The 56,147-nt window shown below is 70.2% G+C and carries 55 protein-coding genes, 1 pseudogene and 1 riboswitch (1 of these 57 running past the window's edge); of the genes and pseudogenes, 37 read left to right on the forward strand and 19 right to left on the reverse strand.

Features of this window, described 5'->3' with window-relative positions; translation table 11 throughout:
• Both H7965_RS04745 and H7965_RS04750 read right to left on the reverse strand, forming a co-directional pair.
• On the reverse strand, positions 1-198 hold a 198-nt coding region (locus H7965_RS04745), incomplete at its 3' end, for a transposase (protein WP_186769407.1).
• A gap of 54 nt (positions 199-252) precedes the next feature.
• Positions 253-926: pseudogene (locus H7965_RS04750) on the reverse strand (IS3 family transposase); the annotation flags it as partial.
• A gap of 77 nt (positions 927-1,003) precedes the next feature.
• Here H7965_RS04750 and H7965_RS04755 point away from each other — a divergent pair.
• The 14 genes from H7965_RS04755 (at position 1,004) to H7965_RS04815 (ending at position 10,143) form a co-directional block, all read left to right on the forward strand.
• Complete coding sequence (locus tag H7965_RS04755) at positions 1,004-1,786, forward strand: RibD family protein (protein ID WP_186769409.1); 783 nt, start codon at positions 1,004-1,006, stop codon at positions 1,784-1,786.
• 5 nt (positions 1,787-1,791) lie between these two features.
• Positions 1,792-2,772 carry a zinc-dependent alcohol dehydrogenase gene (locus tag H7965_RS04760; RefSeq protein WP_186769631.1) on the forward strand — a complete coding sequence of 327 codons (981 nt, stop codon included), beginning with the start codon at positions 1,792-1,794 and terminating at the stop codon, positions 2,770-2,772.
• A 12-nt stretch (positions 2,773-2,784) separates the two neighbouring features.
• A complete protein-coding gene (locus tag H7965_RS04765; RefSeq protein WP_186769410.1) occupies positions 2,785-3,183 on the forward strand; it encodes a 6-pyruvoyl trahydropterin synthase family protein in 399 nt (132 codons plus the stop codon).
• Positions 3,183-4,220 (forward strand): glycosyltransferase family 4 protein, encoded by a 1,038-nt coding sequence (locus tag H7965_RS04770; RefSeq protein ID WP_186769411.1) that lies wholly within the window; start codon positions 3,183-3,185, stop codon positions 4,218-4,220. The genes H7965_RS04765 and H7965_RS04770 overlap by 1 nt, the downstream gene beginning before the upstream one ends.
• Positions 4,217-5,116, forward strand: a complete 900-nt coding sequence (locus tag H7965_RS04775; RefSeq protein WP_186769412.1) for a class I SAM-dependent methyltransferase — start codon at positions 4,217-4,219, stop codon at positions 5,114-5,116. Before H7965_RS04770 ends, H7965_RS04775 begins: the two co-directional genes overlap by 4 nt.
• Positions 5,117-5,268: 152 nt before the next feature.
• Positions 5,269-5,445, forward strand: coding sequence for a hypothetical protein (locus H7965_RS04780; RefSeq protein ID WP_186769413.1), 177 nt, complete (start codon positions 5,269-5,271; stop codon positions 5,443-5,445).
• 179 nt (positions 5,446-5,624) lie between these two features.
• Positions 5,625-5,822, forward strand: a complete 198-nt coding sequence (locus H7965_RS04785) for a GNAT family N-acetyltransferase (protein WP_186769414.1) — start codon at positions 5,625-5,627, stop codon at positions 5,820-5,822.
• Positions 5,823-6,011: 189 nt separating this feature from the next.
• Positions 6,012-6,437 (forward strand): YbaN family protein, encoded by a 426-nt coding sequence (locus H7965_RS04790; protein ID WP_186769415.1) that lies wholly within the window; start codon positions 6,012-6,014, stop codon positions 6,435-6,437.
• Positions 6,434-6,910, forward strand: coding sequence for a cupin domain-containing protein (locus tag H7965_RS04795; protein ID WP_186769416.1), 477 nt, complete (start codon positions 6,434-6,436; stop codon positions 6,908-6,910). Before H7965_RS04790 ends, H7965_RS04795 begins: the two co-directional genes overlap by 4 nt.
• Before the next feature lie 17 nt (positions 6,911-6,927).
• On the forward strand, positions 6,928-8,187 hold the full coding sequence (gene otnK, locus H7965_RS04800; RefSeq protein WP_315898678.1) for a 3-oxo-tetronate kinase: 1,260 nt from the start codon (positions 6,928-6,930) through the stop codon (positions 8,185-8,187).
• Entirely contained in the window at positions 8,184-8,816 is a 633-nt protein-coding gene (gene otnC / locus H7965_RS04805; protein ID WP_186769417.1) for a 3-oxo-tetronate 4-phosphate decarboxylase, read from the forward strand. Before otnK ends, otnC begins: the two co-directional genes overlap by 4 nt.
• Positions 8,817-8,929: 113 nt before the next feature.
• Entirely contained in the window at positions 8,930-9,094 is a 165-nt protein-coding gene (locus H7965_RS30315; protein WP_222440473.1) for a nitroreductase family protein, read from the forward strand.
• A gap of 15 nt (positions 9,095-9,109) precedes the next feature.
• Complete coding sequence (locus H7965_RS04810; protein ID WP_222440474.1) at positions 9,110-9,529, forward strand: nitroreductase family protein; 420 nt, start codon at positions 9,110-9,112, stop codon at positions 9,527-9,529.
• Between the two features lie 17 nt (positions 9,530-9,546).
• Complete coding sequence (locus H7965_RS04815) at positions 9,547-10,143, forward strand: nuclear transport factor 2 family protein (RefSeq protein ID WP_186769418.1); 597 nt, start codon at positions 9,547-9,549, stop codon at positions 10,141-10,143.
• A gap of 162 nt (positions 10,144-10,305) precedes the next feature.
• On the opposite strand, the gene H7965_RS04820 is transcribed toward H7965_RS04815, so the two are convergent.
• The 4 genes from H7965_RS04820 to H7965_RS04835 form a co-directional block, all read right to left on the reverse strand.
• The gene (locus H7965_RS04820; protein WP_186769419.1) at positions 10,306-10,890 is read right to left on the reverse strand and encodes a histone H1; all 585 of its coding nucleotides are present in this window, start codon (positions 10,888-10,890) and stop codon (positions 10,306-10,308) included.
• 422 nt (positions 10,891-11,312) lie between these two features.
• The gene (locus H7965_RS04825; protein ID WP_186769420.1) at positions 11,313-11,567 is read right to left on the reverse strand and encodes a hypothetical protein; all 255 of its coding nucleotides are present in this window, start codon (positions 11,565-11,567) and stop codon (positions 11,313-11,315) included.
• 9 nt (positions 11,568-11,576) lie between these two features.
• Positions 11,577-12,716: a bifunctional 2-methylcitrate synthase/citrate synthase gene (locus H7965_RS04830; RefSeq protein WP_186769421.1), complete on the reverse strand. Its 1,140-nt coding sequence runs from the start codon at positions 12,714-12,716 to the stop codon at positions 11,577-11,579.
• A gap of 367 nt (positions 12,717-13,083) precedes the next feature.
• A complete protein-coding gene (locus tag H7965_RS04835; protein WP_186769422.1) occupies positions 13,084-14,622 on the reverse strand; it encodes an MmgE/PrpD family protein in 1,539 nt (512 codons plus the stop codon).
• A 169-nt stretch (positions 14,623-14,791) separates the two neighbouring features.
• Between H7965_RS04835 and H7965_RS04840 the strand changes: the two genes are divergently transcribed.
• From H7965_RS04840 to H7965_RS04860, 5 genes are all read left to right on the forward strand, one after another.
• Positions 14,792-15,691, forward strand: coding sequence for a LysR family transcriptional regulator (locus H7965_RS04840; protein ID WP_186769423.1), 900 nt, complete (start codon positions 14,792-14,794; stop codon positions 15,689-15,691).
• A gap of 296 nt (positions 15,692-15,987) precedes the next feature.
• Positions 15,988-17,376 carry a dihydroorotase gene (locus H7965_RS04845; RefSeq protein WP_186769424.1) on the forward strand — a complete coding sequence of 463 codons (1,389 nt, stop codon included), beginning with the start codon at positions 15,988-15,990 and terminating at the stop codon, positions 17,374-17,376.
• Positions 17,373-17,864 carry a GlcG/HbpS family heme-binding protein gene (locus H7965_RS04850; protein WP_229682462.1) on the forward strand — a complete coding sequence of 164 codons (492 nt, stop codon included), beginning with the start codon at positions 17,373-17,375 and terminating at the stop codon, positions 17,862-17,864. Before H7965_RS04845 ends, H7965_RS04850 begins: the two co-directional genes overlap by 4 nt.
• Positions 17,851-18,825 (forward strand): Bug family tripartite tricarboxylate transporter substrate binding protein, encoded by a 975-nt coding sequence (locus tag H7965_RS04855; RefSeq protein WP_186769425.1) that lies wholly within the window; start codon positions 17,851-17,853, stop codon positions 18,823-18,825. Before H7965_RS04850 ends, H7965_RS04855 begins: the two co-directional genes overlap by 14 nt.
• On the forward strand, positions 18,822-19,769 hold the full coding sequence (locus H7965_RS04860; protein WP_186769426.1) for an N-carbamoyl-D-amino-acid hydrolase: 948 nt from the start codon (positions 18,822-18,824) through the stop codon (positions 19,767-19,769). Before H7965_RS04855 ends, H7965_RS04860 begins: the two co-directional genes overlap by 4 nt.
• 58 nt (positions 19,770-19,827) lie before the next feature.
• Here H7965_RS04860 and H7965_RS04865 read toward each other — a convergent pair whose 3' ends face one another.
• The gene (locus tag H7965_RS04865) at positions 19,828-20,814 is read right to left on the reverse strand and encodes a Bug family tripartite tricarboxylate transporter substrate binding protein (RefSeq protein WP_186769427.1); all 987 of its coding nucleotides are present in this window, start codon (positions 20,812-20,814) and stop codon (positions 19,828-19,830) included.
• 158 nt (positions 20,815-20,972) lie between these two features.
• Between H7965_RS04865 and H7965_RS04870 the strand changes: the two genes are divergently transcribed.
• The 7 genes from H7965_RS04870 to hydA all read left to right on the forward strand — a co-directional run bounded on the left by H7965_RS04870 (position 20,973) and on the right by hydA (position 30,525).
• Positions 20,973-21,938 carry an N-carbamoyl-D-amino-acid hydrolase gene (locus H7965_RS04870; RefSeq protein ID WP_186769428.1) on the forward strand — a complete coding sequence of 322 codons (966 nt, stop codon included), beginning with the start codon at positions 20,973-20,975 and terminating at the stop codon, positions 21,936-21,938.
• 294 nt (positions 21,939-22,232) lie between these two features.
• A complete protein-coding gene (locus tag H7965_RS04875) occupies positions 22,233-23,048 on the forward strand; it encodes a calcium-binding protein (protein ID WP_186769429.1) in 816 nt (271 codons plus the stop codon).
• Between the two features lie 60 nt (positions 23,049-23,108).
• Positions 23,109-24,125, forward strand: coding sequence for an LLM class flavin-dependent oxidoreductase (locus H7965_RS04880; RefSeq protein ID WP_186769634.1), 1,017 nt, complete (start codon positions 23,109-23,111; stop codon positions 24,123-24,125).
• A 286-nt stretch (positions 24,126-24,411) separates the two neighbouring features.
• On the forward strand, positions 24,412-25,527 hold the full coding sequence (locus H7965_RS04885; protein ID WP_186769430.1) for a TRAP transporter substrate-binding protein: 1,116 nt from the start codon (positions 24,412-24,414) through the stop codon (positions 25,525-25,527).
• A gap of 3 nt (positions 25,528-25,530) precedes the next feature.
• Positions 25,531-28,449, forward strand: a complete 2,919-nt coding sequence (locus H7965_RS04890; RefSeq protein WP_186769431.1) for a PAS-domain containing protein — start codon at positions 25,531-25,533, stop codon at positions 28,447-28,449.
• A 168-nt stretch (positions 28,450-28,617) separates the two neighbouring features.
• Positions 28,618-28,884 carry a polysaccharide deacetylase family protein gene (locus tag H7965_RS04895; protein WP_186769432.1) on the forward strand — a complete coding sequence of 89 codons (267 nt, stop codon included), beginning with the start codon at positions 28,618-28,620 and terminating at the stop codon, positions 28,882-28,884.
• Positions 28,885-29,070: 186 nt separating this feature from the next.
• Positions 29,071-30,525, forward strand: coding sequence for a dihydropyrimidinase (gene hydA, locus H7965_RS04900; protein ID WP_186769433.1), 1,455 nt, complete (start codon positions 29,071-29,073; stop codon positions 30,523-30,525).
• A gap of 127 nt (positions 30,526-30,652) precedes the next feature.
• Here the strand turns inward: hydA and H7965_RS04905 are convergent, their stop codons facing one another.
• The 3 genes from H7965_RS04905 to hflK all read right to left on the reverse strand — a co-directional run bounded on the left by H7965_RS04905 (position 30,653) and on the right by hflK (position 34,484).
• A complete protein-coding gene (locus tag H7965_RS04905; protein WP_186769434.1) occupies positions 30,653-32,215 on the reverse strand; it encodes a DegQ family serine endoprotease in 1,563 nt (520 codons plus the stop codon).
• Positions 32,216-32,319: 104 nt separating this feature from the next.
• Entirely contained in the window at positions 32,320-33,279 is a 960-nt protein-coding gene (hflC, locus tag H7965_RS04910) for a protease modulator HflC (RefSeq protein ID WP_186769435.1), read from the reverse strand.
• Entirely contained in the window at positions 33,276-34,484 is a 1,209-nt protein-coding gene (gene hflK / locus H7965_RS04915) for an FtsH protease activity modulator HflK (RefSeq protein WP_186769436.1), read from the reverse strand. Before hflK ends, hflC begins: the two co-directional genes overlap by 4 nt.
• Before the next feature lie 179 nt (positions 34,485-34,663).
• Between hflK and H7965_RS04920 the strand changes: the two genes are divergently transcribed.
• Positions 34,664-35,812: an Mrp/NBP35 family ATP-binding protein gene (locus H7965_RS04920; protein WP_186769437.1), complete on the forward strand. Its 1,149-nt coding sequence runs from the start codon at positions 34,664-34,666 to the stop codon at positions 35,810-35,812.
• Here H7965_RS04920 and H7965_RS04925 read toward each other — a convergent pair.
• Positions 35,802-36,689 (reverse strand): ribokinase, encoded by an 888-nt coding sequence (locus H7965_RS04925; RefSeq protein ID WP_186769438.1) that lies wholly within the window; start codon positions 36,687-36,689, stop codon positions 35,802-35,804. The genes H7965_RS04920 and H7965_RS04925 overlap by 11 nt on opposite strands.
• Positions 36,690-37,258: 569 nt before the next feature.
• Here H7965_RS04925 and H7965_RS04930 point away from each other — a divergent pair.
• Together H7965_RS04930 and cuyB are read left to right on the forward strand one after the other, a co-directional pair.
• Positions 37,259-37,858, forward strand: a complete 600-nt coding sequence (locus H7965_RS04930) for a hypothetical protein (protein ID WP_229682464.1) — start codon at positions 37,259-37,261, stop codon at positions 37,856-37,858.
• 38 nt (positions 37,859-37,896) lie between these two features.
• A complete protein-coding gene (gene cuyB / locus H7965_RS04935; RefSeq protein WP_186769440.1) occupies positions 37,897-38,592 on the forward strand; it encodes a cysteate racemase in 696 nt (231 codons plus the stop codon).
• Positions 38,593-38,761: 169 nt separating this feature from the next.
• On the opposite strand, the gene H7965_RS04940 is transcribed toward cuyB, so the two are convergent.
• Together H7965_RS04940 and H7965_RS04945 are read right to left on the reverse strand one after the other, a co-directional pair.
• On the reverse strand, positions 38,762-39,010 hold the full coding sequence (locus H7965_RS04940) for a hypothetical protein (RefSeq protein ID WP_186769441.1): 249 nt from the start codon (positions 39,008-39,010) through the stop codon (positions 38,762-38,764).
• 216 nt (positions 39,011-39,226) lie between these two features.
• Positions 39,227-40,297 carry a tartrate dehydrogenase gene (locus H7965_RS04945; protein WP_186769442.1) on the reverse strand — a complete coding sequence of 357 codons (1,071 nt, stop codon included), beginning with the start codon at positions 40,295-40,297 and terminating at the stop codon, positions 39,227-39,229.
• 118 nt (positions 40,298-40,415) lie between these two features.
• On the opposite strand from H7965_RS04945, the gene H7965_RS04950 reads away from it, so the two are divergent.
• Positions 40,416-41,396 (forward strand): phosphoribosylaminoimidazolesuccinocarboxamide synthase, encoded by a 981-nt coding sequence (locus tag H7965_RS04950; RefSeq protein ID WP_186769443.1) that lies wholly within the window; start codon positions 40,416-40,418, stop codon positions 41,394-41,396.
• Here H7965_RS04950 and H7965_RS04955 read toward each other — a convergent pair.
• Together H7965_RS04955 and H7965_RS04960 are read right to left on the reverse strand one after the other, a co-directional pair.
• Positions 41,368-42,249, reverse strand: a complete 882-nt coding sequence (locus tag H7965_RS04955; protein WP_186769444.1) for a protein-methionine-sulfoxide reductase heme-binding subunit MsrQ — start codon at positions 42,247-42,249, stop codon at positions 41,368-41,370. The genes H7965_RS04950 and H7965_RS04955 overlap by 29 nt on opposite strands.
• A gap of 47 nt (positions 42,250-42,296) precedes the next feature.
• The gene (locus H7965_RS04960) at positions 42,297-43,274 is read right to left on the reverse strand and encodes a mitochondrial fission ELM1 family protein (protein WP_186769445.1); all 978 of its coding nucleotides are present in this window, start codon (positions 43,272-43,274) and stop codon (positions 42,297-42,299) included.
• Positions 43,275-43,334: 60 nt separating this feature from the next.
• Between H7965_RS04960 and H7965_RS04965 the strand changes: the two genes are divergently transcribed.
• From H7965_RS04965 to H7965_RS04995, 7 genes are all read left to right on the forward strand, one after another.
• Complete coding sequence (locus tag H7965_RS04965; RefSeq protein ID WP_186769446.1) at positions 43,335-44,054, forward strand: orotate phosphoribosyltransferase; 720 nt, start codon at positions 43,335-43,337, stop codon at positions 44,052-44,054.
• 214 nt (positions 44,055-44,268) lie between these two features.
• The gene (locus H7965_RS04970) at positions 44,269-45,924 is read left to right on the forward strand and encodes a peptide ABC transporter substrate-binding protein (protein ID WP_229682465.1); all 1,656 of its coding nucleotides are present in this window, start codon (positions 44,269-44,271) and stop codon (positions 45,922-45,924) included.
• 34 nt (positions 45,925-45,958) lie between these two features.
• A complete protein-coding gene (locus H7965_RS04975) occupies positions 45,959-47,176 on the forward strand; it encodes a CaiB/BaiF CoA transferase family protein (protein WP_229682466.1) in 1,218 nt (405 codons plus the stop codon).
• A 5-nt stretch (positions 47,177-47,181) separates the two neighbouring features.
• Positions 47,182-47,976 (forward strand): enoyl-CoA hydratase, encoded by a 795-nt coding sequence (locus H7965_RS04980; protein ID WP_229682467.1) that lies wholly within the window; start codon positions 47,182-47,184, stop codon positions 47,974-47,976.
• A gap of 253 nt (positions 47,977-48,229) precedes the next feature.
• A complete protein-coding gene (locus H7965_RS04985) occupies positions 48,230-48,901 on the forward strand; it encodes an exopolysaccharide biosynthesis protein (protein ID WP_186769448.1) in 672 nt (223 codons plus the stop codon).
• A gap of 35 nt (positions 48,902-48,936) precedes the next feature.
• Positions 48,937-49,155: riboswitch (cobalamin riboswitch) on the forward strand.
• Positions 49,156-49,300: 145 nt separating this feature from the next.
• The gene (locus H7965_RS04990) at positions 49,301-51,262 is read left to right on the forward strand and encodes a TonB-dependent receptor plug domain-containing protein (protein ID WP_186769449.1); all 1,962 of its coding nucleotides are present in this window, start codon (positions 49,301-49,303) and stop codon (positions 51,260-51,262) included.
• 139 nt (positions 51,263-51,401) lie between these two features.
• Entirely contained in the window at positions 51,402-51,728 is a 327-nt protein-coding gene (locus H7965_RS04995) for a YnfA family protein (RefSeq protein WP_186769450.1), read from the forward strand.
• On the opposite strand, the gene H7965_RS05000 is transcribed toward H7965_RS04995, so the two are convergent.
• The 4 genes from H7965_RS05000 to metH all read right to left on the reverse strand — a co-directional run.
• A complete protein-coding gene (locus H7965_RS05000; protein ID WP_186769451.1) occupies positions 51,729-52,292 on the reverse strand; it encodes a cob(I)yrinic acid a,c-diamide adenosyltransferase in 564 nt (187 codons plus the stop codon).
• Between the two features lie 27 nt (positions 52,293-52,319).
• Complete coding sequence (locus H7965_RS05005; RefSeq protein WP_186769452.1) at positions 52,320-53,261, reverse strand: energy transducer TonB; 942 nt, start codon at positions 53,259-53,261, stop codon at positions 52,320-52,322.
• A gap of 8 nt (positions 53,262-53,269) precedes the next feature.
• Positions 53,270-54,157, reverse strand: a complete 888-nt coding sequence (locus tag H7965_RS05010; protein ID WP_186769453.1) for a cation diffusion facilitator family transporter — start codon at positions 54,155-54,157, stop codon at positions 53,270-53,272.
• 209 nt (positions 54,158-54,366) lie between these two features.
• Positions 54,367-56,147 carry the 3' portion of a methionine synthase gene (gene metH, locus H7965_RS05015; RefSeq protein ID WP_186769454.1) on the reverse strand. It continues 1,726 nt past the right edge of the window, so the window shows 1,781 of its 3,507 coding nt (coding positions 1,727-3,507); the start codon falls outside the window, past its right edge; it ends in the stop codon at positions 54,367-54,369.

A 56,147-nucleotide genomic window follows, 5' to 3' on the forward strand; every position in this document is an offset into this window, starting at 1 on the left:
GGCTGCCCACTGGCAGCCGGTGGAGAGGATGTACATCACCCCGTTCACCACCGCTCGCACCTCGACCGTCCGCTTGTTGCCACCCGGCTTGGCGGGCGGGATCAGCGTCCTGATCAGCGCCCATTCCTCGTCGGTCAGATCACTCGGGTAGCGCAGCTTGCTGCGGTCGTACCGAGCCCGGTTCTCCTGCGTCCACATCGCCGCAGTTCTTCCCGCCCCGGCCGCCCACAGGCCAGTCACAACCCATTCAAATCATAGCACCTGTCCCCGGACGGACACTAAGGACGGAGGACCCTGTCCTGCGGCGTTGGCCAGCTCGATCGGGGCTCTGTGGCCGATCGAGCTGTGTGGCCGGATCTCGTTGTAGTCCACCGCCAAGCTTCGCATTTTCGCCTGGCATCTTCCAGGCTGAGGAACCAGTTGGCGTTCAGGCACTCGGCCCGGACCTTGCCATTGAAGCTCTCCGCAGAGGCGTTGTCGGTGGGCTTGCCCGGCCGGGAGAAGTCCAGCACCACGCCCCTGGCGCAGGCCCAGAGGTCGAGGTCACGACTGATGAATTCAGGGCCGTTGTCGAGACGAACCTGGCGTGGCAGGCCATAGCAGGCCGTCACCCGCTCAAGCGTGTCGACCACGTCGGCACCGCGGTAGCTCAGCCGCACATCAATGGCGGGCGAGATCCGACTGTGCGCATCGACGATGGTCAGCACGCGGATCCGGGTGCCGTCGAACAACTGGTCCGAGAGGAAGTCCATCGCCCAGATGTCGTTCGGCGCACCCGCCACTAGCCGGTCCTGCCGCAGCTTGGCCGAGACCTTCCGCTTCGGCGTCTTGCTCCGCAGTTGCAGACCCTCCAGCCGCTACAGACGCCAGACCCGCTTGGCGTTCACTGCCCAGCCCTCCCGCCTCAGCAGAACGTGGATCCGTCGCTGGAGCCGGCGCCACAGGATTTGTTCACCCCGCCATGCTGGCGCTGCGACATCGATTCCGGCATGGTCCGCGGCACATGCAGGGATCTCTCGCCACCGCGGATTGGGAAGCGTTGCTGGCGCGGCGCGATGGCCCGGCTGTTGCGCCGGCCGAGCCACCAGCCGGGCTGTTCGACACGCTTCTCAAGCCACCCAGCGCGCCCGACGGCTGCACCGTCGTCGGCCGCCTGGCGCAGACGCTGGACGGGCGCATCGCCACCCTCTCCGGCTCCTCGCAATGGATCGGCGGACGCGGCGACATCCTGCACACCCATCGGCTGCGGGCGCTCTGTCATGCCGTCGTCGTCGGTGCCGGCACGGTGCGGAGCGACGACCCGCGCCTGACCACCCGGCACTGCACTGGGCCGGACCCGGTGCGGGTGGTACTCGACACCGACCGCCGCCTTGGCCCCGGCTACGGCGTGTTTCGCTCCGGCCCGCCGACCCTGCTGTGCTGCGCCACCGATGCCGAAGGCCCGGATCGGCTCGGCCAGGCTGAGGTGATCCGGCTGCCACGGAACCCGCTGGGTGGCCTGTCGGTGCCGGCGATCCTGGCCGCCTTGGCGACCCGCGGTCTGACCCGGATCTTCGTCGAGGGCGGCGGCGTCACCGTCAGCCGCTTCCTGGCAGCCGGCTGCCTCGACCGGCTGCATGTGACGGTCGCGCCGGTGCTGCTGGGCTCCGGCATCCCGGCCTTCACCCTGCCCGCGGCGGCCCACATCGCCGATGGGCTGCGGTTCGAATGGACAGTCCACATGCTGGACCCGGATGTGCTGTTCGACATCGCCCTCAACCGCACCCGGCCGGACATCTGCCGGTGACAAAGATGGAAACCGGGCTGTCGGCAACGGCGCTCTGGTACCTCGCGCCCGGCGTCGCCGCCCTGCGGCAGGAGCCGCTGCCGCCGCCGACCGAGGGTCAGGCCCTGGTGCGCGCCCACTACGGCGCCATCTCGCGCGGCACCGAGCGGCTGGTCAGCCAGGGCCGGGTGCCGCCCAGTCAATGGCCGGTGATGCGCGCGCCGCTGATGGACGGCAACTTCCCCTTTCCGGTGAAATACGGCTATGCCGTGGCCGGGGTGGTGGATGCCGGGCCCGCCGCGCTGCTCGGCCGCCGGGTGTTCTGCCTGCATCCGCACCAGGATCTGTTCCTCGCCCCCGCCGCCATGTGCATCCCGATCCCCGATGCGGTGCCCGACCACCGCGCGGTGCTGGCCGCCAACATGGAAACCGCGGTCAACCTGCTGTGGGATGCCGCGCCGCTGGCCGGCGAGCGGGCGCTGGTGATCGGCGCCGGCGTGGTCGGGCTGCTGGTGGCGGCGCTGCTGGCCCGTATCCCCGGAATCGAGCTCACGGTCTGCGATATCGACCCGGGCCGCGCCGCTTTCGCCGAAGCCCTCGGCGCCCGCTTCTGTCCGCCCGCCGATGCCCCGGGCGACCGCGACCTCATCATCCACGCCAGCGCCAGCGAGGCTGGGCTGCAGCTCGCCCTTGACCGTGCCGGCTTCGAGGCGCGCATCATCGAGGCGAGCTGGCATGGCGACCGCACGGTGGCGCTCCCGCTCGGCGAAGGCTTCCATGCGAGGCGCCTGTCGATCCTCTCCTCCCAGGTCGGCCATGTCGCCGCGGCGGTGCGCGGCCGTCGCAGCCATGCCGAGCGGCTGGCGCTGGCCCTCACGCTGCTGGCCGATGCGCGGCTGGACGCGCTACTGGCCCCGCCCGTCCGCTTCCTCGCCCTGCCCGCGGCCTTGCCGAGCCTGCTGGAGGGCAGCGGCGGCCCGCCCTGCCCCACCATCATCTATGCATGAGAGTATGCCGCGATGTTCAGCCTGACGGTCTGCGACCACATCATGATCGCCCATAGTTTCCGCGGCGCGGAGTTCGGCCCGGCCCAGCGGCTGCACGGCGCCACCTTCGCCGTGGAGGCGGAGTTCCGCGCGCCGGCGCTGGATGCGCTGCACCTGCTTGTCGACATCGGCCTGGCCAAGGTCGAGCTGCGCAAGGCGCTCGACACCCTCGACTACCGCAACCTCGACAGCGAGGCGCAATTCGCCGGGCTGAACACCACCACCGAATTCCTCTGCCAGCACATCCACAGGCTGCTGGTGGCCGCGCTGCGCGAGGGCCGCCTCGGCGCCCAAAGCGCCAATGTCACCGCGCTGAAGATCCTGCTGCGGGAAAGCCCGAACGCCTGGGCCGCATTCGAGGGTCCGGTCTGATGCACATCGCGTTGCTGGTCCCCGCCCCCTTCGACACCATCTCCGGCGGCTACGGTTACGACCGCCGGCTGGTCGAGGGGCTGCGCGCGCTGGGCCATCCGGTGCAGGTGGTGGAACTCGCCGGCCATCATCCGCTGCCGGATGCCACGGCCGAAGCCGCGGCGCGGGCGGCGCTGGCGGCGGTGCCGGCGCAGGCGCGGCTGGTCATCGACGGGCTGGGCCTGCCCGCCTTCGCGCCGCTGGCCGATACCCTGGCCGAGCGCCGCGCCGTCGCGCTGATCCACCACCCGACCGCCCTGGAGCATGGCGCGCCCATCGAGGACCGCGAGGCGCTGCGCGGCATCGAGACGGCACTCTACCCGCGCCTCGCCCGGCTGGTCGCCACCTCGCCGCTGACGGCGCGGCGGCTCGCCCAGGATTACGCCGTCGACCCCGCGCGCATCGGCGTGGTCGAGCCCGGCACCGATCCGGCGCCGCGCGCCCGCGGCTCGGGCGGGCCGGGGGTTGCCATTCTCTCGGTTGGGGCACTGATGCCACGCAAGGGGCATGACGTGCTGATGCAATGCCTTGCGCGGCTGCCCGACATCGACTGGAGGCTGACCATCGCCGGTGCGTCGCGGGATGCGGTGCATGCGCACGGGCTGCGCGCCCTGGCTGAGGAGCTCGGCATCGCCCAGCGGGTGACCTTCGCCGGCGAGGTCACGCGAGAGGAACTGGAAGCGCTCTACGACCGGGCCGATGTCTTCGCGTTGGCGACCTGGTGGGAAGGCTATGGCATGGCGGCCGCCGAGGCGTTGGCGCGGGGCCTGCCCATCGCCATCACCGCCGGCGGCGCCATCGCCGAGATCGTGCCGGTCGAGGCCGGCATCATCTCGCCGCCGGGCGACCTTGTCTCCTTCACCAAGGCGCTGCGCCGGCTGCTGTTCGACGACGCGATGCGCGCCGAGATGGCCGAGGCCGCCTGGCAGGCCGGCCAGCGCCTGCCGCGCTGGGCGGACCGGGCCACTGCCTTCCTGGCGGACATCGAACGCGCATGACCGAGGCCTTCGACCTCGACTGGCTCGACCTGCGCGAGCCCTTCGACGCCATCGCCCGCTCCGAGGCCCTGGCCGCGCAGCTACTGGCGCTGCTGCCGGCGCGGCCGCGGTTGATCGACCTCGGCTCCGGCACCGGCAGCCTGTTCCGCTGGCTGGCGCCGCGGATCGGCCGGGCCCAGGCATGGACCCTGGTGGATCATGACCGGGAGATGGCGGAGGCAGCCTTCGACACCATCGCCGACCGAGCCGGGCAGGTCGGGCTGAAGGTCACCTTCCCCAACCGCAAGACCCTGCTGGTGCACGCCCCCGGCGGCGCCTGGCGGGTGGAGGCGCTGGCCGCCGACTTGGCCGACGCACCCGGTATCCTGCCGCTTGCCAATGCCGATGCGGTGCTCAGCTCGGCGCTCTGCGACCTGGTCTCCCGCCCCTGGTTGGAGCGCATGGCGGCGGCGCTGCGCGTGCCCTTCTACGCTGCGCTCTGCGTCGATGGGCGGGAGCGCTTCCTGCCGCCACATCCACTCGATGCGCGGGTCCTGGCGGGTTTCCGCCGCGACCAGGGCCGCGACAAGGGCTTCGGCGGCTCGGCGCTTGGGCCGCTGGCGCCGGCGGCGATCGCCGCCACCTTCGGCGCCCGCGGCTTCCAGGTGACGAGCGCGGCGAGTGATTGGGTCGTGCGGCAGCGCGGCGCCTCTCCCCTGCCCGGGTTGCGGCAGCACAATTACCGCTTCGTCAGCGAGCTGGCGCTGGGCCATGCCGCCGCAGCCCGCCGCCATGACCACCGCGGCCTGCGGTCGATCGGCGCCTGGGCCGACGCGCGGCTGAAGCAGATCTCCGGCCGGCGGCTGGCGGTACGTATCGGCCACCGCGACCTGCTGGCGGCACCGCCGCGGCGCTGAGCCGAACCGCGCCTCAGGCACCGCGTTTGCCGAGGTGGCGCGACCCGGAGGACGCTATCCACCCGGGCCGTACCGCCAGCCAGTATCTGGCGGGCCGCTGCATCCGGTGCCCGGGCGCCGGGACCGGCCCCGGCACCACAGGAGGGCAGGAGATGGCGCAGGACGATAAGAGGATGCAGCCCAACCCGGGCGACGTCGCCACGCCCGGCACGCCCGGAACCGGCGAAGCGCCCTGCCCCGACTGCCAGGGCAAGGGCATGATCGGCGGGCAGAAATGCCGGACCTGTGACGGCACCGGCATCGTCATCCAGGGCGTGGCCGGCGGCTGACCTGCGGTACGGTCCGGCCTCATGCGGCTTCCGCCCGGCATCACGCTCAGCGTCGAGGACAAGCCCGCGGAGGCGGATGTCGACGCCCTGCCGGAGGGGCTGGAGACCTTCAACGAACAGCAATGGCCGGGCCACCAGCCCTGGCAGACGCTCGGCGTCTTCCTGCGCCGGGGCGCGCGGTGGCCGGCGGGCTGTTCGCCGAGACCTACGCCGGCTGGCTGTTCCTCCACCCCCACTGGCTGGATGCGAGGCTGCGGCGCGGCGGCCTTGGCCGCAGCGTGATCGCCCTGGCCGAAGCGGCGGCCATGCAGCACGGCTGCCATTCGGCCTATGTCGACACCTTCAGCTTCCAGGCTCCCGGATTCTACCGCAAATAGGCCTATGTGGAATTTGGCCGTCCGCCCCATTCAACGCGCGGCGAGCGCCTCTTCCCGCGCAAATCCCTGGCTCCATGATGGCGGCCTGAACCTCGGCAGGTTCAGGCGCCCCAATCGCCAAGCCCGGGCCGACCGTGAACCGGCCCGTTGACGTGATTTCACCGTGCTGTGGGTATAGGCTGTCCGATCATGGGCACCGGCGACCCCATTGAGGCCCGAATCGGCCGGCCGCAGCGTCTGGCGCTGCTCGGCCTCGGCTACCTCTGCCTGATGCTGGCAGCGATCGGCGCGGTGCTGCCGGTGATGCCGACGACGGTTTTCCTCATCATCGCCGCCTGGGCCTTCGGACATGCCTCCCCAAGGCTGCGCGCGAAGCTGCTGAATCATCCGCGGTTCGGGCCGTCGCTCAGGGCCTGGCAGGCGCATGGCGTCATCGGCCGCCGGGCCAAGCGGGCGGCGCTCTCAGTCATGGCGCTGAACTGGGCGCTGGCGACGCTGCTGCTCCGTGACATGAAGACCTCCGCCATCGTCGGCTGCTGCATGCTGGCGGTCGCGCTGTTCATCGCCACCCGCCCGTCCTTCCCGCCGGGCCACGCTATCCAGGAGCAGGAATGAGCAAGCCGCCTGTCGCCATCCTTGCCGCCGCGGTGCCGCCGCGGGCACGTGCCACCGGCTACCCACCCGACCTTGCCATGAAGATCGGCGGGCGGGAGAAGCGGGTGCTCGGCGACCTCTTCGGCCTGGCCAATTTCGGCGTGAACCTCACCCGGCTGCCGCCGGGCGCAGCCTCCTCGCTGCGCCACGCCCACACCACCCAGGATGAGTTCATCTACATCCTGGAGGGCGAGCCGGTGCTGCTGACCGATGCCGGCGAGACGCCGCTGGCCCCTGGAATGTGCGCCGGCTTCCGTGCGGGCTCCGGCGACGCGCACAGGCTGGTGAACCGCGGCACGCAGGAGGTGGTGTACCTGGAGGTCGGCGACCGCTCCCCCGGCGATGCCGTCACCTACCCGGAGGATGATCTGGCGGCGGTGATGGGCGAGGATGGGCGCTGGCGCTACACCCGCAAGGACGGCACGCCGCTGTAGGCGCCCGACGGAGGGACATGATCATGCCGCTGCTCGGCTGCATCGCCGATGATTTCACCGGCGCCACGGATCTGGCGAACACCCTGGTCAAGGGCGGCATGACCGCGGTGCAGGTGATTGGCGTTCCCCGAGGTCCGCTGCCCGAGGCCGATGCGGTGATCGTCGCGCTGAAATCGCGCACCGCGCCGGTGGCCGAGGCAGTAGCCGAAAGCCTCGCCGCCTGCGACGCGCTGCTGGCCGCCGGGGCAAGGCAGATCTTCTTCAAATACTGCTCCACCTTCGACAGCACCGATGCCGGCAACATCGGGCCAGTGGCCGATGCGCTGGTGCAGCGGCTGGGCTGTGGCTTCGCCCTGGCCAACCCCGCCTTCCCGACCAATGGAAGGACGGTGTTCCAGGGGCATCTCTTCGTCGGCAGCGCGCTGCTGAACGAGAGCGGAATGGAGAACCACCCCCTCACCCCGATGCGGGACGCCAATCTGGTGCGGGTGCTGTCCCGGCAGACCGACGGTACGGTGGGCCTGGTGCCCTTCGCCGTGGTCGAGCAGGGCGCCGCGGCAATCCGCCGGGCGATGACCGGGCTGAAGGAAAGCGGCCGGCGCTACGCCATCGTCGATGCACTGACCGATGAGCATCTGCTGGCGATCGGCGAGGCGGCGGCGCCGCATGCGCTGATCACCGGCGGCAGCGGCGTGGCGATGGGGCTGCCGGCGAATTTCCGCGCCGCCGGGCTGCTGCCGGAGCGCGGCGCGGCGGCCAGCGCCCTGCCGCCGATGCAGGGCCCCGCAGCGGTCCTGGCCGGCTCCTGCTCCCGCGCCACCCTGGGGCAGATCGGCTACGCCCGCGACCATGCGCATACGCTGGAGCTGGATGTGCTGGCCAGGCCGGATGCCGGCGCGCTGCTGGCGCAGGCGCTGGACTGGGCCGCGGACAAGCTCGGCGACCATCCGGTGGTGATCGCCGCCAGCGCACCGCCGGAGAAGGTGGCGGCGCTGCAGGCGAAGCTCGGGCGCGATGCCGCCGGCGCGCTGGTGGAGGAAACCCTGGCCAGCATCGCCGAAGCGCTGGTGGCGCGGGGCGTGCGGCGGCTTGTGGTGGCGGGCGGCGAGACATCCGGCGCCGTCGTCTCCCGCCTCGGCGTCGCCGCGCTGCGCATCGGGCCGGAGATCGACCCCGGCGTGCCCTGGACCTATGCCGAGCCCACCGGGCTGCACCTGGCGCTCAAGAGCGGCAATTTCGGCGCCCGCGACTTCTTCCTGAAGGCTTTCGGGGCATGAGCGAGAGCGAGCTGCGCGAGGCGATCGCGGCGCATGGCCGGCTGCTGTTCGGCCGCGGCTATTCGGTGGGCTCGGCCGGCAACATCAGCGTGCGGCTGCCGGATGGTTTCCTGATGACCCCGACGAACTCCTGCCTCGGCCGGCTGGATCCGGCGCGGCTCAGCAAGCTCGACCGCGCCTGGCAGCATGTCTCCGGCGACCCGCCCTCGAAGGAGGTGTTCATGCACCGCGCGGTGCTCGAAACCCGCGCGGAAGCGCAGGCGGTGGTGCATCTCCACTCGACCCATGCGACCGCCATCGCCTGCCTGGCGGCGCCCGGCGAGACCGCGCCGATCCCGCCGCTGACGCCCTATTTCGTCATGCGCATCGGCCGCAGCCTGCCGGTGATCCCCTATTACCGCCCTGGCGACCCGGCGATGGAGCCGGCCATCGCCGCGGCGGCGCGGGAGGCACGGGCCATGCTGCTGGCCAATCACGGGCCGGTGGTCAGTGGCAGGTCGCTCGATGACGCGGTCTATGCGGCGGAGGAGCTGGAGGAGGCCGCGAAGCTCGCGCTGCTGCTACGCGGCCAGGCGCCGCGAGCGCTGACCGCCGGGCAGGTCGAGGCGCTGCTGCAGGCCTTCGGCTAGAGCAGGTTCAGGCTGGCCGTACCGGTCCGCCTGAAGAAACCGCTCCGGCGCGCATCCCGCGGCCGACCACGCCGCAGCAAGCCTCCCATCCTCCGCCAATGAAGGATCATCGCATGGACACCCCACCCGACCGCGAGGCGCCCGCCGCGCATCCGATCGAAGCGCTGTTGCGCCGGCGCTGGAGCCCGCGCAGCTTCATCGCCGCGCCGGTGGCCCCGGCGGCGCTGGACAGCGTGCTGGAGGCGGCGCGCTGGGCCGCGAGCTGCAACAACGCCTAACCCTGGCACTATATCGTGGCGCGGCGCGATGCCGATGCCGCGGCCTTCGCCGCGCTGCTCGGCACGCTGACGCCGAACAACCAGGGCTGGGCGCAGCATGCCGGGGTGCTGATGCTGGCGGTCGCCCACAGCAGCTTTCCCGCCAATGGCAATCCCAACCGGCACGCGCTGTACGACACCGGCGCGGCGAGTGCCCAGATGGCGCTGCAGGCCGCGGCGCTCGGGCTCCAGATTCACCAGATGGCGGGCTTCGATCCGCAGAAGGCGCGCGACGCCTTCGCCATCCCGGAGGGCTTCGAGCCTGTCGCCGCCATCGCCCTCGGCCATGTCGGCCCGGCGGAGGCGCTGCCGGACGCCCTGGCGGCGCGCGAGACGGCGCCGCGGCAGCGCCGGCCGATCGGCGAATTCGCCTTCTTCGGCAGCTGGCAGGGGTGAGCGCGTTGGATGGAGAGATGCTCGACCGCATCGCCATCCGCGCCCTGGTGGAGAATTGGGCGGTATGGCGCGACGCCGGCGACTGGGACCGCTTCGCCACCTGCTGGCATGCCGACGGCATCATGATGGCCACCTGGTGCCAGGCGCCTTGGGCGGAGTTCATCGCCGCCAGCAAGGCCGGCTGGGCGAAGGGCGTCTCCATCCTGCATTTCCTCGGCGGCCACAGTGCCGATGTGGCGGGGCATCGCGCCATCGGCCAGACCAAGATGACGATCAGCCAGCGCGCCATGGTGCATGACGTGGAAGTGGACGCCGTCTGCACCGGGCGGTTCTACGACTTCCTGGAAAGGCGTGAGGGACGCTGGGGCATGGTGCTGCGCCAGCCGATCTACGAGAAGGACCGCATGGACCCGGTCGATCCCGCGGCGCGGCTGGAACTGGATCCGGCACTGCTGAAGCGCTTTCCCGCCGGCTACCGCCACCTCGCCTATCTGCAGACACAGATCGGCTATGCGGTGAAGACCGACATGCCAGGGCTGCAGGGGCCGGAAGTGGAGGCGCTCTACGCCGGGGCGCGCGCTGGCTGGCGGGCGGGCCGCATAGCTGAGGCTTGAGCGGATCGCGGGCGGAGCCTGAATGCCCGAGGCGCGCATTCTTCTGACCAGCAACAGGCGAGGGCGGACCGGTGTTCCTGCATGAACGCCGGTCCGCCCCCGTCGCGAAAAGGGCGCCGCCCCTTGCGGAGCGGCGCCCTCTCGCCGGGATCGGCGACGGGTTCAGGTAGCGGGGGTCTCGCCCTCGGCCGGCGGCGGCGGTGCGACCGCAGCTTCGGCAGCGGCGGCCTTCTTCGCCGCGCGCGTCGCGGCGGCCTTCTTCGCCGCCTCAGAGCGCGACGGGTTGGAGGCCTTCACCGCAGCGGCCTTCTTCGGCGCGGCGGTGCGGGCGGCGGTCCGCTTCGGGGCGGCCTTCTTCGGCGCGGCGGCAACCCGGCGGGCTGCCGGCTTCCTGGCGACGGCCTTCTTCGGCGCCGCCGCCTTCTTCGCGGCGGGCTTCTTCGCGGCGACGGCCTTCTTCGGCGCCGCCTTCTTCGCTACCGCCTTCTTCGGCGCGGCAGCCCGGGAGGTGGTGCGCTTCGGCGCTGCCTTCTTCGGAGCGGCCTTCGTCGCGGTCTTCCGCGCCGCCGGCTTCTTGGCGGCGGCGGCCTTCTTCGGCGCCGCCTTCTTCGCTGCCGGCTTGCGGGCCGCCGGCTTCTTGGCGGCGACCCGGCCGCGTGCCGACGTGGGCTTCTTCGCGGTGCGACGCGTGGTGGACACAGCCATCGCCTGGGCGCGGGCTGCCGGTGTCTCGGGGGTATCGGTCACAATCAGGATCTCCTTGCGCGTTCCAGTGGGGGACAGGCGGGAACGCATGCCGGCTTCATGTAGAAGCCGATGCGCCATGCCCGGATAGCAGCAGAGGCGGTCGTGCGATGGTGGCAGCGCGCGGATCCCGTGGCACGCCTTGCCGTGTCGGTCGCTGTCCTGGCCGTACGGTCAGGAAGCGGCAACGGACGTTCAGCCGCGGCGTGCCGCGTCGCGTATCCCTCAGCCTCGCTTCCGGCGAGGAGCATGCTGTCCGCAGGCTCCGCCGCTGCGGAATGTGCGGCGAGTGGATCTGCCACCATCCCGTCCTGTCCGCGGTCCATGGACCGTCCTTCCCTGCTGCGGCACGCCGTTGACGTTTCTCGATCCGCCGGGCAGTGAGTTTGGTGCTGGCGAATCGTGTGCATCGTCGTGCGCGCGAATCACGCTATCTTCACACGCATCCTTCGTGTCAACAGAAACCGCAATTCGCTTCGCGCTTTTTCCTGCGCGATGCTGCGCATGGTGCACGACACCGCCCTGCGCGGCGCGCGCATGGCAATGCCGACACGCTGCATCATCACATGGATCACCCGCGCGTCGCCCGGCCGCGCCGAAGCCACAAACGCGAACGGCCGCCGGTGTCCCGGCGGCCGTCGTTCCTCATGGCAGGGCGACGTCGTGGACGCCGCCGCCATGCGCCTTGCTTACCGCGCCGACATCGGCGGGACGGGCCGCTGCTCCAGCCCGGTGTACCAGGACAGCGGCCGGATCAGCCGGTTGTCCGCCGCCTGCTCCAACACGTGGGAAGCCCAGCCGGTGATGCGCGCGGCGACGAAGAGCGGGGTGAAGAGCGGGATCTCGAAGCCCATCAGGTAGTAGGCGGGACCTGCCGGGAAATCGAGGTTCGGGTGGATGTTCTTCTCCCGCAGCATCTTCGCGGCAAGCACCCGGCTGGTCTCCATCCAGCGACGGTCGCCCACCACCTCCGCCATCTTCTCGGCGTATTTGGTCATCGTCGGGACGCGGCTGTCGCCCGATTTGTAGACCCGGTGGCCGAAGCCCATGACCAGCGCCTTGTGGTCGAAGCGGGTGGAAAGCCATTCCTCCGCCTGCTCCGGCCCGCCGACCTCCTTCAGCATGTGCATCACGGCTTCGTTGGCGCCGCCATGCAGCGGGCCCTTCAACGAGGCGATGCCGGCGGTGATCGCCCCATGCATCTCGGCGCCCGAGGAGGTCACCAGCCGTGCCGTATAGGTGGAGGCGTTGAAGGTGTGCTCGGCGTAGAGGATCATCGAGACGTCGAAGGCCTTCAGCACCTCCGGCTGCGGCACCTTCCCCTGGATCAGGTGGAAGACGTTCTCGGCGAAGCTGTGGGACGGGTCGGGCCGCAGCGGCTCCAGCCCCTTGGAGGCGCGGTAGGCGGCGGCGATGGCGGTCGGGATCTTGGCGAACAGCCGCTTGGCCTTGCGCCGCTGCGCCGCATCGCTGACATCGGCGGTCTCCGGATCCTCCATCCCCATGAAGGAGACGGCGGTGCGGATCGCATCCATCGGGTGCCCGTCCTTCGGGAATTCCCGGATGACGCGGTGCAGCGCCGGGCTGATCTCGCGCTCCGCCGCCGTCTCGGCCTTGAAGGCGGCCAGCTGCGCGGCATTGGGCAGCTCGCCTTCCCACAGCAGGTAAGCCACTTCCTCGAAGCTGCAATTCTCGGCCAGATCCTGCACCGCATAGCCGCGGTAGGTCAGGCTGTTGGTTTCCGGCATCACCTTGGAGATGGCGGAGACATCGGCGTAGACGCCGACAAGGCCCTTGTAGATCGTGGGCTTCCCGGTGGACTCGCTCATGCGTTGGCTCCTCTGGTCAAATCCGGCGAAGCGGCGGCCGGACCAGGCAGTGGTCCGGCTCGGCTTCGTCCTTGGCCGCTCCGTCACGGCAGGCGGTGATGGCGAAACATGCCATGCATATAAGGTCAGCGCGGCATGGTTGCGTCGGAAGGCGTAGAGGGCGAGGCCGCCAGGTGCGGCAGCCTTGGCCCGGCTGATCAGCTAGGTGCCGATCTCCTGCCGCTGCCACCCGGGCGCGACCTGAGGGGGCGGCACCGTGGCACCGGCGGTGAGGCCGGAGCAGCCCGCTGCGCCGTGGGCAACCGCCGCCTCGCCCTCGGGCTCGACGAGGCCGGCAGCGCCCCGGCGCGGGTGGGCCGCGCCGGCCTCAGAAGATGCCCGGCTTGCCTTCGAGCAGCGTGCCCGCCGGCAGCGCCACGCCCAGCTCGCCCAGCTCCCCGGCCTTCAGCCGCGGCAGGTCCTGCACCACTTCGAGGAAGCGGTTGGCTTCCCGCGTGGTGATGATGCCTTCGGTCAGGATGCGGAACTTGTTGATGTAGTCGGCCCGCCCGAAGGGCTTGGCGCCGTTCGGATGGGCGTTCGCGACGCCGAGCTCGTCGACCAGCCTGGTGCCGTCCTTGAACAGGATCTCGACCCGGCCGCCGAAGGACAGCTCGTTCGGGTCGCGCGAGTGGTAGCGCCGGGTCCATTCCGGGTCCTCGGTGGTCTCGATCTTGTGCCACAGCCGCACGGTGTCGGCGCGGGCCGCCCGCTTCGGCGCATAGCTGTCGACATGGTGCCACCGGCCGTCCTGCAGGGCGACGGCGAAGATGTACATGATGGAGTGGTCGAGCGTCTCCCGGCTGGCCTTCGGGTCCATCTTCTGCGGGTCGTTGGCGCCGGTGCCGATCACGTAATGCGTGTGGTGGCTGGTATGGATGATGATCTTCTCGATCGCCTCCATATCCTCGATCTGCTCGCGCATCCGGAACGCCAGGTCGATCAGCGCCTGGGACTGGTACTCCGCCGAGTGCTCCTTGGTGTAGCTGTCGAGGATGGCGCGCTTCGGCTCGCCGGCGCCCGGCAGCGGCACCTCGTAGTAGACCGGCTCATAGGCGGCGGCGCGGCCTTCCCGGTCGGCCACGGTGCGGCCCGAGAGCACCCAGCCGATGACACTGTCCTCGCCTTCGTAGATCGGGCTCGGCGCGCCCTCGCCACGCATGGCGCGGTCGGCCGCCTCGACCGCCAGCTTGCCCGCATGCGCCGGGGCAAAGGCCTTCCAGGAGGAGATCTCGCCCTTCCGCGACTGGCGGAAGCTGATCGAGACATGCAGCGCCTGCTGCACCGCCTGGTAGATCGCCTCCTGCTTCAGCCCGAGCAGCGTGCCGATGCCGGCCGCCGCCGAGGGGCAGAGGTGGGCGATGTGATCCACCTTGTGCTCATGCAGGCATATGGCGCGGACCAGGTCGATCTGGATCTCGTAGCCGGTGGCGAGGCCGCGGATCAGGTCCCGCCCCGACTTCTCCATGGTCTGCGCCACGGCGAGGATCGGCGGGATGTTGTCGCCGGGGTGGGAGTAGTCGGCGGCCAGGAAGGTGTCGTGCATGTCGAGCTCGCGCACCGCGGTGCCGTTCGCCCAGGCTGCCCATTCCGGCGAGAAGCGCTTGCCCGCCGGCATGCCGAACACCGTGGCGCCACCCTTGCGGGGGTGCCCCAGCGCCATGGCGCGGGCCGAGACCACCGGCCTGCGGTTGATGGCGGCGATCGCCACCGAGGCGTTGTCGATGATCCGGTTGATGATCATCTCCTGAACCGCGCGCTCGACCGCCACCTTGTCGGCGGCGACGCCGGCGATCTTCCAGGCGAGCTGGTCCTCGCGCTTCAGCAGCGCCTTGGACGGGTAGAGCTTGACGGGATGCATCTGCATGAGGGGCGGTGTTCCCTTCTAAGGATTCGGATTGGCGGGGATTTCTCTACCCGATGGCGGCATTCGTCCATTCCGATTGGGCGCCGGCTTCGATAGTTTTTCCGGATCGTCGCATTCGGCTATGCGATGCTCGTCGCACCACCGGCCGCGACAGCAGGCAGGGCGCCGCATGGATTTCCGCATTCTCCGCCGCATGGGCCATTTCCTGGCGGTCGCCGAGGAAGGGCATTTCGGCCGCGCCGCCGCCCGGCTCGGCCTGTCGCAGCCGCCGCTGACAGCGCAGATCCAGGCGCTGGAAGCCGAGCTGGGCGTCCGGCTGCTGGAACGCACCCGCAAAGGCGCGCGGCCGACGCGGGAGGGCGAGGCGCTGCTGCCGATCCTCCGCCGCCTGGCCGAGGACGCCAAGCAGGTGGAGGCTCTGGCGCGGGAGCTGCGTGCCGGCCGGCATGCGCCGATGGCGCTGGCCTGCGTCACCTCCGCGTTGTTCGACTTCCTGCCGCCGCTGGTCCGCGCGCTGCGCGCGGCGCAACCGGATGCCGCCATAGCGGTACAGGAGATGGACACCGCCGATGCGGTGGAGGCGCTGCGCCGCGGCGAGGTGGATTTCGCCCTCGCCCGGCTGGACCGCGACCGTCCGCCGTTCAAGGTGCTGCCGCTCGGCGAGGATGCGTTGGTGGTGGCGCTACCAGAGGGCCACCCGCTGCTGGCGGCGGCGGCGCTGCCGCTGGCCTCGCTGGCGCAGGAGCCGCTGGTGCTGCTGCCGCGCTCGATCAGCCCGGCCTATTTCGACCGCCAGGTCAGCGCCTGCCGCGCCGCGGGGTTCGAGCCGGTGGCGATGCGCGAGGTCGGCTCGGCGATGGCGCAGCTCGCCTTCGTCGCGGCCGGGCTGGGCGTGGCGCTGGTCAGCTCCGGTATGGCCCGGCTGCGGCCGCCCGGGGTCGCCTTCCGTGCGCTGGCCGAGCCGGTGGGCTCGGTCGGCGTCGCCCTGGTGTGGAACGCCGAGCGCGAGACGGATGGGGCACGCGCCGCGGTCGTCCTGGCCCGGCGGGTCTTCGGGGTCGAGGGCTGATCAGCCGGTCAGGCGCAGGGCCGGCGCGCTCCTGCTGGCCGGGCCGGGCGGCGGCGGCTCACGGCGCTGCGGCACCGCCGGCTGCAACCGCTGCGATGGGACGCCCGGACCGGTTGCCGGGCCGGAGCCCATGGCATTCTCTCCGGACAGGACAGGTCTTGAGCCGGGCTTATGGCGCGGCGGGGGCGAAGCTTTTCCAGCCGCCACGGGAGTGATGTGCGGAATCAGCCCGCCGGCCGGGCTGCCGGGCGGGCCGATTCGGTCTAACCTTGCGCAGCGCATTGCCGGAGTTGCCCATGCCGACCGCTTTCGACCGCCTGATCCTTGGTGACCTCGTCCTGCCGGAAGGGGTGCTGCCGGATGGCTGGGTCGCAGTGCGCGGCGAGACCATCGCCGCCATCGGCCAGGGCGCCCCGCCGGCAGCCGGGGAGGTGGCGGATCATTCGGGTCGGCTGGTGCTGCCCGGGCTGGTCGATGGCCATATGCACACCAGCAGCAGCACCGGCTGGCCGGGCATCGAAGGCGCCTCGATGAGCGCCGCGGCCGGCGGCGTCACCACCTGCGTCGACATGCCTTATGACGTGCCGCGGCCGGTGACGGATGCGGCGATCTTCCGCGAGAAGGTCGCGGTGGTGAATGCGACCTCGCATGTCGACATGGCGCTCTACGGCACCATCACCAAGGCAGGTGGCGTGGAGGCGATCGCCGGGCTGGCCGAGGCCGGCGCCTGCTCCTTCAAGCTCTCCACCTATGAATATGACGCGGTGCGCTTCCCGCGCATCGACCACCCGACCATGCTGGCGGCCTTCCGCGAGATCGCCAAGACCGGACTGATGTGCGGCATCCACAACGAGGACCAGGAGCTGGTCGAGAGGCTGACGGCGGAGGCCAGGGCCGCCGGGCGCACCGACCCGATCATGCATGCCCGGACCCGACCGCCGCTGGCCGAGAGCATGGCCGACCTCGAAATCTTCGAGATGGCGCTGGAGACCGGCTGCCACGTCCACATCGCCCATTCCTCCATCGCCCGCGGTTTCGAACTGGCGGAGGTGTTCCGCGGGAGCGGCGCGAAGACCTCCGGCGAGGCCTGCATCCAGTACCTCTGCATGACCGAGGAGGATCTGGTCCGGCTGGAAGGCTTCGGCAAATGCAACCCGCCATTCCGCACCGCCGCCGAGGTGGAGCGGGTCTGGGGCGCGCTGCTGGCCGGCCAGGTCGCCTATGTCTCCACCGACCATGCGCCCTGGCCGCGCGAGCGGAAGCAGTACAAGGGCGACATCTTCGCCCCCGGCGCCGGGCTCACCGGCATGCAGAGCTTTGCGCCGCTGATGTTCACCCTGCTGGCCGAGCGCGGCCTGCCGCCGAGCCTGATGGCACTCTACTGCGCCGAGCGGCCGGCCCGCTTCCATGGGCTGTTCCCGAAGAAGGGCGCCATCCGCATCGGCGGCGACGCCGATCTGCTGGTGCTGGAGCAGGGCGATTTCACCTTCGACGAGGCGAGCATCCAGGACCGCGAGGATGCGAGATGGTCGCCCTATCACGGGCGGGCGATGAAGGCCCGGGTGGCCGCCACCTATCTGCGCGGCAGCTGCATCTGGGACGGCACGACGGTGTTGGCGAAGCCCGGGACCGGCCGCTTCGTGCCGCGCCAGCACGGCGAGAGCTTCACCGGAGCCGCGGCGTGACCGAATATTATGTGAAGCCGCTTGCCGTCGACCTGCCGCTCGCCACCGCCGAATGCATCGCTGATGCCACCCTGGCGGCCGGACGCGCGGCGGGGCTGCTGCCGCTGACCGTCGTGGTGCTCGACGCGGGTGGACACGTGGTGGTGCTGAAGCGGGAGGATGGCTCGGGCATCCTCCGCGCCGAGATCGCGCAGGGCAAGGCGCATGGCGCCCTTGGCATGGGCATCGGCAGCCGGATCATCCGCGACCGGCTGAAGGAGCGTCCGGCCTTCCAGGCGGCCATCGCCGCGGCCAGCGACGGCCGCTTCATCCCGGTGCCCGGCGGGGTTCTGCTCTGCCGCGCCGATGGCGCCGCGATCGGTGCGGTCGGCGTCAGCGGCGATGCCTCGGACAAGGATGAGTACGCGGCGATCGCCGGGGTGCGCGCCGCGGGCCTGACACCGCACCCCGAACACCCGGTGGAAGGATGGCAGGATGCGAGTCTCTAGACGGGCGCTTTTGGCAACGCCGCTGCTTGCGACACCCGCCTTCGGGCAGGCTCGTTTCCCTGACCGGCCGCTGCGGCTGGTCATCCCCTTCGCCGCCGGCGGACCGACCGATGTTTACGCCCGGCTGTTCTCCGACCGGCTGTCGCGCGAGCTCGGCCAGCCGGTGGTCACCGAGAATCGTGGCGGCGCCGGCGGCGCGATCGGCTCGCTGGAAGTGGCACGGGCGCGGCCGGACGGGCTGACCCTGCTGTTCGGCACCGCCTCGACCCATGCGCTGTATCCGCTGGTGACGAAGCAGCCGCAGTTCGACGTGGGGCGTGACTTCACCACCGTCGCCGTGCTGGGCGGCGGGCCGCTGGCCTGGCTGGTGCACCCGAGCCAGCCGGCGACGCTGCCGGCGCTGCTGGCGGCGACGCGGACGGCATCGCCCGCCCTCGCCTATGGCTCGCCCGGCACCGGGACGCTGATGCATCTGGCGACCGAGCTGCTGAAGCAGCGCGCCGGCGGCGTGCCGCTGACCCATATTCCCTATCGTGGCGCCGCGCCGGCGATGAACGACCTGGTTGCCGGCACCCTGGCCGTCGCGGTGAACACCCTCGGCTCCGGCTTGCCGCTGCACCAGGGCGGCCGCGCCCGCATGCTGGCGGTCGCCAGCACCAGCCGCGCCCCCGGCGCCCCGGATGTGCCGACCCTTGAAGAGGCGCTGGGCACCGCCGGCTTCCGGGCGGTGCTGTGGCATGCCATCTTCGGCCCGGCCGGGCTGCCCGCACCGATCCTCACCCGCCTCGCCGAGGCGACCGCCGCCTGCCTCGCCGACCCTGGCTTCCGCAGCACCGCCCAGGCCGCCGGCATCGAGCCGGACGCCCCCGGCACGCCGGAATCCGCCGCCGCCTTCATCCGTGCCGAGACCGACCGTTACCGCCCGGTGGTCGAGGCCGTTCGTCCGGAGCTAGATGCATGACCCGTAACCTTCGCGTCGCCGGCGCCCAGCTTGGCCCGATCCAGCGCGCCGACACCCGCGCGCAAACCCTGGAGCGGCTGATCACCCTGCTGGAGCGCGCCGCCGGCGACGGCGCCGAGTTGGTGGTCTTTCCCGAGCTGGCCTTCACCACCTTCTTCCCCCGCTGGTGGATGGCCGAAGACGATCCCGAGCTGATCGGCTGCTACGAGCGAGCGATGCCGAACCCGCAGGTCCAGGCCCTGTTCGACAAGGCGAAGGCGCTCAGCGTCGGCTTCTACGTCGGCTACGCCGAGCTGACGCCGGAGGGCAAGCGCTTCAACAGCGCCATCACCGTCGGGCCGGATGGCAGGATCCTCGGCAAGTACCGCAAGATCCACCTGCCGGGATCGAAGGAGTTCCGCCCGCAGCAGCAGTACCAGCAGCTGGAGAAGCGCTATTTCGAATATGGCGACCTGGGCTTCCCCGCCTTCCGCGGGCCGAAGAACTGGAACGCCCCGGTGCTCGGCATGCTGATCTGCAACGACCGCCGCTGGCCGGAGGGCTGGCGGGTGCTCGGGCTGCAGGGGGTGGAGCTGATGCTGATCGGCTACAACTCCGCCGCCTACGATCCCAATGGCGGGGGCGCGGAGGATCTCAACATCCGCACCTTCCACTCGACCCTGGCGGTACAGGCCAATGCCTATATGAACGCCACCTGGGCTGTGAGCGTGGCCAAGGCCGGGGTGGAGGATGGCTCCGGACTGATCGGTGGCTCCTGCATCGTCGATCCGAACGGCATGGTGGTGGCGCAGGCGAAGACGCTCGGTGATGAGCTGATCCTGGCGGATGTGGATTTCGACGCCTGCCGGCAGGGCAAGGAGAAGATGTTCAACTTCGCCGCGCACCGGCGGCCGCAGTGGTATGGGCGGATCGTGGAACAGGTGGGGGTAGTGGCGCCGGAATAGGGCGCCCTCCCTTAGCGCACCGCCTGCCGCGCCACGGCAGGCGGCACCGCTCCGGGCCTCATTCCACCCGGATATCCGCCTTACGGATCACCGGCTCCCACCGCGCACTATCCTCCTCGATGATGCGCGTCACCGTCGGGCCATCCGCCCAGGCGCTCTCGATGCCACGCGCCGCCAACGCCGCCTTGCCTTCCGGCGTGTCCACCGCCTGGCGCAGCGCCGCGGAGAGCTTCGCCATCACCGGCGCCGGCACGCCGGCGGGCGCCAGCACCGCGCCCCAATTATCCACGGCATAGCCCGGCAGATTCGCCGCCTCGGCCACTGTCGGCACACCGGGCATCAGCGGGCTCGGCCGCCCCGCGAGGTTGCCGAGGGCGCGCAGCCGGCCGGCCTTGATCAGCTCATCCACCGCCGAGAGCGGCGCGGAGACCAGCTCCACCTCGCCGCTGACCGCCGCCGTCACCGCCGGGCCGGTGCCGCGGTAGTGCACATGCGTCAGCTTGCCGCCCGACATCGAATCCATGAGTTCGGCCGAGACATGGGTGATGGTGCCGAGACCCGGCGTGCCGTGGTTCAGCAGGCCCGGCTGGCGGCGGGTGATCTCCACCACCTCCGCCAGGTTGGCGGCGCGCAGCTTCGGCCCGCCGGCGATGACGGTTGGCGCCAGGGCGACGCGGCCGACCGGCACCAGGTCCCGCTTCAGGTCGAAGGGCATGGTGCGGAAGACGAATTGGTTGACCACGATGGTGTTGAACACCGTGACAAGCGTGTAGCCATCCGGCGCTGCCTTGGCCGCGGCATCGGTGCCGATGTTGCCGCCGGCGCCGGCGCGGTTCTCCGGCACCACCGGCTGACCCAGCGCCTCACCCATCCGCTGGGCCAGCAGACGACCGAGGATGTCGCTGCCGCCGGCCGGCGGGAAGGGGATGATCATGCGCAGCGGGCGGGTGGGGAAATCCCCGGCGGCGCTCCCTTGGGCCAGGGCGGGACGGGCGAGCGGAAGGGTGGCGGGCAGCGCGAGCAGGGCGCGGCGGGACATGGGCATGGCGGTCCTCCTGGCGGTGCACATGCCGGAAGGCCAGTGGATTGTCACCGGGGCGGCGCGGATTAGACAGCCGGGGCGCGGCCAGGCGCTTCGCCGCGCCCGCTTGCCCCCTGCCCCGCCGGGTGCGATGCCTTGCCACCCCAGCGCAGGATGCCGCCATGACCCGCCGCCTCACTCTCGCCGCCGCCCAGCTCGGCCCCATCCAGCGTGCCGAGGGCCGTGACGTCGCCATCGGCCGCATGGTCCGGCTGATGGAGAAGGCCCATCAGCGTGGTGCCGAGGTGGTGGTCTTCCCGGAACTCGCGCTGACCACCTTCTTCCCCCGCTGGTACGAGGAGGATCTGGCGAACGCCGACCATTGGTATGAGACGGCGCTGCCCTCCAATGCCACCGCCCCGCTGTTCGAGGCGGCGCGCAGATACGGCATCGGCTTCCATCTCGGCTATGCCGAGAAGACGCCGGATGGCCGCCGCTTCAACACCGCGGTCTATGTCCATCCCTCGGGCGAGGTGGCGCTGAAGTACCGCAAGGTGCACCTGCCCGGGCACAAGGAATACGACCCGCAGCGCAAGGTCCAGCATCTGGAGAAGCGCTATTTCGAGGTGGGCGACCTCGGCTTCCCCGTGGTGCGCGCCCCGGTCGGCGCCAACCAGGTCAACATCGGCATGCTGATCTGCAACGATCGCCGCTGGCCCGAGGCCTGGCGGGTGCTCGGGCTGCAGCAGGTGGAGCTGGTGATGCTCGGCTACAACACGCCGAGCCTGAACATGGAGAACCGCGGCTTCGAGGCACACCACCTGCGGGTCTTCCACAGCCACCTCTCGATCCAGGCCGGCTGCTACCAGAATGCCTGCTTCGCCGCCGGCGTCGCCAAGGCGGGCGACGAGGATGGGCATGAGCTGTTCGGCCATTCCATTATCGTCAACCCGCAGGGTGAGATCATGGCCCAGGCGACCAGCTGGGGGGATGAGCTGATCATCGCCGACTGCGACCTGGAAATGTGCGCTCTCGGCCGCAGTACCATCTTCAACTTCGCCCGCCACCGGCGGCCGGAGGCCTATGGCCGGATCACCGCCCAGACCGGCAGCGAGGCCCCGGCGGTCTGGACCCCCACGGGCAGGTAGCGCGAGCCACCGGCCGGGGCTGCGCCACGGCCGCATCCGGCGCCGGTGCACCGGCCCCCGCGAGCTGTCCACCGAACGCCGCGCCTGGACAACTGTACCACATACCCACTGGGCAATGGGTGGGGCCGTTGCTCGGCATTCCCTACCGCGCTGGCACTCCCCTGCTTTGGCAGGGCTGCAGGTCGCAAATTTTATTTTTAAGCGAGTCGATTTACCGATCATCAATCATAAGTTGTATGTCGGACATAGCTTTCGCGCGATGCGATGGCGCACCCAGAATGGGACCTGTCCGGTATGGTCGATTACGCATCAGTCATCGGCGGCGGGGCCGTCGTCGGGCTCGACGACATCCCCCGATCCAGTGACGCCTACTACCACCTCGAAACCCCGGGCATCCTCCTCGACATCTCCGACCACTCCGGGTCGAACATCGTCGATGCCCGCTTCGCGGCGGATGGCGTCCGGGTGATCCTCGGCCGGGGCGAGGACACCGTCTGGGGCAGCAACGGCAACGACACCGTCCTGGGCGGCAAGAACGAGGACAGCATCAACGCCGGCGGCGGCAACGACTACATCGATGGCCAGCAGGGTGATGACCGGATCACCGGGGATAGTGGCCGGGACACCCTCCTCGGCGGCAATGGCGACGACACGCTGGACGGCGGCGAGGGCAACGACATCCTCATCGGCGGCAATGGCGCCGACCTGCTGCTCGGCCGCGACGGCAATGACATCCTTGTCGGCGGCAATGGCGGCGACATGCTCTATGGTGGCGATGGCAACGATCTGCTGCTGGCCGGCAGCGGCGGCGACACCCTCGTCGGCGGCGGCGGCAATGATGCGATGCTCGGCGGCCAGGGCAGCGATGTCTTTCGCTTCGAAAGCGGCTTCGGGCATGACCTCATCGGCGGCTTCGGGCGCGGCGACCAGTTGGTGATTTCGGCCGACATCAACGGCTCCGGCATCTACAAGACGGCCGACCTGGCGAAATTCGTCAGCGGGAGCGGCCACCACACCATGATCACCATCGGCGGCGACAGCATTCGCATCGAAGGCATCGGCGCCGAGGATTTCCTGAGCCACCTCAATCATTTCGTGAAGATTATCTGATCGGTGTCCGGAGCGGCGGGCGGGCGTGCAGCCCACCCGCCGGCACCCTATATCGGCGGGATGATCCCGCTCTCGGTCCTCGACCTCTCGCCAATCCCCGAAGGCAGCGACGCCGGGGATGCGCTGCGCAACTCCCTCGGCTTGGCGCGCCATGCCGAAGCGCTCGGCTACCGCCGCTACTGGATGGCGGAACACCACAACATGCCGGGCATCGCCAGCGCGGCGACCGCGGTGGCGCTGGCGCATATCGGCGCCGGCACCAGCCGCATCCGGATCGGCGCCGGAGGCATCATGCTGCCGAACCACGCGCCGCTGCTGGTCGCCGAGCAATTCGGCACGCTGGCGGCGCTGCATCCAAGCCGGGTGGAGCTTGGCCTCGGCCGCGCGCCGGGATCGGACATGGCGGCGGCACGGGCGATGCGGCGCAACCTCGATGGCGATGCCGATCGCTTCCCGCAGGATGTCATCGAACTGATGAACTACTTCCGCCCGGCCGAACCAGGCCAGGCCTTGCAGGCGGTGCCCGGCGCCGGGCTGGAGGTGCCAATCTGGATCCTCGGCTCCTCGACCTATGGCGCCCAGCTTGCGGCCATGCTGGGACTGCCCTTCGCCTTCGCCTCGCATTTCGCCCCGGCCATGATGTGGGAGGCGATGACGGTGTACCGCGAGCGCTTCCGCCCCTCCGCGCAGCTTGCCGCGCCCTGCGTCATGCTCGGCGTCAACGTCTTCGCCGCCGACACCGATGCCGAGGCGCGGCGCCTGTTCAGCTCGTTGCAGCAGGCCTTCATCAATCTCCGCCGCGGCCGCCCCGGCAAGCTGCCCGCGCCGGTCGAGGGTTTCACGCCCGACCCAGCGGCGCGCAACATGCTGGAGAATGCGCTGGCCTGCTCCGTGGTCGGTGGGCCTGAGGCGATTCGCCAGGGATTAGCCGAATTCGCCGAGCGAACCGGCGCGGATGAACTGATGGTAACCGCGCAGATCCATGATCCAGCCGCGCGGCTGCGGTCTTTCGCCATTACCGCCGAGGCTGCGATGCTGCGGGAGGCCGTGGCCACCGCCGGAGGCAACCCCGGCTAAGCCTGCCTCATGCCGGCGCAGCCATGCCAACCAGCCGGGATGGCGGCTCGCTCGCCACCTCGCCACGTCCCCGGCCGAGCCGAGACGCCGGCCACGACCGGTGCGGTGCCTGTCGCCTCATCCATCACCGGTCGACCCTCGCCTCAGGGCCCGCAGAACGACATCGACGGGGCGGCAACTTCGCGTATGCTTCTGCCGGCATCGGCCTCTATTGGAAAAACAGGAACGCCAAACCGCCCTCAAAAGTTGAGAGCACCCAAGGTTGGTTTCGCGTTATGATGGTGACATGCGAACAGACCCGCCTGAACAAAGGGGTTTTCGGCCGCCCCGCTTCGCCGCTGTCCGCCGGATGGGCCGGGCATTGCTGGGCGGCCTGGCAATCGCCATCGGCTGCGCCGCAACGCCGGTGCCGGCGGCCGAAGGCGGTCCGATCAGGGTCAAGATCCTCGGCGGCCTGGCCGGCGTCAGCCAGTACGTGGCCTTCGAAGCGCCGTTCTGGACCAAGCGCGTGCCCGAGGTCACCGGCGGCCGGATCCATGCGGAGATAACCCCCTTCGACCGCAGCGGGGTGCGCGGGCAGGAAACCCTGCAATTGCTGCGCCTTGGCGTCGTGCCCTTCGCTACCACGCTGCTCGGCCTCGCGTCGTCCGACGAGCCGGAACTCAACGCCATTGATCTGCCGGTGCTGAACCCGGACCACGCGACCTTGCAGGAGACCATCACTCTCTGGCGGCCCCGCATCGAAGCCCTGCTACGGACTCGCTATAATGTCGAATTGCTGGCGATCTATACCTATCCGGCGCAGACGATGTTCTGCCAAAAGGCCTTCAATGGTCTCGGCGACCTGGCCGGAAGGCGGATCCGGGTCTCCTCGGTCGGTCAATCCGAACTCGTGACTGGCCTTGGCGCCGTGCCGATCGTGGTACCCTTTGCGGAAATCGTTTCGGCCATTCGCTCCGGGGTTGTCGAATGCGCCATCACCGGGACGCTCTCAGGCAACACCATCGGGCTGCATGAGGTCACGACGCATATCTACCGCGCGGCCATCAGCTGGGGCGTCTCGGTCTTCGGCGCCAACCAGGCCGCCTGGAACCGGCTGCCCCCCGATCTGCAGGTCACGCTACGCCAGGAGCTTACCCATCTTCAGGAGGAGATCTGGCAAGCCGCCGTACGGGAAACCGAAGACGGCCTCCTCTGCAACGCCGGTGCGCCGAGTTGCACCGCCGGCCGGCGCGGCCGCATGACCATAGTGGAGGACACGCCGGAGGATCAGGCGCTACGGGCCCAGCTGCTCCGCGACACCGTGCTGCCGGCCTGGGTGCAGCGGTGCGGCAATGAATGCGCCACGTCGTGGAACCGCTACATCGCGCCCGTTCGCGGGCTGCGCGCCACGGCCAACTGAAGCATGCAGGCCCGCCGCCTTCGCCTGACGGTTGGGATTACCACCGCATTGCTGCTGGTCGCCCTGGCGATCGGCACGCATCTGCTCGTCGAACGGATGCGCAACACCGCCGAGTTGACCGCGCGGCAGACCGTGCAACGTGTCGCCCGGGTGATCGAAAGCACCATAAACCGGCAGTTCCTGGCCGTCGACGGCACCATGGCAGGGCTGCCCGCGGTGCTTGGCCAGGTCGTGCGCGATGAGCGGCTGGACTCTGGCGAGGCGAGCCGGCTTCTGCGCGAGTTGAATTTCCAGAATTTCAACTTTCGCGACATGGTATTGGTGCGCCCGGACGGCGAGCCCTGGGCATCGGCCCTCGCCGCCTCACGCGGCCGGGCATTGCCGTTGGATCCGGAGCGGCTGGCCGAGGCGCGGCAGATCGGTGCGGCGGTGGTCAGCGGGCCGGCCCGCAACCCGCTGACCGGCGAATGGGCGCTGTTCTTCCTGCGCGCCATCTCGCTGACCGGAACCGGCGAACTCATCGCCGTGGCCGAGGTGCCGCTGACCCTGATTGCCACCCTGCTGTCGCCGATCGGTGAGATGCCCGGCGTGCGGATGACGGTGGAGCGGGCGGATGGCACCGTCCTGGCGGTGCTGCCGCATGACGAGCCGCGGATGGGCCGCCGCCTGGAACGGCCACCGACGACTCTGCCGGCCGATGGCAGCGCGGTGCTGATGCCCGGCCGTTTCTCCGGCGACGAGGTCTTCGCCGCCGCCCGGCCGACGCTCTATCGCGAGGTGCATGTCGTCGCCAGCTATGAGGCGGATTACGCCTTCGCCGGCTGGACCCTGGATCGCCGGCGTCTGTTCGGCGTCGCCAGCGGCATCGCCGCGCTGCTGCTGCTGCTGGCACTGGCGCTCAACACGGCACTGCGGCAACGCGAGAAGATAGATGCCGAACGGGCGCGGGCGCGGGCGGTGCTGGAAAGCGCCATCGAGACGATGCCGGACGGCTTCGTGATGTTCGATGCCGATGACCGCCTGGTGATCTGCAACCAGCGCTACCGCGATCTCTACGCCGTCAGCGCCCCCTTCATCGTGCCGGGCGCCCTGTTCGAGGACATCATCCGCGAAGGTGCCCGCCTCGGCCAGTACCCGCAGGCCGGGGCGGACCACGAGCGCTTCGTCGCCAGCATCTGCGCCTGGCACCGCAACGATCAGCCGAGCATGGAACGTCTGCTGCCGGATGGCCGCTGGATCTTGGTGACGGAGCGCCGCACGCCGGATGGCGGTACCGTCGGCATCCGCACCGACATCACCGCGCTGAAGCATGCCATGGCCGATCTGGCCCAGGCGCGCGATGCGGCAGCGGCTGCCACTGAGGCGAAGTCGCGCTTTCTGGCGCGGATGAGCCATGAGCTGCGCACCCCGCTCAACGGCGTGCTCGGCCTTGCCCAGGCGCTGGCGCGCGACCCCGGCCTGTCCGGCGAGCAGCAGGCCAGGGCGCGCACGCTGGAAACCGCCGGGCGCCACTTGGTCGCGGTCGCCAATGACGTGCTGGACCTGGCCAAGGTCGAAGCCGGCCGTCTTGAGCTGAAGCTGGTACCGGCGAGGGTGCGGGAGGTGCTGGAAAGCTGCGCCGCACTGATCCGCCCGGCAGCGGAGGAGAAGCACGTCACCCTGGCAGTGCTGCATGATGCCACGCTGCCGCACGCGGTGGAGGTCGACCGCACCCGGATGCAGCAACTGCTGCTGAACCTGCTGTCGAATGCGGTGAAGTTCACCCCCGCCGGCGGCACGGTGGAACTGTCCGCGCAGCGGCTGCCTGACATCGATGCCGAGGGACGGGTCCTGGTGCGCCTGGAGGTACGGGACACCGGCCCGGGCGTGCCGGAGGCGCAGCGGCGCGCGGTGTTTGGCGATTTCGTTCAGCTCGATAGCGGCAGCCGGATGGGCGGCACCGGACTCGGCCTCGCCATCGCCGCCGGCATCGCCGGGCAGATGGATGGCAGGATCGGCTGCGGCGCCAATCCGGCGGGCCAGGGGGCGATGTTCTGGGTCGAGGTGCCGCTGCTACCGGCGGACATGCCGGACCAGCCGGAGTTGCAGCCGGCCACGGTCACCCGGGCGCCATTGCTGGTCCTGGTCGCGGATGACGTGCCAGCCAATCTGGCGGTGGCGCGCGCGCTGCTCGAATCCGCTGGCCATCAGGCATATTGCGTGAACGATGGCGTCCAGGCCGTGCAGGCGGTGACCGGTGGCTACGATGGGCGGCACTTTGACGTAGTGCTGATGGATGTGATGATGCCCGGGATGGATGGGCTGGAGGCCACACGCCGGATCCGCGCCCTACCGGGTGCGCAGGCCGAGGTGCCGATCCTGGCGGTCACGGCCAGTGCCTTCGCCGAGGATGTCGAGGCCTGCCGCAAGGCCGGGATGAATGCGCACCTGGCCAAGCCGATCGAGCGCGAGGCGTTGCTGACAGCGCTCGACCGCCTGACCGAGGAGCCGCGCGAGGCCGAGGACCAACCAACCCAGGGGACAGCGATGGATTTCCTCACCCTGCCGGTACTGACCCGGCGCGGCAGCGCGCCGCTGGCACTGCCGGGGCTCGATGACAAGGCGGCGCTGCGGCTGGCGCCGGAGTTCATCAGCGAGATTCGCGCTGCAGCGGAGGCGCTGGCCACGGCATCTGCCGAGGCGGTGCCGGAGCAGGCGGTGCTCCCGGCGGCGCATCGCCTGGCCGGGGCGGCGGCGACGCTCGGCGCCAACCGTCTTGCCGCCGCGGCACGCCACCTGCAGTCCGAGGCACAGCACCTGCCGCCGGATGAACGGCTGGCGCTGCGGGAGATGGTCCTGGCGATCGCCGCCGAGTCGCTGGAGGCGCTGGACGAGGCGATGGGGCGGCTGAAGGCGGAGCAGGCGGACAACGCCGCAGCCTGATCCCACCTTATCCGTGCGGCGCCCTGCTCCTCCGCACCCGCTGCCACCCCGACGCCGATACCGCTGCGTCTTGGAGGCAGACCTCGTTCACGGGCGAGCGTGAGACAAATGCCGGCGGGGCCGCGTTGGTCAGTTGGCACACTGCTCTATGCCTTCGGCACCAATGACATGCGCTTTGCCTCGGGTCAGGGCTTCGTCCGGCCGGAGGATTTTCCCGACTACTGCACTGGCGCCTTCGACTGGCTGATGCGGGAGTCGCGGGCGACGCCGAAGATGATGTCAGTCGGGCTGCACCTGCGCACTATCAACCGAGCGGGGCGGATCCGTGGGCTGGAACTGCTGCTGGACTATGTCACCCGCCAGCCCGGCGTCTGGATCACGAGGCGCTGCGACATCGCCCGGCATTGGCGGGTGCTCTCGGGGCTGCCGGTATAACCCGCGACTCCGGCCGGAGGCGGTGGCGCGCCGCATCGCGATCCTCGGCCGCTTCGCCGCGGCCGTAGCCTGCATGGCGGACAAGGTGGCCGCAGCCCCGCAAAGATCACCACCGCGGACAATGGGTTGTCCTTGCCTGGCAGCCGCCATCACGCCACGCTGGGGCGTTGTACTGAGGGATTCTTCATGGCTGAGTTTGACCTCGTCATCCGCAACGGCACGGTTGCCACTGCCAGCGACGTCTTCGCGGCCGATGTCGGCATTACCGATGGCCAGGTGGTGGCGCTGGCGCGTGGCCTCGGCCCCGGGACGCGCGAGATCGACGCGGATGGCAAGCTGGTGCTGCCCGGCGGCATCGACAGCCATACGCATATCGAGGAGCCGCGCGGCGGCCCCACGGTGAATGCCGATGATTTCGCCTCCGGCAGCGCCTCCGCCGCGGTGGGGGGAACCACCACCGTCATTGGCTTCGCCCGGCAGGCGCGCGGCGGATCGCTGGCCCAGGGCGTTGCCGAGCATCATGCGCGGGCCAGGAAAAGCCGCATCGACTACAGCTTCCACATGGTGTTGACCGACCCGCGGCCGGAGATCCTGACTGAGGAACTGCCGAAGCTGGTCGAGCAGGGCCACCGCAGCTTCAAAATCTTCCTAACCTACGAAGGCGCCCGCATCTCGGATGCCGAGGCGCTGCAGGTGCTGGCGACCGCGCGGCGGCTCGGCGCCCTGACCTGCATCCATGCCGAGAATCATGAGTTGATCGACTTCTACACCCAGGCGCTGCTCGCCGCCGGGCTGACCCGGCCGGTGCATCACGCCTGGGCCAAGCCGATGCTGGTCGAACGCGAATGCGTTCACCGCGTCTGCGCCATGGCGGAGGCGTTGGACGTGCCGATCCAGGTCTTCCACGTCAGCGGTCGCGAGAGCGCCGAGGAGATTGAGCGGGCGCAGCAGCGCGGCGTCCAGGTCTGGGGCGAAACCTGCACCCAGTATCTGGTGCTGAGCGCCGAGGACCTCGACCGGCCAGGCTTCGAGGGCGCGAAATACCTCTGCAGCCCGGCGCCACGTACCAAGGCGGATCAGGCGGCGCTGTGGGAGATGATCCGCCGCGGAGTCATCCAGAACGTCACCTCCGACCACGCCCCGACCCGCTTCGGCGGCAAGGACGGCAAGACCGCGGTCGGGCTGGATACGCCCTTCACCAGGATCCCCAATGGCGTGCCGGGGCTGGCGGCGCGCATGCCGATCCTGTTCAGCGAGGGGGTGGTGAAGGGCAGGATCGACCTTCCGACCTTCGTCTCCATCACCGCGACCCATGCGGCGAAGCTGTTCGGCCTGCACCCACGGAAGGGCAGCATCGCCATCGGCAGCGACGCCGATATCGCGATCTGGGATCCGGCGAAGCGGGTGACGATCACCGCGGCGACGGTGCAGGACGCTAATGACCACACGCCCTACGAGGGCTTCGAGGTGACTGGCTGGCCGGAAACAACGCTGGTCCGCGGTGTGCCAGTGGTCGAAGCTGGGCGCGTGGTCGGCGCGCCGGGTCACGGCCAGTTTCTGCCGCGCGGTCCCTATGGGATGATCAAGCCAAGCGGCGTCTTCCCGGGGCCGTTCAACCCGGTGGATGGCGTGGCGGTGTAGCAGGAACCGGCAAGACCCGAGTTCTCCCCGGAACGGAACCGACCACTGCAGGGCAGCATCGACCGGCTCTGAAGACAATGCGCTCGGGCGGATCGTCGTCCCGGCGGGACGACGATCCGCCCTGGACTCAACCTGGGCTGCCGCGCTCCCCGCCGCGCAGCCGCAGCGGCACGAAGCGCTGGCCCTGCGCGGTCTCGATCAGCAGCAGCGCGCTCGGCCGGTTCTGCTTGCGCAGCATCTCCAGGCGCTGCTGCACCTCCTGCGGCGTGCCGACCCGCTCCTGCTGCACTTCGACGATCACGTCACCGGGGCGCAGTTCGCGCTCCGCGGCCGGGCTATCTGGCGTGACCTCCATGATTACCACGCCGCGCTGCTCCGACCGCAGGCTGAACCGGTCGCGCAGCTCGGGCGTGATCGGCGCGACCCGCAGGCCAAGGCCGCTCAGCTCAGTCGGGCGGTTGGCTGCCGGCGGCGTCGCCGCGGCTTGCTGCTGCTCGCTCGGCAGCTCGCCGATGGTGACCGAAAGGGTCTGCTCCTTGCCGTCGCGCCAGACCACCACCGGCACCTCCCGGTCCACCGGCGTGTCGGCGACGATGCGCGGCAGGTGGCGCATCTCCCGCACCTCCTGCCCGTTGAAGCGGAGGATGATATCGCCATTGCGGATGCCGCCCTTGGCCGCCGGCCCATCATCCTGCGCCCGTGCCACCAGCGCGCCGCGGCCGCCGCCGGTCAGGCCGAGGCTCTCGGCAATCTCGTCGGTCACCTGCTGGATGTTGACGCCCAGCCAGCCACGCCGCACCCGCCCGCCTTCCTGCAGCTGCGCCACGATGTTGCGCGCCAGGTTGGAAGGGATGGAGAAGCCGATGCCAATGGAACCGCCGGTCGGCGAGTAGATGGCAGTGTTGATGCCGACCACCTGGCCCTGCAGGTTGAATAGCGGGCCACCGGAATTGCCGCGGTTGATCGCCGCATCGGTCTGAATGAAGTCATCGTAGAGCCCCTGGCGGATGTCACGGCCGCGGGCCGAGACGATGCCGGCGGTGACGGTGCCACCGAGGCCAAAGGGGTTGCCGATCGCCAACACCCAGTCGCCGACCTGTGCGGTATCGCTGTCGCCGAAGCGCACCGCGGTTAGCGGCTTGTCGGTCTTGATGCGCAGCACCGCGAGGTCAGTACGCGGGTCGGTGCCCAGCAGCTCGGCGCGGATGCTGGTGTTGTCCTGCAGGATGACGTTGATCTCGTCGGCGCCGTCGATGACGTGGTTGTTGGTCACCACGATGCCGGAGGCATCGATGACGAAGCCGGAGCCGAGCGACTGCGCCCGCCGCGGCCGCTGCTGTTCCGGGCTGCCCGGCTGGCCGGGGCGGTTGCGATTGAAGAAGTCGCGGAAGAATTCCTCGAAAGGGCTGCCGGGCGGGGCCTGCGGCTGATCCGGCGCATCCGGGCGTGGAGCGCCGCCGCGGCCCTGCGCATTCTGGGTGGTCGAGATGTTCACCACTGACGGCAGCAGTTGCCGGGCGAGCGGTGCGAAGGACGACGGCGCGTCCCGCATCGGCACGGCCGACGGCGCATTGGCCGAGGGATCGGCCGGGGGTATCGCGGCTGGTGGGCTGGCCGGCGCCTGGGCAAAAGCCGGCCCGAGGGGCAGTGTGGCAATCAGCGCGGCCACGGCAAGCGGGGGAAGGCGCATCGGGGACACCTCGGATTGGGGGCGGCAGTGCAGTATGGAACGCCCGCGACGCCCTGAAGGCTACGGCAGGCTGGGGCCGGAGGACACATCCTCCGGCCCGGGCCTCATTGCGGCGGGGCAGCGGCCGGCTGCGCCGGGGCCAGGGTAGCCGCAGGTTGCGCCGGCGCTGGGACGCGGGCGGCCTGGGGCGGAGCATCACCCATCTGCGGGATGGTCCGGAAGTAGCGGAAGAAGTCACTATCCGGGCTCAGCAGCAACCGGGCGTCGCCCTCCGAGAAGGCCTCGCGCATGGCCTGCATTGTTCGCCAGAACTGGAAGAACTCCGGGTCACGCTCGAAGGCTTCGGCGAAGATGCGGATGGCGGTCTGCTCGCCCTGGCCGCGCAGGATCTCTGACTGGGACTGTGCCTCGGCCAGCAGCACGGTGCGCTCGCGCTCGGCACTGGCGCGGATGCGCTGGGCCTGCTCGGCGCCCTCGGCGCGCTGCTCCCGTGCCACCCTTTCGCGTTCCGACTGCATGCGGGACAGGATGGCCTGGGTGTTCTCCTCCGGCAGGTCGGCGCGGCGGATGCGGACATCCGTCACCTCGATGCCAAAGCTCTGCGCCTCGCTGTTCACCCGCTGGCGGATCTCGCCCATGATGCGCGCCCGGTCGGCCGAGAGCACTGCCAGCAGCGTCTCGCTGCCGAGGGTGTTGCGGAGCGTGGAGGAGACGATCGGGCCGAGCCGCAGCCGGATGCCGGTCTCGGTCGCGCCCACCGTCTGGTAGAAGCGCAGCGGGTTGGTGATACGGTAGCGGGTGAAGGTGTCCACCACGATCCGCCGCTGATCACCGAGAATCACCTCCTGCCCCGGCGCGTCGAAATCCAGCAGCCGCCGGTCGAAGCCGATGACCGTCTGGATGAAGGGCACCTTCACGTTCAGCCCTGGTTCCTGCACCACCCGCTTCGGCTCGCCGAACTGGGTGATCAGCACCTGCTGGGTCTGGTGCACGGTGAACAGCGAGGAGGCGGTGATGAACAGCAGGACGACGAGGACGCCTGCCACCATGATCAGGCGGTTCATCGCGGCACCCCCGTGACGCCACGTTGGCCGCTCGGTGCCGGTGCGGGCGCGGTGGGTGCCCCTGGGCGTGGCGGCGCGGGGCGCTGCTGCGGGAGGGGTTCGCCGCCCAGGTTGAGGAAGGGCACCAGCCCCTGCAGCCGGTCATCCACGATGACCTTCGAATTGCGCCGCAGGATGTCCTCCATGGTCTCGAGATAGAGCCGTCGCATGGTAATGTCGCGGGCCTGCTGATAAGCGCCGAGCACGCTGATGAAGCGCTGCGCCTCGCCGCGGGCCCGGGCTTCCTGGCTGTCGCGGAAGCCCTGGGCTTCCTGCATCATCCGCTCCGCCTCGCCGCGGGCGCGGGGGATGATATCATTGCGGTAGGCCTCGGCCTCATTGCGCTGACGCTCGCGGTCCGCCGCGGCGCGCTGCACGTCGCGGAAGGCTTCGATGACTGCGGCGGGCGGGTCGACCTTCTGCAGCTGCACCTGGGTGATTGCCACGCCGGCGCCGTACTGGTCCATGATCGCCTGGGTGCCCTGGGCCACCTGGGTCTCAATCTGGCCGCGCGCCTCGGTCAGCGCTGGTTGGATCGGGGTGCGGCCGATCACCTCGCGCATCATGCTCTCGGCCGCCGATTTGATGGTGGTCTCGGGATTGCGGGTGTTGAACAGGAAGTCGCCGGCATCGCGGATGCGCCAGCGCACGACGAAGTCGATATCGATGATGTTCTCGTCGCCGGTCAGCATCAGCGATTCTTCGAGCACGTCACGCCCGACCGGGCCGCGCACAGCCGGCTGCTCGCCGGAGCGATAGCCGATGAACACCAGGTTCTCGGTGGTGACCCGTGGGGTCTGCACGCTCTCGATCGGCCAGGGGAGGTGGTAGTTCAGGCCGGGCAGCGTGGTGTTGCTGAAGGCGCCGAAGCGCAGGACCACGCCCTGCTCATCCGGCTGCACCCGGTAGATGCCGGAGGCCAGCCAGGCGCCGAGCAGCAGCACGAACAGCACACCTCCTGCCATGCCGCCGCCGCCGCCCTGGGGCAGCCAACCCAGCGTGCCGCGCACCCAGTCCTGGGCCTTGCGGATCAGCTCGTCGAGATCAGGGCCCGGGCCGCCGGGGCCGCGATTGCCACCACCTGGTGGGCTGGGCGGCGGCGTCCCCCACGGCCCGCCCGGTCGGGGGTTTCCCCAAGGGCTGGGTCCGCCGTTGTTCAGCGCCATCGTATGTGTCGGCCTCCGCTGGTCGTCGTTGCTGTTGCCGCCGGCGCCCGCCTTGGGGGCTGGATGCTTGGGCGGGGTCCAGCCATATGACACACCTTGCCGAACCGCGGGAGACGCGGCCGGCGGACGGCGCGCCCTATTCAGCGCGATATTGTCGGATGCGGGGAGCTTTTCAAGCGATGGGCGAGCAACTGGTGGACGCGGTCCAGGCGGCACTGCGGCAGCTCCGCGACCCCGTCAGCGGGCGTGACGTGGTGGAAGCCGGAGTATTGCAGGGCCTCACGGCACGCGATGGGATGGTGCAATTCGCCCTGGCCGTGCCGCGCGAGCGGGCGCGCGAGATGGAGCCGCTGCGCCAGCAGGCCGAGCAGATCGCTGCCGGCGTGCCGGGCGTGCTGAGTGCGACCGCGGTGCTGACCGCGCATCGCGAGCCGCAGGGGCCGAAGCCCGGCGGCGCCGGCCAGGCCGCGAAGCCCGCCTCCCCGGCCGGATCGCGGCCCGGCGCGAAGGCACCCGCCGGCCAGGGCCCGATGCTGCTGCCGGAGGTGCAGAAGATCGTCGCCGTCGCATCCGGCAAGGGCGGCGTCGGCAAATCCACCACGGCGGTCAACCTGGCGGTGGCGCTGGCGGCTCAGGGGCTGCGGGTCGGGCTGCTGGATGCCGACATCTACGGCCCTTCGCTGCCGCAGATGCTCGGGGCGCAGGAGAAGCCGCGCACCGAGGGGCAGCAGATCATCCCGCTGCAGCGCTGGGGGCTGAAGGCGATGTCGATCGGCTTCCTGGTGGATGCCGAGACGCCGATGATCTGGCGCGGCCCGATGGTGATGGGCGCGTTGGAGCAGCTGATGGGCCAGGTGGCCTGGGGCGCGCTCGACATCATGGTGGTGGACATGCCGCCCGGCACCGGTGATGCGCAGCTGACGATGTCACAGCGGGTGCCGCTGGCCGGCGCCGTCATCGTCTCCACGCCGCAGGATGTGGCCCTGCTCGATGCCCGGCGCGGGGTGAAGATGTTTGAGCGGGTGAACGTGCCGGTGCTCGGCGTCATCGAGAACATGAGCTTCTACTGCTGCCCGAATTGCGGCCACCGGGCGGACATCTTCGGCCATGGCGGGGCCCGGGCGGAGGCCGAGCGGATGGGCGTGGAATTCCTCGGCGAGCTGCCGCTGAAACTGGCGATCCGCGAATTGGCCGATGCCGGCACCCCGATCGTCGCGGCGCGGCCGGAGACCGAGGAGGCGGCCGCCTACATGCGCATCGCCGCGCGGCTCTGGGCCAAGCTGCAAGGCAGCGCGGCGACGGCGGGGCCGAGGATCATCATGGAGTAGACGAGAGCAGGCGCTCGGTTTCCGCCGCCCGCGGCATCGCCGCGCCGGTGCGGGTGCAGGCCAGGGCCGCGGCGGCGGAGGCGCGGCGCATCGCCGCCGCCAGCGGCAGGCCGCGATCGAGCGACGCGGCCAGCACGCCGCACCAGGCATCGCCGGCGCCGGTGGTGTCCACCGCCCGCACCGGGAAGGCCGGCGTGGCGATGACGCCGGCGGCGGTCGCCGCCTCCGCCCCCGCCTCGCCCAAGGTTACCGCCACCGGCACGCCGAGCGCCCGGTGCAGCGCCGGGGCGCTGGCGCCGCAGCCAAGCTGGGTGCCGAGCCAGGCAGCCTCATGCTCATTGGCGATCAGCAGATCGAGCGCCCCGAGCACATCGGCCGGCAGCGGCGCCGCCGGCGCCAGGTTCAGCAGCACCCGTGCGCCGCCGGCGCGGGCGCGGCGGATCAGCGCCGCATTCTCGGCCGCCGGCACCTCCATCTGCAGCAGCAGGAGGGTGCCCGGGGAGAGCGCCGCGGCTTCGACCTGGGCGGCCCGGGCCTCACGATTCGCTCCGCTGCCGACGGCGATCTGGTTGCGCCCGGCCGGGTCGACGAGCACCGCGGCACAGGCGGTCGGCGCCGCGACCCAGGCGAGGCGGGCGAGATCCACCCCGGCGTCCCGCAGGCCGGACAGCGCCACCTCGGCCAGCGCATCCTCGCCCACCGCGCCGGCGAAGGCGGTGGGGGCGCCGTCCCGCGCCGCGGCGACAGCTTGGTTGGCGCCCTTGCCGCCCGGCAGCATGGCGTGGCGCGGGCTGAGGACAGTTTCGCCCGGCGCCGGCAAGCCCGGCAAGGCAAAGACGAGGTCGGTGTTGACGGAGCCGAAGACGAGCACGGACATGCCCGGGCATCACAGCACGGCGCGGCCGGAGGCGATACGCCCGCCGCGCGCCAGGGCCACGGGCGGCGGTTCGTCGGGTGGCCGGGAAGCAGGCCGATCGCCTTCTGGAAATCAACTTAGAGGCGTTCGTTCCACGACATGACTCGCGCCTCGGAGCCTGCGATCGGCCCCGTCACACGCGTAGGCTGATGGGCCGAATGGAAGCGCGCTGGCCACTGGATTGGCACGGTTCCGCGGCTCCTGCAGGATCCGGCACGCTGACTGCCGCTGCGCTTGCGTCACTCTGCGAAAGCGGCACGCTACGAGGGCAAGGTCGGTGCCTTTTCATATACCGCCTTATTACAGTTGCTTACTTGGCGTTTATCAAAATTCACTCAAGCACCAGGACTGCAGTTCAAGAAATCATTCCGGGGATATGCTGGAATTATAATTTCACGGTGATTAACTCTTGCGATGCCAGATCATTCACGCTCTCTTATATCATCAGGTTGCATTCATTCCGCAGGACTCTCCCAATGAGCGAGGCTACAGGGTCTTATACCCATAGTGCGATGGACCAGCTGGTCCGAATGCAACTGAAGAAATGGCCGCAACGCCCGCCGGGCGTGGTCGCCAGCCCCAAGCAACCGGGGACCTGGCTGCGCGGGCGCCCTGGCGACCCCTCTATCGCCGCCCATCCTTTCCTCAAGCTGCCTGGCTCCAACCGACTGCGGACCCTGCCCGATGGTCTGTGGCTGCATTTCAGCACCTCCTCCACCGACCCCTATGTGGACATCCTCTGCATCGAGGCATGCTCCTCGTTTCAGAACCTGCTCGACAAGCGCTCCCGCTTCGCCCCCAGCACCTCCTCGCTGCTGGCCTTCTGCCCGGTGCCATGGCTGCTGGCGCCGCTGCAGCCGCACGACCCCACGCCCAGGTGGCAGCTGATCCGCATGCTGAAGACCGAACCGACGCTGCCGCTGATCCTGCCGGTGCGTGATGTCCGCGTGGTCTTCGGCCTGAAGAGCCGGCATTACGACGGCTTCGCTCGCAGCCAAGTGGCGCAGCCACATGAATTCTTCTGTCCGATGGAAGCGCTGACCGCGGAGCACGGGCATGAGGATCCGGACATGCGGGCGCTGATGTCGCGCGCGACCGCAGCCTCCAACTTCATGCGGCTGCCCGGTTAGGGCAGCATGCTCCCTCTGACGAAGGGGATTCAGATAGGATGCAACGGATTCTCGGGGTGCTGGGTGGCATGGGGCCACTGGCCAGCGCGCAATTCATGGTCCGCCTTACGCTGCTGACGCCCGCGGAGCGTGACCAGGACCATGTGCCGGCGGTGCTGTGGTCCGACCCTCGGATCCCGGACCGGAGCGCCGCCCGGCTGGCGGGCGGCGAGGACCCCCTGCCCGCCCTGCTGCATGGCCTGCGCGGGCTGGAGGCGGCCGGCGCCGGGGCCATCGCGATCCCCTGCAACACCGCGCATGGCTGGTTCGACGAGATGCAGGCAGCGACCAGCCTGCCGATCCTGCACATCGTTGATGCCGCGGCGGCGGAGCTTGCCCGGCTCGGCGTGCGGGCGGGGCCGATCGGTGTCATGGGCACCACCGGCACCCTGGCGATGCGACTCTACCAGGACCGGCTGGCGGATCGCGGCTACGAGTGCCTGGTGCCGGAGCCGGAGGAAATGGCGCGGCAGGTCACGCCGGCGATCGGGCTGGTGAAGGCGAACCGGGTAGCGGAGGCTTATGGCCCGCTTGCCGAGGTGGCGGCGGCGCTGATGGCGCGCGGTGCCCGGGCGGTGGTGCTCGGCTGCACCGAGATTCCGCTCGGCATCGCTGCCGGGCCGGCGCTTCCCTTCCCGGTGGCCAGCACCATCGATGCCCTGGCGCGCGTCTCCATCGATTGGGCGCGGGGCTGAGGCCGCGAAGGATGCGATCCTTGAGAGGGCCGAGTGCTGCGTTCAGGCATCCGACGGCGGCACGCCATCGGCATGAGAGCGGTTGAGGCGGCCATGCAGGCTACCGACCGGAGATCCTGACCTCCGGCGGTCAGGGAGGTGTTGGGCTGCGCTGGCGCTTCGCCCGGCGTCAGTCGCAGTCGCAGCCGTCGGTCGGGCCCTCATCGCCGCGCACGACATGGTGGTCGATCCATTCGGCGACCAGGCGCCGTGCCTCCTGCACCGAGGATTCCGGATGGTGCACGCGGTAGAGGGTGGTGCAGGCGCGGAAGGCCATCAGGTCGTCGGAACCGGTCTCCCGCAGTTCGCGGTAGGCGGTCACCACGGCACGCTCGCAACGGCGGAGGGTGACACTGACGTCGGTCGCCAAACGCCCCATTCCCGGAATCCTCCACCTGCAACTCAGTTGCGAGTCATTCGCAATAGCGCGTTACTCTAACGGCATGGATGTGGCTCGACAAGCCTCAAAGCGGCTTGATCCGAGCCACTTGGCCGCAAGAGGTCCTACACATGGACGGGCGGGATCCGATGCCGGGTGAGGCAGGCGCGCCACGCCTCCTCAACCGGCCTGCGAACCGGCCGCCCGCCGCGCGATTCAGCCGCGGCCGACGACCTCCGCCAGGGCCTTGCCCACATCCACCGTGCCCGCCTGGCCACCCATGTCGCGGGTCCGCGGGCCGCCGTCGCGCAGCATGGTCTCGATGGCATCGGTGATGGCATCTGCCGCGGCTTTCTCGCCCAGATGCTCCAGCATCATCGCGCCGGACCAGATCTGGCCGATCGGGTTGCAGATCCACTTGCCGGCGATGTCGGGCGCCGAGCCGTGCACCGGCTCGAACATGCTGGGGAAGGTCTTCTCCGGGTTGATGTTGGCGCTGGCGGCGATGCCGATCGAGCCCGCCACCGCCGGCCCCAGGTCGCTCAGGATGTCGCCGAACAGGTTGGAGCCGACGACCACGTCGAACCAGTCGGGATGCTGGACGAAATGCGCGCAGAGGATGTCGATGTGGAATTGGTCGGTGGTCACCTCCGGGTAGGCCTTCGCCATCTCGGCGAAGCGCTCGTCCCAATAGGGCATGGTGAAGGTGATGCCGTTCGACTTGGTGGCGCTGGTCACCTTCTTGCGCTTGCGGGTCATCGCCAGTTCGAAGGCGTATTTCATCACCCGGTCGCAGCCGATGCGGGTGAGGATCGATTGCTGAGAGACGAATTCGCGGTCGGTGCCTGGGAACATCCGGCCGCCGACGCTGCTGTACTCGCCCTCGGTATTCTCCCGCACCACGTAGAAGTCGATGTCGGCCGGACCGCGGTTGGCCAGCGGCGTGGTGGCGCCGGGCAGCAGCTTGCAGGGGCGCAGGTTCACATACTGGTCAAAGCCGCGACGAATCGGGATCAGCAGCCCCCAGAGCGAGACATGGTCCGGCACCCCGGGCCAGCCGACGGCGCCGAGGAAGACGCTGTCCGACTGCTTCAGCCGGTCCAGCCCATCCTCCGGCATCATCTTGCCGGTCTGCGCATAGGTCTCGCAGGACCAGTCGTAATGGGTCAGCTCCAGCTCGAAGCCGAAGCGGCGGGCGGCGGCGTCCAGCACACGCAAGCCCTCGGGCGTGGTTTCCTTGCCGATCCCATCTCCCGGGATGACGGCGATGCGGTGCTTGCGGGCCATGGCGGCAGATCCTCCGGATTTCCCGCGCAGCATGACGCGGGCGGGGCCGGGGCTCAACCGGGCGGGGTAGCGCGTAACGCCCCTAGCCCTTGGGCCCCGCCATCGCCTAAATCGGGCCATGCCCCACACCGCCGAGAGCCTCGCCCCCTACGCCGATTTCATCCTCCGGGACGCGGCCATCCCCGAGCTGCCGAACCACTACCGTGGCAAGGTGCGGGAGAATTACGACCTGCCGGACGGCAGCCGCATCATCATCGCCACCGACCGGCTGAGCGCCTTCGACCGGATTATCACCGCGGTGCCGCTGAAGGGGCAGGTGCTGACCCAGCTCGCCCGCTTCTGGTTCGACCGCACCGGCGATCTCTGCCCCAACCATGTGATCGGCTACCCCGACCCCAATGTGCTGCTGTGCCGGCGGCTGACGATCATGCCGGTCGAGGTGGTGGTGCGGGACTACCTGGCCGGCACCACCTCCACCGCCATCCTCACCATGTACCAGGCCGGGCGGCGGGAGATGTACGGCCACCGCTTCCCGGACGGGTTGCGGCCCAACCAGAAGCTGCCGGCGACCATCATCACCCCGACCACCAAGGCCTTCGACGCCGGCGGGCATGACGAGGAGCTGACGGCGGAGCGCATCCTCTCCACCGGGCTGCTGACCGCGGCGCAGTGGGAGGAGGTCTCGGCCCGCGCCCTGGCGCTGTTCGCCCGCGGGCGGGAGATGGCGGCGAAGCAGGGGCTGATCCTGGTCGACACCAAATACGAGTTCGGCTTTGACGCTGATGGCAAGATCGTTCTGGCCGACGAGATCCACACCCCGGACAGCAGCCGCTACTGGTTCGCCGGCAGCTATCCCGAACGCTTCACCGCCGGCGAGGCGCCCGAGAGCTTCGACAAGGATTTCGTCCGCCGTTGGGTGGTCGCCCGCTGCGACCCCTACAAGGACCCGGTCCCGGAGATCCCCACCGAGGTGAACCTGGCAGCGGCGCAACGCTATATCCAGGCCTTCGAAACCATCACCGGCACGGATTTCCCGCTGCCGCCGAGGGACCAGCCGGTGCTGGCCCGCATCAGGGCGAACCTGCAGCCCTTCTTCTGAGCACCGCCAGCAGCGGCACGGCCAGCGCCACCACCCCGGCCCAGAGCGCCGGCCGCAGCCCGAAAGTGACATCCAGATTGGCTTCAAGGATACGCGCCGCCGGCAGGTTGGTGGCCAGCGCGTACCAGGCGAATTCGATCAGCGCCCCGCCCAGCGCCGCCACCGGCGCCAGCGCCAGCAGCGCCAGCGGCCGCGCCCGCCACCCCGCCGGCAGCAGCCGCCAAGCCAGCAGCCAGACCAGCAGCCCAGCCACCAGCACCGCTTCCCACAGCGCTGATTTCGACTGCAGGAAGAAGTGGAAGCAGCCGAGCAGGGCGATCGGCCAGATCAGCAGGTGCAGCCGCTTCCAGCCTCGGCCGAGGTGGCGGACCCAGCCATCGGTCGAGGTCCAGCCCAGCGCCACCAGCCCCAGCAATCCGACGAAGCCGATGGTCAGGTAGAAGCGCCGCAGGATCTCCGCGCCGATGTGAAGCAGCCGGAAATTCTCGTTCGCCACATACATGCCGAGGTGCAGCAGCGCATAGGCCAGGGTGCCGAGCCCAAGCATCCGCCGCAGCCCCGCCAGCTGCGGCAGCGCCAGGATGCGCGCCAGCGGGGTCACCGCCAGGGTCACCAGCAGCAGCCTGATGGTCCAGAGGCCGATCTCCCGCAGCCCCTCCTTCCAGGGCTCGGGCCCGAGGCCATGGCTCGCCGCCAGCCAACCTACCCAGGCGGCCGGGGCCAACAGCAGGGCGAAAGTCACGGCCCGCGTCGCCGAGAAGCGCCGGCGCTGGTCCTGCCAGGGCCAGCGGAAGGCGCGGGCGCGGCCGGCGGGCAGCGCCGGCGGGAAGGCGGCGCGGAGAAGAAGCTGCATCATGCTGGCTCTTTCGCCCGATGCGCCGCCCCCGTTACCGTCCCCCCTCACAGCAAGCCTCGAATGGCGATGGCCGCAGCCACCCTGCCGGTCTCGTCCAGCGCCGGCCGGGCGAAGGGCGCCGGCGCCGCCGCCAGCGGCCGGGCCTGGCCGGCGGCAACCAGGCTCTCGGCCAGCCGCCGATGCCGCGAACCGAGCCCGCCAGGATCGGCGATGAAGACCGGGGCGAGGGTCGCTAGCGCCTCCGACAGCATGGAGACGCTGTCGCCGGTCACCACCACCGCATCCGCCCAGGCGAGGAAGCCGACATAGGGGTTGGGGCCCGCCTCCCCTGCCCGGTACAGCCGGTGCGGCACGCCGGCGAGGGCCATGGCCATGGCCTCGGCGGCGGCGGGGCCGCTGCGGCGGCTGGTGCTGGCCATGACGCTGCCGGCGAAGCCGGCGACCCGGGCGGCGATGGCGGCGGCGGCGGCAGGCGCCATCGGCCCCTGCCGACCGGGCTTGCCACCGACCAGCAAGGCGACCCTCGGCGCCGGCAACGCTGCCAGCGCCGCCCATTCGGCCCGCGCCACGGCCAGCCGGGCCGGGGCCAGCCGGTGGCAGGCGCCGAGGATCGGCAGGATGTTCGGCGCCTCCGGCGGGCCATCGTGCCGGCCGATGACCAGCAGATCGAACGCCGCCGCGCCGAACCCCGGCCGCATGCAATGCACGGTGCGGGCGCCGCGCCGGCCGAGCCAGAGCGCCACCGGCGCCGCCCGCCGTCCGGCCGAGAGCACCAACCGCGGCCAGGGCGGCCCGCCGAGGCCGGCGCGCGCCGCGGCGGTCAGCCCGGCCAGGGTCGGCAGCGGCCAGGGCAGCCGCGCCAGCGGACCCCAGGCGAGCGGGTGAATGGCGAAGCCGAGGCCCAGCCGCTCGGCGATGCCGAGCGCCTGCGCCGCCGTCCCGGCCCGCGGGTCGGCCAGGACCCAGACCTGGTCGGTGGCCGGACCCGCGCGGCGCGGTGCTTCGGGTGTGGCTTCCCTCATGGACGGCCGCCGGGCCGGCGGTTACGAGGGGGGCGAACGCCGCCGGCAGGGGAATGCGCCATGGCCATGCAACATGCTTCCGATTGGGACCGCGACGCCGCGCTGACCACCGCGCGCATCCTGCTGGAAATCAAGGCGGTGAACTTCCGCCCGGAGGAACCCTATACCTTCACCAGCGGCTGGAAGAGCCCGGTCTACATCGACTGCCGCAAGATCATCTACTTCCCTCGCGCCCGCACCAGGATCTGCGACCTTGGCGTCGAGAAGATCGGTCGCCACATCGGCTATGAGACCATCGACGTGGTCGCCGGCGGCGAGACCGCGGGCATCCCCTTCGCCGCCTGGATCGCCGACCGCATGGCAACGCCGATGGCCTATGTCCGCAAGCAGCCGAAGGGCTTCGGCCGCGGCGCCCAAATTGAGGGCGACGTGCCGGAGGGCAAGAATACCCTGCTGGTGGAGGACCTGACCACCGACGGCGCCAGCAAGATCAAATTCGCCCAGGCACTGCGCGACGCCGGCGCCACTTGCGACCACACCTTCGTGGTCTTCTACTACGGCGTCTTCCCCGGCAGCTTCGAGACGATGAAGGGCATGAACCTCAGCCTGCACCACCTGTGCACCTGGTGGGACGTGCTGGAGGTGTGCCGGGAGCGACCCTATTTCGCCGAGGGCGCGCTGAAGGAAGTGCGGAAATTCCTCGAGGACCCGGTGTCCTGGTCGCAGGCGCATGGGGGCATCGGCTCGGCGGCCGAGGCGAAGGCCAAGGGCACGGAGTAGTCCCGGCGGCATGAATGTTCCATTCATGCCGAGTGCCCGAAGGGGCGCATGGCCAGGCTTGCGGAGCGAACCGCTTGGCGACTGGGGGGCGTTGACCGGTCACGATCAACGGCCGTTGGTATAGGGAGGATCGGACCCGTTGGCGGAATCCGCAGGCGGCAGGCATCGGGGACCCAGGGACAGGAGGCATCGGCCGGGCGGCATACGACGACCGTTGCGCCGCGCGCTGCTGCTGGCGGCCGCCACGCTGCCCTGGGCCGCCGCCGCGCAGCCCAACGGGCGCGACACGCTGACCATCGGCATCACCCAATACCCCTCCACCTTCCACCCCAACATCGAGAACATGGCGGCGAAGTCCTACGTCCTCGGCTTCGCCCGCCGCCCGCTCACCGTCTACGACCCGGACTGGCGCCTCGCCTGCATGCTCTGCGAGACGCTGCCGACCTTGGGGAACGGGCTTGCCGCGCTGGAGACGACGCCGGAGGGCAAGCCCGGCATCCGGGTCACCTTCCGGTTGCGCGCCGATGCCCGCTGGGGCGACGGCACGCCGGTCTCGGCCGAGGATCTGCGCTTCGCCTGGGAGGCGGGGCGGGAGGCCGCGACCGGCTTCGGTGGCACCGAATTCTACCGCTCCGCCCATGCGCTGGAGGTAGTGGACGCGCGGACCATCATCCTGCATCTCGACAAGGTGACCTTCGATTTCGCCAGCATGGGCGATTTCCAGCCGTTGCCCGCGCATGTCGAGCGCCCTCGCTGGCAAGCCGACCCGCGCGGCTACCGCAACCGCACCGCCTATGACACCGAGACCACCAATCCCGCCCTCTGGTCCGGCCCCTACCGGATCACCGGAGTGCAGCCCGGCGCCGGCGTCACCTTGGAACGCAACCCGGCCTGGCAGGGCGCCGCCCCCGCCTTCCGCCGCATCCAGGTGCGAACGGTGGAGAACACCGCGGCGCTGGAGGCGCAGTTGCTGGCCGGGCAGATCGACATGGTGGCCGGCGAGCTGGGCCTGCCGGTGGAGCAGGCGGCGGCGCTGGAACGCCGCACCAGCTGGCGCTTCCGCGTGGTCTACAAGCCCGGGCTGATCTACGAGCATCTGGACGTGCAGCGCGACCACCCGGCGCTGGCCGATGCACGGGTGCGCCAGGCGCTGCTGCTCTCGGCCGATCGGGCGCAGATCGTGGCCCGGCTGTTCGAGGGACGGCAGACGCTGGCGACCACCAGCGTGAACCCGCTCGACCCGATGCATGACGCATCGGTGCCGGTCGTGGGGTTCGATCCCACCCGCGCCGCTGCCCTGCTGGATGCCGCCGGCTGGACCCGCGGGCCGGACGGCATCCGCCGCAACGCCGCCGGCGAGCGCCTGTCGCTGGAACTGATGACCACCGCGGGCAACCGCGCGCGGGAGGCGGTGCAGCAGGTGCTGCAGGGCATGTGGCGGCAGGCCGGCATCGAGGCGCGCATCCGCAACGAGCCGCCGCGCGTCTTCTTCGCCGAGACCCTGTCGAAGCGCCGCTTCCAGGGGCTGGCGATGTTCGCCTGGATCAGCGCGCCGGAGGGCGTGCCGCGCAGCACCCTGCATTCCGATGAGATCCCGACTGAGGCGCGCAACTGGTCCGGGCAGAATTACGGCGGCTACCGCAATGCCGAGATGGATGCGCTGCTGGAGGCCATCCCGACCGAGCTGGACGCCACGAAGCGCCGCGCCCTCTGGGCCCGGCTGCAGGCGATCTACGCCGAGGAGCTGCCCTCCCTCCCCCTCTGGTTCCGCGCCGATGCGCATGTCTGGCCGCGCTGGCTGGACGGCATCCGCCCGACCGGCCACCTGAACGCCACCTCACTTTGGGTGGAGGAGTGGCGGGTCCGCTGAGGCCTGTTAAGCTGCGACCACAGGAGGACGTCCGATGCCCGAAAGCCCCATCGATCCGCAGTTGATGCAGGAGACCCGGCTGCCCCTCGCCGGTCTGCGCGTGCTCGACCTCACCCTCGCCCGTGCCGGCCCGACCTGCGTGCGCCACCTCGCCGATTGGGGCGCCGAGATCATCCGGGTCGAGCCGCCAGCCAGCGCCGATGGGCTGGGCGGGGCGCGTGACGGCTTCGACAGCGTGAACCTGCACCGCAACAAGCGTGGCATCGCCCTCGACCTGAAGCATCCGGACGGGCACGCGGCCTTCCTGAAGCTGGCCGCCACCGCCGATGTCCTCGTCGAGAACATGCGGATGCAGGTGAAGCATCGGCTGAAGATCGCCTATGACGATCTGAAGGCGATCAACCCGCGGCTGGTCTATGCCTCGATCTCCGGCTTCGGGCAGACCGGCCCCTACAGCAAGCGCGGCGGCGTCGACCAGATCGCCCAGGGTATGGGCGGGCTGATGACCATCACCGGCGAGCCGGGCCGCGGGCCGATGCGGGTCGGCATCCCGATCAATGATCTCACCGCGGGCAACCTGCTGGCCTTCGGCATCATGATGAAGCTCTATGACCGGGAGCGCACCGGTCAGGGCGGCTATGTCCACACCAGCCTGCTGGAAGCGCAGGTCTTCATGCTGGACTTCCAGGCCAGCCGCTACCTGATGGACGGCGAGGTGGCCGGCCAGGCCGGCAATGACCATCCGGTGAACATTCCGATGGGCGTCTTCCCGACCACCGACAAGCCGATCAACATCGCCGCCTCCTCGCCGAAGCTCTGGACCAATTTCTGCAAGGCCGCCGGCCGCGAGGATTGGCTGGAGGTACCGGAGTGGAAGACCTCCGCCGGCCGCAGCAAGGACCGCGCCCGGGTGAATGCGGCCGTCTCAGAGGTCACCAAGACCCAGTCTTCCGAATGGTGGATCGAGAAGCTGGAGGAAGCCGGCATTCCCTGCGGCCCGGTCAACGACATCAAGGAGGTGTTCGACGACCCCCAGGTGAAGCACCTGGAGATGGCGATGCCGATGCGGCACCGGACGCGCGGCGACATCCACATCGTCGCCTCGCCGCTGAACATCGAGGGCAAGGAGACCGGCGTCTATCGCGACGTGCCCGAACTCGGCGAGCATGGCGCGGAGATCCTGGCGGAAGCCGGGTTGTCCGCGGAAGAGATCAAGGACCTGAAGGCCAAAGGGGCACTCGGCGGGGCATGAGCAACATGGAATTCGCGAACGGCAAGATCCTTGCCAGCATCGCCGACGGGGTGGGCCGGGTGGTGTTCAACCAGCCGGAGAAACGCAACGCCATGTCGGTGGACATGTGGGGCGGCATGGGCGAGGCGCTGGACCTCTTCGCCGAGGATCCCGGCGTACGCTGCGTGGTCCTGCAGGGGGCCGGCGACAAGGCCTTCGTCAGCGGCGCTGACATCAGCCAGTTCGAGAAGGCCCGCTCCAACGCCGATGCGCAGCAGGAGTACGACCGCATCACCGGCGCCGGGCGGATCAAGCTGGCGAATTACCCGAAGCCGGTGATCGCGCAGATCCGCGGCTTCTGCATGGGTGGCGGCCTCGGCATCGCAATGGCAACCGACATCCGCATCGCCTCGGATGACAGCCAATTCGGCATCCCGGCGGCGCGGCTCGGCATCGCCTACAACTTCGACATGGTGCGGGCGCTGGTCGATCTGGTCGGCCCGGCCCAGGCGCATCTCATCCTGATGACCGGCGACCGCTTCCCCGCCGCCGAGGCCGAGCGCTTCGGCCTGGTGAACAAGGTGGTGCCGGTCGCCGAGCTGGAGGCGACCGTGGCGAAGCTGGCCGCCACCATGGCCGCCAATGCGCCGCTCTCGCTGAAGACCAACAAGCAGACGGTCAAGGCGGTGCTGCGGGATCCCGCCGACCGCGACCTGGACGCCATCCGCGCCGCCATGGCCGCCTGTTTCGACAGCGCCGACTACCGCGAAGGCCGCCGCGCCTTCATGGAGAAGCGCAAGCCGGCCTTCACCGGCAGCTGAATCGTTCCGGGCCGGACACCCCCTTGTGTCCGGCCCGCTCCTGTTGCCGATCAGGCGAAATTTCCGGTGCAGCTTCCGCTGACAGCCCCTAGGATGCCGTCGGCCGTGACGTGCCCGGAAAGAGCGCGATCGGCCAGGGCTTGGTTTGCAGTGGCTTAGCGCCATCTCTGCGAGAACCAGCTTGAACACTGGGATGCTTCACTGCGCTGGCCGGACCACATCTACGGACCGGGGCTGGGACAAAGGGCAAAGAATGGACGGAAACCTCGAGGCGCGGGCCGTCGCGGCGCAGCCGCATGGCTGTGAATCAACGATCGCCTCGGAGGATTGCGTTGGCGCACCGATCTCCCGCATCGTGGCCGAGGTGGTGGGCCGGTTTCCGGGGGAACGCATCAGCCTGGGCGAGATGGCGGAAGCCTTTGGCGACCGCGCCTTTGGCCTGCTGATCCTGCTGCTGTTGCTGCCCTCGCTGCTGCCGGGCATGGCTTCGGTCTTCGGCCTGCCGGTGCTGCTGCTCGGTATCCAGATGGGCCTCGGGCGGCGGGTGCCGTGGCTGCCGAGATTCCTCGCCCGGCAAAGCGTGAAGCGGGAAGACCTGCTGCGGCTGACCGGCAGTTCCTCGAAATGGCTCAGCAAGATCGAGCGCTATGTGAAGCCGCGGCCCGGTTTCTTCACCTCCCCGCTCGGCGACCGGCTGTTCGGCTGGACGACCGCCTATGTCGCCATCATGCTGATCCTGCCCGGTCCGGGCACCAATGGCCCGCCGGCCTTCGGCAACATCGTGATGGCCCTCGGCCTGGTGGAGCATGACAGCCGGGTCACCGGCTGGGGCATGGCGCTGACCGTCGCCGGCTGCGCCTTCGCCACCTTCGTGCTGGTGGCGATCTGCTGGGTCGGGCTCAAGGCCGTCGGCTGGATGTTCTGATCTGGGGGAGTTTCCACCGGACCAGTGGCAGGCTAAGGGTCCGGCCATGCGCCGGTGGCCCGCGAGGGCTGAAACGGGAATGCGCGACGCGGGGGTTGTACCCTCGCCAGTCCGCAGCTGCCCCCGCAACTGTAGGCGGTGAGGCCCCTCCATTCGCCATTGCGCCCAGCGGGCGCGAGAAGGCGGCGGGGCCACGGATGCCATCAGGCATCCCCACCGCGAGCCAGGAGACCGGCCGGCGCAGAGTTGTCTCGCGCGTGCCGGGCGGGATGCACCGGCGCACCGGAGCATAGCCTTGCCACCACCATGGCAGGCTTCCGTCTGCGGGAACGACGCCCGTCGTCCCGACCCATCGCTTTGGGCCGGGGCTCGTTCGTCAACGCCGCAACGGAGGACCCGATGCGACGCCTGCCTTTGAATGCCCTTGCCGGCCTGATCGCCGGCCTTGCCCTGCCCGCCGCCGCGCAGCAGGCAATTCCCGACACCATCGTCTCGGCCACCCGCGTGCCGACCCCGCAGGAGCGGGTGCCCGCCGCCACCACCATCATCACCCGCCAGGACATCGAGGAGCGCGGCTACCAATCGCTTGCCGAGGCGCTGACGGCGGTGCCCGGCCTCCGCCTCTCCGGCGGGCTCGGCGGCCAGACCAGCGCCTTCCTGCGCGGCGCCGGCAGCCGCAACACCCTGGTCCTGCTGGACGGGGTGCCGGTGAATGACCCCGCCGAGGCGAATGGCGCCTTCAACTTCGGCAATGAGCTGCTGTTCGATGTCGAGCGGGTCGAGGTGCTGCGCGGCCCAGCCTCCACCCCCTATGGCTCGGCGGCGATCGGCGGCGTGGTCAACATCGTGACGCGCCGGGCGCCCACCGACCGCGCTTTCGCGCCCTACGGCGAGCTCGCCGGCGGCACGCAGCGCACCCTGCGCGGTGGCGCCGGCGTTGCCGGCACGGTCGGGACGGTGGATTATCTCCTCTCCGGCCAGTCGCTCACGACCCGCGGCTTCGACATCCTGCCGCCACGGATGGCCACCCGCACCGGCGAGCGCGACGGCTTCTCCGGCCAGGCCGCAACCGCGCGGCTCGGCTGGACGCCGGCCGAGGGCACGCGCATCGAGGGGCTGCTGCGCTGGCGGGAGAACCGCTTCGGATTCGACAACGACCGGCTGTCGGACGGCATCCGCACCGATGATCCGAATGCCGGTGGCCGCGACCGCCGCATCCTTGGCCAGATCCGCGGCGAGACCAGGCTGCTGGACGGTGCCTGGTCCACCGGCCTGCGCATCGCCCGCACCGAGGATCGCCGCCGCTACCTGAACCAGCCGGATTCCATCACCCCGGATGAGAGCAGCCGCGATTTCTATCTCGGCACCCGCACCAGCCTCGACTGGGGCAACACCCTTCGGCTGCCCAGCTTCGGCGCCTTCGGCGACGGGGCGCTCGGCTTCGGCATCGCCCATGCGGTGGAGGACTCGCGCCAGCGCAGCACCTCCACCAGCATGTTCGGCGAGAGCTTCACCCGGGTTGATGCAACGCAGCACACCACCGGCGGCTATGCCACGCTGCAGTACCGCGCCTTTGGCCGGCTCGACCTCACCGCCGGGCTGCGGCACGACAGCGTCACCGGCAATGCGGAAGCGACCACCTGGCGGCTTGGCGCGGTGCTGGCGTTGCCGGAGATCGCCTCCCGGCTGAGGGTCTCGGCCGGCACTGCCTTCCAGGCACCGGCACTATTCCAGCGCTTCGGCGTGACGCCCTTCTTCCGCGGCAACCCCGACCTGAAGCCGGAGCGCTCGACCGGCTGGGAGATCGGCGCCGAGACCGACCTGCCCGCTTTCGGCCGGGCCAATGCGGCTACCTTTGGCTGGACCTATTTCCAGAGCCGGGTCACCGATCTGATCAATTTCGACAGCAGCTTCACCACGCTGGTGAATGTCGATCGCGCCGACATCCACGGCGCCGAGCTGGGCCTGACCCTGCGGCCGGCCACCTGGGCCGAGGCGACGGTCGCCTGGACCATCACCGAGGCGACGAATGCCGCAACCGGCCAGCGGCTGGCGCGGCGGCCGGAGCATGTCGTTAGCGTGAATGCCCGGCTGAAGCCGCTGCCCAGGCTGGTGGTGGCGCCGACCGTGCTCTTCACCGGCCGGGCGGTGGACTACATCTACGCCGACGACGGCAGCAACCCGGCCGGGCGCAGCACCCCGGCCGGGACGGTGGTGAACCTCACCGCGACCTGGCAGGCCTTCGACCAGGCGGCGCTGTTCCTCGAGGCGCGCAACCTCGGCAACAGCCGGTTCGAGCCGCAGAACGGCTTCGTCACCCCGGGGCGCAGTGTGCTGGTCGGGACCCGCTTCGCGCTGTAGTGGGCGGCGAAGCGGCAGGCTTCGCCTTGTTCCAGAGCGGAACTCTCCGCAAACCACAGCCTGCGGCGGATTGCCTTTCAGGCATCAACACAATCCGCCGCAGGGTGCCACGCCGGCGACCCTGGTGTAGGAGCGGGAGGTGCCGACCGCCCTCGTCTTTCCTGCCGCCGCCCTGGCCGAAATCGCCGGCTGCTTCGCGCTCTGGGCGGTGCTGCGCCAGGGCGCCAGCGGCTGGTGGCTGCTGCCGGGCGCTGCCTCGCTGCTTGCCTTCGCCTGGCTGCTGACCCTGGCGGAGACCGATGCGGCCGGGCGGGCCTTCGCCGCCTATGGCGGGGTCTATATCGCCGCCTCGCTGGTCTGGCTGCGGCTGGTCGAGGGCCGCGCCGTCACCACCTGGGATCTGGGCGGCGGCGCGCTTTGCCTCACCGGTGCCGCGGTCATCCTGCTCGGCGCTGCGCGCGGGTGATCAGGGCGTGGCGACGGTTCCGCCCGGCACCCAGGCCACATCGCCGGCGCCATCGCCGTTCAACCGCCGCGACAGCACGAACATGTGGTCCGAGGCGCGGTTGAGGTAGCGCACCGCATCCGGGTTCACCGGCTCCGCCGCCGCCAGCGCCACCACCGCGCGTTCTGCCCGGCGCAGCAGGGTCCGGGCCATATGCGCGGCGGCGGCGCCTGGCGTGCCGCCGGGCAGCACGAAGCTGCGCAGCGGCGGCAGCACGGCGTTCATCGCCCCGATCTCCGCCTCCAGCCGCAGGCAATGCGCCGCCGTCACCCGCAGCCGTGCCCCGCCGGTGCCGGGCACGCAGAGATCGGCGCCGAGGTCGAACAGATCGTTCTGCAGCCGCGCCAGCATCCCATCCGCCTCGCCCTCGGTGTGCAGCCGCACCAGGCCGAGGCCGGCATTGGCCTCATCCACCGCCCCCATCGCCTCGACCCGCAGCGCATCCTTGCGGATGCGGCTGCCGTCGCCGAGCGAGGTCTCCCCACCGTCGCCGCCGCGGGTGGTGATGACGTCAAGCTTGACCATGTCGGGAACCTCGAGGGCCTGGGGGGTTCAAGGACTCAGGCGAAAGGTGATGGCGGTGACGACCTGGCCGGCCACCGGCTGGCCATCGCGCATCGCCGGCCGCCAGCGCCACTGGGCGAAGTAGCTCTGCGCCAGCCGGTCCAGCTCGCGCGAGCCGGAACTGGTGACCACCTCCACCTGTGCAACCCGGCCGGCTTCGTCAACCTGCACCCGCACCTGCACGGTGCCGGTCTCATTGCGGCGCCGCGCGGCCTCCGGGTAGCGGGGCTCCGGCGGACGGTAGAGCGGCGAGGCATTGGTGGTGATGCCGGTGATGCGGGCACCGCCAGCCTGTACCGCCGGCTCCGGCGCCTGCGCCGGCGCCGGTTGGGAGGCTGGCGGCGCGGCGCGGGCGGCGGTCTGGCGTGGCGGCGCCGGCCGTGGCGGTGCCGGCGCGACGGGCGGCGGCGGCAGCGGCAGTTCCTCCGGCGGCGCTTCCTCCGGCACCGCGGCGGTGTGCTCCGGCGGCGGCGGTGGCGGTTCGACAGCCTCGCGCGGCGGCGGAGGCGGCGGCAGCGCGTCCGGGGTCGGCAGCAGCGCCAACGGCAGCGGCTCCGCCGGGGTGACCGGCGGCAACTCGGCCAGTACCGGCGGCGGGGGCATCGGCGGGGCGACCGGCGCGGCAATCGGCGGCGGCGGCGGGGGCGACGCTGCCTCGGGCGGGGCCGGCGGCGCGGCGGGCTGTTCCGGCGGCGCCGGGACCGCGGGCGGTGGCTCGACGGCGTCGGGGTTGGCGGCGGAGTCCATGGCCTGGGAGGGTTCCCAGACCATCGCCATGGCCGGCTCCTCAACGGGTTGTGGTGGCGGTGAGCGGTGCAGCAGCAGCAGCACCCCGGCCAGCGCCGCCGCATGCAGCAGCAGGGAAGCAGCCGGCGCCCAGATCGCCCGGCGGCTGCCCGAAACCGGCAGCCGCGACCCGACTACAGCCACCGCCGGGGTCACAGCACCAGCACCCCGTGGTGCTTGGCCTTGCCCTCCGGCTCGACATGGATGGTGATGATGGCCCCGTCCATCTCGGCCTTCAGCGCAGTTTCGATCCGGTCGCAGATCGCATGCGCCGCATCGACGCTCATGCTGCCCGGCACCACCAGATGGAATTCGATGAAGGTGATGCGGCCGGCATGGCGGGTACGCAGATCATGCGCCTCGATCGCGCCGGCCGCATGAGTGGAGACGGCTGTGCGGATGCGGCCCAGCAGCCCCGGCTCCACCGCCTCATCCATCAGCCCGCCGACCGATTCCCGCACCAGCCGGCCGCCCGACCACAGGATGTTCAACGCGGTCAGCGCCGCCAGCAGCGGGTCGAGCCAGAGGATGCCGGTCAGCGCCACTGCGCCGACACCGGCCACCACGCCGAGCGAAGTGACCACATCCGCCACCAGATGCCGCCCATCAGCGCTCAGGGCGGGCGAGTTCGCCCGCCTTCCCTGGCGGAACAGCACCGCCGCCCAGCCAGCGTTGATGGCGGTGGCCGCCATCGACACCAGCAGGCCCACCGCCGCCTGCTCCGGCGCCCGCGGCGCGTAGATCGCCCCCCATGCCTCATCCAGGATGACGATGGCGGCGACGACGATCAGCGCCCCTTCGAGCACCGCCGAGAAATACTCCGCCTTGGTGTGGCCGTAGGGGTGGTTGGCGTCCGGCGGCATGGCCGAGAACTGCACCGCGACCAGCGTGGCGACGGCGGCGGCGACGTTCACCACGCTTTCCAGCGCATCGGCGAACAGCGCCACGCTGCCGGTCAGCACCCAGGCGCCGAGCTTCAGCGCCAGCACGGCGCAGGCGATGAGAACACTGCCGGCAGCAACGCGAAGCGTACGGCTCATCGGCGGGGGGGCGGGACGAACGGGAACAGGGCGGTGGCTCCGGGGGGAGGTTCGGTTCATGCCCCGGCTGCCGCCGGCCCGGCAACCCCCCGGTGGCCCGGCCGCGACGCAGGGCATCCGGAGGTCAGATGATCCGGCCCGCCAATTCAATCGTCAATGCTGTGAGCCGGGCGGCGGTGCCGGTCCGGCTCACACCGGCAAGGCCGCAATCACACGGAAAAATACTTCGCCCGCGGGTGGTGCAGGACGATGGCGCTGGTCGATTGCTCCGGATGGAGTTGCCATTCGTCGCTGATGGTCACGCCGATGCGCTCCGCGCCCAGCAGCTTGAGCAGCGGCACCTGATCCTCGAGCCGCGGGCAGGCCGGGTAGCCGAAGGAGTAGCGGCCGCCGCGGTAACCCTGGCTCAGCATCCGGTCCATGTCACGGTCATCGAATTCCGAAAATCCCCACTCGGCGCGGATCCGCTTGTGGACGTATTCCGCCATCGCCTCGGCCATCTCCACGCTCAGACCATGCAGGTAGAGGTAGTCCTGGTAGCGGTTCTCCTCGAACCACTCGCGGGCCACGTCGCTGGCCTTCTGCCCGACGGTGACGACCTGCAGCCCGATCACGTCGCGCGATTCCGGGCCGTCGCCGATGTCGCGGACGAAATCGGCGATGCACTCGCCATCCTGCTTCGGCTGGCGCGGCAGGGTGAAGCGGGCCACCTCGGTGCTGCCATCCGGCTCGAACAGCACGAGGTCGTTGCCGACGCCGGCGCATTTCCAATAGCCGTAGATCGCCTGCGGTCGCAGGATCTGCTTCTCCTCCGCCAGGGCCAGCATGCGCCGGAGGACGGGACGCAGCTCCTGCTTCGCCCAGCCGAGGAAGTCCTCCAGGCTGCGGCCCTGCTTCCGAAAGCCCCATTGGAATTGATAGAGGCTGCGCTCGTTGATGAAGGGCACCACCGCCTTCGGCGCCGCCTCGATCACCCGCGCGCCCCAGAAAGGCGGGTCGGGGATCGGCTCGCCGGCGGTGACACGGCGGCGGCGTTCCTGTGCATAGCCGACTTCCACTGGGGCGAAGCCGCGCGGATCGGCGGTGCCGAGGGTGCGGCTCTCGTTGCGCGACTTGCCCTTCCGCTTCGCCTGCACGGCGGCGAGGTAGTCATCGAAGCCGTTGCCGGTCACCTTGTCCATCAGGTGCAGCCCGTCGAAGGCGTCCCGCGCATAAGCGACGCGGCCGGTCGGCTCGCCATTGGCATAGGCGCGGACGCAGTCGTCCTCGACATAGTTCCGGGTCAGCGCGGCGCCGCCCAGCAGCACCGGCAGCTCGATCCCCTGGCGCTGCATCTCCTCCAGATTCTCGCGCATCACCACGGTGGATTTCACCAGCAGCCCGCTCATGCCGATCGCATGCGCCCGGTGCTGCTTCACCGCCGCGACCATGTCGGCCAGCGGCACCTTGATGCCGAGGTTGACCACGCGATAGCCGTTGTTGGTCAGGATGATGTCGACCAGGTTCTTGCCGATGTCATGCACATCGCCCTTCACCGTGGCCAGCACGATGGTGCCCTTTTCCTGCCCCTCGACCTTCTCCATGAAGGGTTCGAGGTAGGCGACGGCGGCCTTCATCGTCTCCGCGCTTTGCAGGACGAAGGGCAGCTGCATCTTGCCGGCACCGAACAGCTCGCCCACCACCTTCATGCCGTCCAGCAGCACCTCGTTGATGATGCTGAGCGGCGTCAGGCCCTGATCGAGCGCCGCCTGCAACTCCTCATTGAGGCCCTTGCGGTCGCCGTCGACGATGCGGTCCTTCAGCCGCCCTTCGACCGTCGCCGCCTTCACCTTGGCGACGTTGTCCGCCGCCTTCCGGCCGGAGAAGATCTCCAGCAGCTTCTGCAACGGATCGTAGCCTTCGCGGCGGCGGTCGAAAATCAGATCCTCCACCACCTGCACCTCCTCCGGCGGAATTTGGTGCAGCGGCTTGATTTTGCTGACGTGGACGA

Source organism: Siccirubricoccus deserti (genome assembly GCF_014283215.1).
Taxonomy (GTDB): Bacteria; Pseudomonadota; Alphaproteobacteria; order Acetobacterales; family Acetobacteraceae; genus Siccirubricoccus; species Siccirubricoccus deserti.

Coding starts and splice junctions, on each gene's coding strand:
- H7965_RS04925 (WP_186769438.1), bottom strand. CDS start 36,689: ATGTCCGTGCTCGTCTTCGGCTCCGTCAACACCGACCTCGTCTTTGCC.
- H7965_RS04815 (WP_186769418.1), top strand. CDS start 9,547: ATGCTCGACCGCATCGCCATCCGCGCCCTGGTGGAGAATTGGGCGGTA.
- H7965_RS04950 (WP_186769443.1), top strand. CDS start 40,416: ATGCCCCACACCGCCGAGAGCCTCGCCCCCTACGCCGATTTCATCCTC.
- H7965_RS04775 (WP_186769412.1), top strand. CDS start 4,217: ATGACCGAGGCCTTCGACCTCGACTGGCTCGACCTGCGCGAGCCCTTC.
- H7965_RS04985 (WP_186769448.1), top strand. CDS start 48,230: ATGGACGGAAACCTCGAGGCGCGGGCCGTCGCGGCGCAGCCGCATGGC.
- H7965_RS04825 (WP_186769420.1), bottom strand. CDS start 11,567: ATGGCGGCGGCGTCCACGACGTCGCCCTGCCATGAGGAACGACGGCCG.
- H7965_RS04795 (WP_186769416.1), top strand. CDS start 6,434: ATGAGCAAGCCGCCTGTCGCCATCCTTGCCGCCGCGGTGCCGCCGCGG.
- H7965_RS04840 (WP_186769423.1), top strand. CDS start 14,792: ATGGATTTCCGCATTCTCCGCCGCATGGGCCATTTCCTGGCGGTCGCC.
- hydA (WP_186769433.1), top strand. CDS start 29,071: ATGGCTGAGTTTGACCTCGTCATCCGCAACGGCACGGTTGCCACTGCC.
- otnK (WP_315898678.1), top strand. CDS start 6,928: ATGATCATGCCGCTGCTCGGCTGCATCGCCGATGATTTCACCGGCGCC.
- H7965_RS04790 (WP_186769415.1), top strand. CDS start 6,012: ATGGGCACCGGCGACCCCATTGAGGCCCGAATCGGCCGGCCGCAGCGT.
- H7965_RS04865 (WP_186769427.1), bottom strand. CDS start 20,814: ATGCCCATGTCCCGCCGCGCCCTGCTCGCGCTGCCCGCCACCCTTCCG.
- H7965_RS04990 (WP_186769449.1), top strand. CDS start 49,301: ATGCGACGCCTGCCTTTGAATGCCCTTGCCGGCCTGATCGCCGGCCTT.
- H7965_RS04845 (WP_186769424.1), top strand. CDS start 15,988: ATGCCGACCGCTTTCGACCGCCTGATCCTTGGTGACCTCGTCCTGCCG.
- H7965_RS04880 (WP_186769634.1), top strand. CDS start 23,109: ATGATCCCGCTCTCGGTCCTCGACCTCTCGCCAATCCCCGAAGGCAGC.
- H7965_RS04890 (WP_186769431.1), top strand. CDS start 25,531: ATGCAGGCCCGCCGCCTTCGCCTGACGGTTGGGATTACCACCGCATTG.
- H7965_RS04945 (WP_186769442.1), bottom strand. CDS start 40,297: ATGGCCCGCAAGCACCGCATCGCCGTCATCCCGGGAGATGGGATCGGC.
- H7965_RS04940 (WP_186769441.1), bottom strand. CDS start 39,010: ATGGGGCGTTTGGCGACCGACGTCAGTGTCACCCTCCGCCGTTGCGAG.
- cuyB (WP_186769440.1), top strand. CDS start 37,897: ATGCAACGGATTCTCGGGGTGCTGGGTGGCATGGGGCCACTGGCCAGC.
- H7965_RS04870 (WP_186769428.1), top strand. CDS start 20,973: ATGACCCGCCGCCTCACTCTCGCCGCCGCCCAGCTCGGCCCCATCCAG.
- H7965_RS04980 (WP_229682467.1), top strand. CDS start 47,182: ATGGAATTCGCGAACGGCAAGATCCTTGCCAGCATCGCCGACGGGGTG.
- H7965_RS04955 (WP_186769444.1), bottom strand. CDS start 42,249: ATGCAGCTTCTTCTCCGCGCCGCCTTCCCGCCGGCGCTGCCCGCCGGC.
- H7965_RS05010 (WP_186769453.1), bottom strand. CDS start 54,157: ATGAGCCGTACGCTTCGCGTTGCTGCCGGCAGTGTTCTCATCGCCTGC.
- H7965_RS05000 (WP_186769451.1), bottom strand. CDS start 52,292: ATGGTCAAGCTTGACGTCATCACCACCCGCGGCGGCGACGGTGGGGAG.
- H7965_RS04965 (WP_186769446.1), top strand. CDS start 43,335: ATGGCCATGCAACATGCTTCCGATTGGGACCGCGACGCCGCGCTGACC.
- H7965_RS04920 (WP_186769437.1), top strand. CDS start 34,664: ATGGGCGAGCAACTGGTGGACGCGGTCCAGGCGGCACTGCGGCAGCTC.
- H7965_RS04895 (WP_186769432.1), top strand. CDS start 28,618: ATGCGCTTTGCCTCGGGTCAGGGCTTCGTCCGGCCGGAGGATTTTCCC.
- H7965_RS04770 (WP_186769411.1), top strand. CDS start 3,183: ATGCACATCGCGTTGCTGGTCCCCGCCCCCTTCGACACCATCTCCGGC.
- hflC (WP_186769435.1), bottom strand. CDS start 33,279: ATGAACCGCCTGATCATGGTGGCAGGCGTCCTCGTCGTCCTGCTGTTC.
- H7965_RS04835 (WP_186769422.1), bottom strand. CDS start 14,622: ATGCAGATGCATCCCGTCAAGCTCTACCCGTCCAAGGCGCTGCTGAAG.
- H7965_RS04830 (WP_186769421.1), bottom strand. CDS start 12,716: ATGAGCGAGTCCACCGGGAAGCCCACGATCTACAAGGGCCTTGTCGGC.
- H7965_RS30315 (WP_222440473.1), top strand. CDS start 8,930: ATGGACACCCCACCCGACCGCGAGGCGCCCGCCGCGCATCCGATCGAA.
- otnC (WP_186769417.1), top strand. CDS start 8,184: ATGAGCGAGAGCGAGCTGCGCGAGGCGATCGCGGCGCATGGCCGGCTG.
- H7965_RS04875 (WP_186769429.1), top strand. CDS start 22,233: ATGGTCGATTACGCATCAGTCATCGGCGGCGGGGCCGTCGTCGGGCTC.
- H7965_RS04755 (WP_186769409.1), top strand. CDS start 1,004: ATGCAGGGATCTCTCGCCACCGCGGATTGGGAAGCGTTGCTGGCGCGG.
- H7965_RS04860 (WP_186769426.1), top strand. CDS start 18,822: ATGACCCGTAACCTTCGCGTCGCCGGCGCCCAGCTTGGCCCGATCCAG.
- H7965_RS04975 (WP_229682466.1), top strand. CDS start 45,959: ATGCCCGAAAGCCCCATCGATCCGCAGTTGATGCAGGAGACCCGGCTG.
- H7965_RS04930 (WP_229682464.1), top strand. CDS start 37,259: ATGCAACTGAAGAAATGGCCGCAACGCCCGCCGGGCGTGGTCGCCAGC.
- H7965_RS04760 (WP_186769631.1), top strand. CDS start 1,792: ATGGAAACCGGGCTGTCGGCAACGGCGCTCTGGTACCTCGCGCCCGGC.
- H7965_RS04765 (WP_186769410.1), top strand. CDS start 2,785: ATGTTCAGCCTGACGGTCTGCGACCACATCATGATCGCCCATAGTTTC.
- hflK (WP_186769436.1), bottom strand. CDS start 34,484: ATGGCGCTGAACAACGGCGGACCCAGCCCTTGGGGAAACCCCCGACCG.
- H7965_RS04885 (WP_186769430.1), top strand. CDS start 24,412: ATGCGAACAGACCCGCCTGAACAAAGGGGTTTTCGGCCGCCCCGCTTC.
- H7965_RS04780 (WP_186769413.1), top strand. CDS start 5,269: ATGGCGCAGGACGATAAGAGGATGCAGCCCAACCCGGGCGACGTCGCC.
- H7965_RS04960 (WP_186769445.1), bottom strand. CDS start 43,274: ATGAGGGAAGCCACACCCGAAGCACCGCGCCGCGCGGGTCCGGCCACC.
- H7965_RS04905 (WP_186769434.1), bottom strand. CDS start 32,215: ATGCGCCTTCCCCCGCTTGCCGTGGCCGCGCTGATTGCCACACTGCCC.
- H7965_RS04855 (WP_186769425.1), top strand. CDS start 17,851: ATGCGAGTCTCTAGACGGGCGCTTTTGGCAACGCCGCTGCTTGCGACA.